Below are 57,671 nucleotides of genomic sequence, written 5' to 3'. Positions count from 1 at the left end.
GAATTGGCTGTATTTCCGATTATGATCCGCAGCCACTTTTGATTCAGTCACACCTTGGAAGCTTTGCAATCACAACAGTCGGAAAAGTTAATAACTATGAGGAACTGTTAAAAGGTTTGTTTGAGAAGGATCATTCACATTTTCAGGAAATGACTAACGGGCAGATCAATGTGACAGAGCTTGTGGCGGCGCTAATCTGTGAGAAAGAATCCATAGTAGAAGGAATCAAATATGTACAGGACGTTGTAGATGGTTCTATGACGATGCTTGTCATGACAAAAGAAGGAATCTATGGTGCAAGGGACAGGTATGGGCGAACACCTCTTGTGATAGGTAAGAAGGATGATTCTTACTGTCTTTCATTTGAAAGTCATGCTTATATTAACTTGGGCTATACCGATTATAAGGAACTGGGACCTTGCGAGGTCGTCTATGTGACATCGGAGGGAGTAGAAGAAATACGCCCGGCAAGAACTGGCAAGATGAAGATCTGTTCTTTCCTGTGGGTATACTATGGATATCCGACTTCTGCGTATGAAGGGGTAAATGTTGAGGAAATGCGTTACCGTTGCGGAAGTATGCTGGCAAAGCGTGATGGAGATAGTGTGCATCCGGATATTGTAGCAGGTGTGCCGGATTCAGGTATTGCTCATGCAATCGGATATGCAAATGAATCAGGAATTCCGTATGCAAGACCATTTATCAAATACACACCGACATGGCCGAGATCATTTATGCCGACCAACCAAAGTCAGCGTGACCTGATCGCGAGAATGAAGCTGATCCCTGTACAGGCTCTGATCGAAGACAAGAAATTACTCTTGATCGATGACTCGATCGTTCGTGGAACACAGCTTCGTGAGACAACAGAGTTTTTATATAGAAGCGGAGCGAAGGAAGTGCATATCCGCCCGGCATGTCCACCGCTTCTTTATGGATGTAAATACCTGAACTTCTCGAGATCGAAATCCGAGATGGATCTGATCACGAGAAGAGTCATTCAGGAGCAGGAAGGCGGAGAAGTATCTGCAGAGGTATTAAAAGAGTATTCAGATCCATGCTCCGACCGCTATGCAAATATGATCGAAGAAATTCGAAGAATCCAGAACTTTACGTCACTAAGATACCATAGACTGGATGATCTTTTAGAGTCTATTGGAATTGATCCAAGTCAGGTATGTACGTATTGCTTCGATGGACGGGAGTAATTTTTGAAAAGTTCAGTTGAAATTATATAACATAATAAAAATCCAGACTATTTTATCCTCCGCAGAGCGAGACATTACAATGAGCCTGATAAAGCAGAAAAAGTGCAAGTAAAGACTTTCACTTTTCCTACAGTCTCATTTACATCGCTCTGAAGTCGAGAAAAATAGTCTGGATTTTTTATAGTTATTGGCGAACTGGAACTTTTCACAAGTTATGCGCCGAAAGAAGTGGAAAAATACAGGTCATTCTATCCGACTACAGAGCGAGGGAGATGAGACTAGAGTTCGAGTGAAAGCCATTGCTTGCACTCGAACTGTTTTAATAGGCTCAGCGGAATGTTCCGCTCTGGGAGGATAGAATGACCTGTATTTTTGTATGTTTACTCTTGCAACGCTTTCAATACACTACTTTCGGCTTCTATCTGGCTTTTGAGTTCGAGGATAAGTGTGCATTGCTGGCAGATGTCTGCAGAGCGAATCTCACATTGTTCTTTGATTCTGCGCAGGCGTTCTGCATAGAGCTGGACACTGTGATTATCAAGAGGCTTGTCTTTCAGCATGGCTTCTTCTAACACAGCTTTCTGATACATTTTCTCAACAGTTTCTAATTGTTTCAGCAGTTCTGGTATTTTCTTCAAATATTCCCCGTATACTTCCAGTTGCTGACATTCTTTCTGACTGTTCATAAGTAATTCCATGGCAAACTCCAATCTTTATAATTTATAGAAAAATGACATTAGTAGTTCTTAATCATAGTATAAAGTACTTGGAGCTGAAATGCATTATGATCTTATTTTTTTTACTGCTGTAAAATTAACGTGTGAATTTAATTGTAAAGAAGAAAAAGAATTGTTATACTAAGAAAAAGAACTGAAAGGAAGCGGTGAAAATGCCAAATATAAAACCAATTTCTGATTTGAGAAATTATACAGAAGTTTTAAAAGAAACAAGTGAAGGTGCTCCGGTATTTTTGACTAAAAATGGCAGAGGTGAGTACGTGATTTTGGATATGAAAGATTATGATAGAATGAAAGCAGAATTAGCAATGATGGCTGAATCAGGGAAAGGTGAAAAAACGGTAAGGGAAGAGGATTGGGTGTCAACGGAGGAAGTGGAGGAAAGTTATGAGTAGTTTTGTATCCCTTGAGGATGTGAAGAAAATATATCAGATGGGCGAGGTGCAGATTATGGCTGCAGCCGGTATTGATTTCCAGATTGAGAGGGGAGAATTTGCGGTTGTGGTAGGCCCAAGTGGTGCCGGAAAGACGACAGTATTGAATATTCTTGGAGGAATGGATACGGCAAGCTCCGGGCGTGTGATCGTAGACGGAAAAGATATTGCACAGTATTCACCGAGACAATTGACAGCATATAGAAGAGATGACATTGGTTTTGTATTTCAGTTTTATAATCTGATCCCGAACCTGACTGCTCTTGAAAATGTAGAATTAGCTCTTCAGATCTGTAAGAATCCTATGGATGCCCAGGAGGTTATGGAAGATGTAGGACTTGGTGAGCGTCTGGATAATTTTCCGGCGCAGCTATCTGGTGGAGAACAGCAGAGGGTTTCCATTGCAAGAGCGCTTGCAAAGAATCCGAAGCTTTTGTTGTGTGACGAGCCGACAGGAGCGCTGGATTACAATACAGGTAAAGCAATCTTGAAGCTTCTTCAGGATACTTGCAGGGAAAAGGGGATGACCGTAATTCTGATCACGCACAACTCTGCAATTGCGCCAATGGCGGACCGTGTCATTAAGATAAAGAATGGTATGGTATCAGAGATGACAGTGAACGAACACCCAGTTCCAGTCGAGACGATTGAGTGGTAAAGAGAGGCATTACATATGAAAATGAAACCAACGAGCAAAGATTTTTATATGGAGATCCAGAAGAGCCCGGGGCGATTTCTGTCTATTTTATTTATAGTGGCACTGGGCGTTGCATTTTTCTCAGGAATTCGTGCATCGGAGCCGGATATGAGACTGACGGGAGATGCATATTTTGATGAAAGCAATCTTATGGATATCAAAGCGCTCAGTACATATGGCGTGACACAGGACGATGTGGACGCGATTTTGAAAATCGACGGAGTAGAACATGCAGAGGGCGCGTACAGCGCGGACTTCATGCAGATCGTAGATAAGAAACAAAAAGTTCTGCATGTGATATCTTTACAGGATGAGATGAATCAAGTGAAGTTAAGTGACGGCCGGATGCCCCAAAAAGCAGGGGAATGTCTGGCAGACCAGGATGCAGGATATAAGGTCGGAGATACAATTAAATTGCGTTCCGGAACGTCTGATGAGGTTACAGATACTCTGACGACAGATACGCTGAAAGTTGTCGGCCTTTGCAGCAGTCCGATGTACATTTCTTATGGACGCGGAAGTGCAACGATTGGTACCGGAACTATCAGTGCATTTGTCATGGTGCCGGAAGAGACGTTTGATATGGACGTATACACGGAAGTATATGTACAGGTCAAAGGTGCAAAAAATGAAGTGGCATTTACGGACGGATATGATAAGAAAGTAGAGAAAGTCCTGGATCAGATCGAAGATATTACGGACGAACGTGCTGAAATTCGAAAGCAGGAGCTGGTAAATGAAGCACAAGAGAAGATTGACGAGGCGAGAGAAGAACTGGAGCAGGGCAGAGTGGACGCAGCTTCGGAACTTGCAGATGCGGCGGCTAAGATAGCAGACGCCGAGGAGCAGTTGACGAATGGAAAAGCACAGATTACCAGTGGTAAAAAGCAGATTGCCAGTGCTAAGAATACATTGAGCAAAAAAGAAAGAGAACTGGAACAGGCACAGAATCAATATAATGCCGGACTTGCACAGCTTCAGGAAGGTGAGGATCAATATGAAGCCGGACTTGCACAATATGAGGCTGCGAAACCGGAAGCTGAGGCGAAAATCCAGACTGGAAGAGAAGGACTTGCAGCGCTTCAGCAGATGATTCAGGCAGACCAGCAGACATTGACGGAAATTCAGCAGAGGATCGAGGCAGTAAATTCTGAATTGTCAGCATTTGACCAAATACCTGAGGATCAGCTTACAGAAGAGCAGAAGGCGCAAAAAGAACAATATGAACGACAGCTTACCGAGCTTAAGGAAAACGAAGCTGGCATGCAGCAGAAGATTTCCATTGAACAGCAGACATATGATGAGAGTAAAGCCGAACTGGATGCTGCCCAGAAGCAGCTTGATGACACTGCAGCAACTCTGGCTCAGACAAAGTCAGAGCTTGATGCAGCGAAGGCTTCTTTAAATGGTGTTCCACAGCAGCTTGCAAGTGGAAAAGCCCAGATTCAGTCCGGATGGACTGAAATTCGAAAGCAGGAGAAGAAGCTGGAAGAAGGAGCAGCAGAAATCGCGGAAAATGAAGCGAAAGTTGCAGAGGCAAAAATTGAGTATGCCAGTGGTGAAGAAGAGGCTGCCCAGAAGATTGCAGAAGGTGAACAGAAAATTGCGGACGCAGAGGCAAAGATTCAGGACATCGAAAAACCAACCTGGTATGTCTATGACCGTGATACTTTGACTGAGTATTCCGGGTACGGAGAAAACGCGGAGCGTCTAGGTGCGATTGGCCGTGTCTTCCCGGTATTATTCTTTCTTGTCGCGGCGCTGATTAGTCTGACCAGCATGACGCGAATGGTAGAAGAGCAAAGAACCGCAATCGGAACCATGAAAGCACTTGGATATAGCAAGATGTCCATCGCGAAGAAATATCTTGGATATGCATTGATCGCGACAGCAGGCGGCAGTGTATTGGGTGTGCTGATCGGTGAAAAGATATTGCCATATATCATTGTCTATGCATATGGAATATTATATCAGCATATTACACATATTCTGGTCCCATACCAATGGATCTATGCCTGGATGGCAGCGGCGGCAGCAATTGTATGTACAATGGCAGCAACATTTTTTGCATGTTACAAAGAACTTGTAGCACAGCCGGCAGTACTGATGCGCCCACCGGCACCTAAAAATGGACAAAGAGTTTTCTTAGAAAGAATAAAATTTATTTGGAAACATTTAAGTTTCACGTGGAAGTCTTGTATCCGTAACTTAACCAGATATAAGAAACGCTTCTTTATGACAGTTTTTGGAATTGGCGGTTGTATGGGATTGATGCTGGTTGGATATGGAATCAAAGATTCCTGTTATGAAATTGCAGAACTGCAGTTCCGGGATATTCAGATGTATGATGGAAGTGTCTACCTGAAAGAAGACATTTCAGATGAGACAAGACAGAATCTCCTGGATTATATGAAGGACGATTCGGACATCAGTCATTATATGCAGACCAGCATGAAGAATGTAACACTTGTCAATGGAAAGAATAAACGTGATACTTATCAGGTCGTATTTTCGGAACCGAAAGACGTAAAAGATTATTTTGATTTCCACGACCGGAAATCAAAAGAGGAATATACGCTTGATGATGAAGGTGTCATTATTTCTGAGAAAACCGGAAAGCTTTTGAATGCAAAAGCAGGGGATACCATTGAAATTAAAGACGAAGAGAATGGTAACAAGAAAGTAAAAATTGCTCATATCTGCGAGAACTATATGGGACACTATATTTTCTTCACTCCTTCTTATTATGAAAAAGTGTATGGTGAGAATCCGGAATATAACAGTATTTTCTTTGCAGGACAAAAAGGAGATACGCAGGAAGACTACAACAAGATTGGTGAAGACATTCTGACCCAGGACGGAGCGCTTAGTGTCAGCTATATGCGTGATATTGAAAAACAGTTGGACGATATGCTAAAAAGTCTGAATCTGGTTATTGTAGTACTGATCATTTCTGCAGGAATGCTTGCATTTGTCGTACTATATAACCTTAATACTGTTAATATCACGGAGCGGCAGAGGGAACTGGCGACCTTGAAAGTGCTAGGATTTTATGATCTGGAAGTGGCAGAACACGTATATCGTGAAAATGTACTTTTGACATTCATCGGAGCGGCGGTAGGAGTGGTGCTTGGAAAATTCCTGCATGCCTTTATCATTGATACGGTGGAAGTAGACACAGCCATGTTCGGAAGAAATATTAACTTTTCAAGTTACATGTACAGTCTGCTATTTACAATTCTGTTTTCATTGATCGTAAATGGAATTATGTATTTTAAATTGAAGAAGATTGATATGGTAGAATCACTCAAGAGTATTGAATAAATGGAATTGAAGCCAAGATGTAAGAAAAACTCCTTCCCTGGATAAAACTGTGGAAGGAGTTTTTATAATCATATATCAAAACTATTCCATATCAAAATCAAGCTCCTGACTGGCAAAGAATTTCTGGACATATTCGTCCCAGGCTTTTTCTATGCTTTTATCCATGGTAAATGTATTCATGGAAGTCCCGGTGATACATTGAAGTGCCAGTCCGTCATAGCGGAAATTAAGATACAGTCCCTGGATTTCCGCAGGGCGGTAGGTCAGATCATGCTCAGTGAGAAAGGATTCGAACTGATCTTTTGCTAGAGATAATATGAATTTGAAATTTAACGGAGTTTTCTTTCCACGGATTACCTGGAAGAAAAAATCGCGCACTTCTCCCCAGGTGGAATACTCCTTTTCAAAAGCTTCATCAAAAAAGTCTTTATGGATTCTACCATCTACCTGGAAGCGGTTAAAAGTAGTTACTTCTCCCTCAATCAGGGAAAAAGTATCAAATGTTGGTTTTAAAAGCAGGTGGGACATACAGACCTTTGCTTTCAGATTAAGAACGATCATAGTGAAAACCTCTCTGGATAATTATTAGAGATATTATAGCATAATTTTTGTAGCATTATAATTCTAATTTATCAAAAAGTTTTTCCTCCTAAAATATGAGTTTATTGACGGAAAAGTGAATTTGATATACGATTGAAAGATGCATATAGGAAAAAAGAAGGATTTTTAACATCTGTTCTTGTCTCTATTGAATGATGCCAAAGATAATATATCATCAGAGGCATATCGGAAATATTTAGAAACAGCCACTACCTTGTATGAGGAAGACCAAGGACTTTCCCGGCTTTGTCTAAGGAGGAGAAAGATATTTTAGATGTTGTAATAGAGAAACTCGGAAAGAAGAGTAAAAATGATATTGTAAACTTTATGCATAAAGAGCAAGCTTATGTTGAAACTGCTCAGAGAGATTATACCATTCAAATATGCGAAAATCTTGAAAATCTAGACATGCTAAGAACTTACAAGTAAGAGAGGAAAAAACTTGGGGAAAAAAACAATAGAAGAAAATACGATCACGGAGGGGATTATCTGGAAGCAGCTTCTGATATTTTTCTTCCCGATCATGCTGGGAATTTTAATCCAACAATTATATACAACCGTGGATACGGTTATCGTCGGACGATTTGTGGGGAAGGCGGCATTAGCCAGCGTAGGCGGTCCGGCGGCTGTTTTATCAACGATTGTTGTTACATTTTTTAATGGACTGGCAAATGGAGCGGCAGTTGTCATTGCGCAGTATTACGGAGCGAAAGACAAAGGAAGACTACATACAGGACTTCATACTGCATATTTATTTTCCATTGTGGTCAGCCTCGTAATATCTGTAGTGGGAGCAGTGCTGACACCATGGCTGCTTAAGATCATGAACACTCCACAGGATATGATGGCATCATCAACTACATATTTACGCATTTATTTTATGGGAATCTTATTTACGCTGGTCTATAATATGGGAGCGGCGATTATGAGAGCAGTCGGAGATTCCAAAAGACCGCTTCTTTATCTGGTGGTCTGTTGCGTACTGAATATAGGTCTGGATATATTCATGGTAGTTATATTAAAAATGGGAATTGCCGGAGCAGCACTGGCAACCGTATTTTCCCAGTGTGTCAGCGCATTTTTTGTGACCTGGTCTTTGACAAAAGACTATGATTCTATGAAACTACAATTCAGAGAACTTCGCATGGAAGCATATGTTCTAAAAAGAGAGTTGAAAATCGGTATACCGGGAGCTCTGCAGGCATGCGCTTATGGAGTGACCAATGTAGTCATTCAGGCATCAATCAATAGCTTTGGAACGGATACTGCAGCAGGATGGGCAGCTTATGGAAAATTAGATTTGATTTTCTGGACAGTATCCAGTGCACTGGGAGCGGCGGTCACAACATTTGTCGGACAGAATTATGGCGCAGGTAAGTGGGACCGGGTATATAAGAGTATCCGGGTAAACATTGGTATTTCTTATGTATTTACAGGTATGATCATCTTTACATTGTATGCATTTTGTGAGCCTATGTATCATATGTTTACAACAGATCCGAAGGTGATTGACATAGGCGTGTATATGCTTCGGTTCCTGGTGCCGAGTTATCTGCTCAGCATTCTGCTTGAAAACCTGGACGGTGGACTTCGCGGAGTCGGAGATGTACTGTGGCCTACGATATTTACATTTGGAGGATTGTTTTTAATACGACTCCCGTGGGTTATGATTCTGACTCCGATTTATCATAGGGTGGAGATTTTGCTGATCAGTTATCCGATTGCATGGGGAGGAACACTTCTATTCGTAATACCGTATTATTTCTGGAAGAAGAAAAAGTGTTTCAACAAAATATGCAGTGAAAAATAAAGCGAAATTTATGGATTTTTGCGAAATAATTCTCAAAAGTCAAAAAATTCTTTACAAATAAGCAATAAAGTATTATTATACAAAAAAAGATAGAAATCTTCAGGGCAGGGTGAGATTCCCTACCGGCGGTAAAGCCCGCGAGCCGAGAGGCATGATTCGGTGAGATTCCGAAGCCGACAGTATAGTCTGGATGAGAGAAGAAGACGGTACGTATAGTTTTAGTTATGAATGCGGTATCGAGGCTCTGAGATGGTAGACCATTTCAGAGCTTTTTTACTTTCGCAGATAATTAGTCATGAAGTTGTGATTAAAGTACCAGTGAACAAAACCCCTGTAGATCATCTGCAGGGGTTTTGTTCTAAGTTTAAGTCGAACGTCCGTGAGACAAATTTGCTATTACTCATCATCAGAAGAGGTGGGAGTCTTCTCGATTGAGATAAAAAGAAAGAAGGAATGTATGTGACAGACCAGGATTATATGAAACGCGCAATAGAACTTGCAAAAAAAGGAGAAGGATGGACGAATCCTAATCCGATGGTCGGAGCGGTCATCGTAAAGGATGGACGTATTATCGGCGAAGGCTATCATGTCAGATGTGGAGAGTTGCATGCGGAACGAAATGCAATTGCTTCTCTTACTGAATCAGCCGAAGGGGCAACGCTGTACGTTACATTGGAACCATGTTGTCATTATGGAAAGACGCCGCCGTGTACGGAAGCAATTTTAGAGCAGAAGATAAAAAAAGTAGTGATTGGATCCAGAGACCCAAATCCGAAAGTGGCAGGAAAGGGAGCGAAGATATTAAGAGATGCCGGTGTAGCGGTTGTGAAAGATTTTATGAAGGACAAATGTGATGAATTAAATCCAATATTTTTTCATTATATAACGACCAAAACACCATATGTAGTTATGAAGTATGCAATGACGCTGGATGGGAAAATTGCAACAAAGACAGGAGCTTCAAAATGGATCACCCAAGAAGCCGCACGCAGAGAAGTACAGTATATGCGTCATCGGTATATGGGAATCATGGTCGGGATAGGAACGGTACTTGCTGATGATCCAATGCTGAATGTCCGGGTAGAAGGGCTTAAAAGTCCGGTCAGGATTATCTGTGACAGTAAGTTAAGAATTCCACTGGACAGCCAGATCGTAAAAAGTGCGAGGGAGTATCGGACGATTGTAGCCTATGCAGATCCGGAAAACGTAGAGAAGAAAAAAGAAATTTTGCGGACAATGGGAGTAGAAACCGTATTTTGTCCGGATATGAAAAAACATGTTAATCTGAAGCATTTGATGGAGTATCTGGGAAAAGAAAATATCGACAGCATTTTACTGGAAGGTGGAGGAACTTTAAATGACAGTGCACTACAGGCCGGAGTTGTCCAGGAGGTGCAGGCATTTATTGCACCAAAAATCTTTGGCGGAACAGGAAGCCGGACTCCGGTGGATGGAATTGGGATAGAGCTTCCGTCTCAGGCAGCGGTACTAAAGTTCAAGGATATCTGCCAGATTGGAGAAGACCTGAAAATTACCTGTCACGTCTTAAGAAAAGAACAGGAGGAATTATGTTTACAGGAATTGTAGAAGAAGTGGGAAAAGTCCGTTATATTCAGTTGAATGGGAATTCAGGGGTATTGGCGGTGAAGGCAGCAAAAGTACTGGAAGGTACGAAGATCGGAGACAGTATTGCGGTAAATGGAGTATGTCTGACAGTCACTTCCCTGCAGCCTGACGGATTTACGGCAGATGTCATGGCAGAGACGATCAGAAGGAGCAGTCTTGGAAATTGTAAGATTGGAAGTTATGTAAATCTTGAACGGGCAATGGCAGCGGATGGAAGATTCGGAGGCCATATTGTGAGCGGCCATATTGACGGAACAGGAGTTATCAGGTCAATGATCCAAGAGGAAAATGCAGTCTGGGTATCCATTAAAACTTCACAGCGGATATTAGATCTGATCGTGGAAAAGGGGTCTGTCTGCATCGATGGAATCAGCCTGACGGTTGCGAAGGTAGACGATGAAGGGTTTCAGGTATCAGTCATTCCACATACAGGGGAAGAGACGATACTTCTGAAAAAAGCATCCGGAGATCTTGTGAATCTGGAAAATGACATAATCGGAAAATATGTAGAAAAATTAATGGGGATTGAAAAAAAAGAAGAGTCCAAATTGGAACATGAGAAAAAAACAGGAATTACAATGGAGTTTCTGGAAGAATTTGGATTTTAAATATACAGCAACAGAAAAAGAATAACGGAGGAAGAACAGATGGAACAAAAGTATCAATATAATACAGTAGAAGAGGCAATCCGGGATTTACAAGATGGAAAGATCATTCTTGTTACAGATGACCCGGACAGAGAAAATGAAGGAGACATGATCTGTGCTGCTCAGTTTGCGACCCAGGAAAATATTAATTTTATGGCAACGCATGCAAAGGGGCTGATCTGTACGCCGATGAGCGCAGAACTGGCAGCAAAGCTTAATTTTCCACAGATGGTTTCAGAAAATACCGATAATCATGAAACAGCATTTACGGTATCGATTGATCACGTAGATACAACAACCGGTATATCGGCAGCAGAACGTGCATATACGATGATGAAATGTGTGGATGATACATCAAGACCAGAAGATTTCAGAAGACCGGGCCATGTATTCCCGTTGGTGGCAAAAAAAGGCGGTGTACTTGTGCGTAACGGTCACACAGAGGCAACGACAGATCTTGTAAGACTGGCGGGACTGAAAGAATGTGGTGTATGTTGTGAGATCATGAAAGAAGACGGAACGATGATGCGTACATCAGAACTCTGGGAGCTGGCTCGTAAGTATCATCTTACATTTATCACAATCAAAGATCTGCAGGATTATTTAAGAATTCATGAAAAGCATGTAAAAGAAGAGGCGGTGGCAGATCTTCCAACACAGTATGGAGAATTTAAGATTCATGGATATGTTAATGACATTACAGGAGAGCATCATCTTGCTTTAGTAAAAGGAGAAATCGGGGAGGGAGAGAATGTACTTTGCAGAGTCCATTCAGAATGCCTGACCGGAGATGCTTTTGGTTCTCTTCGCTGTGACTGTGGATTGCAGCTTCAGACGGCAATGCGCCAGGTGGAGGAAGAGGGAAGAGGAATCATCCTCTACATGAGACAGGAGGGAAGAGGAATCGGACTGATCAATAAGATCAAAGCATACGAACTTCAGGAACGTGGATATGATACAGTCGAGGCGAATGTTCAACTGGGATTTGCCCCAGATCTCAGAGAGTACTGGGTCGGAGCTCAGATTTTATCAGACCTGGGCGTGAAATCCTTAAGACTTCTTACCAATAACCCGGATAAAGTCTATGGGCTTCAGGATTTCGGACTGGAAATTAAGGAAAGAGTACCATTAGAGATCCAGCCACAAAAATATGATCTGAATTATATGAAAACAAAACAGGAAAAAATGGGACACATTTTCAAAGAAATACAATTATAAAAAAAGAATGCAGGAGGAAGAAGAACATGAAACAGATTCAGGTAATTGAAGGAAAAGTAGTAGCACCAGAGGGAATGAAAGTCGGAATCGTAGCAGCCAGATTTAATGAAATTATTGTCAATAAGTTATTAGGCGGAGCCGTTGACGGACTTGTGAGACATGGTGTAGAAGAAGAAAATATTACAGCAGCATGGGTGCCGGGAGCATTTGAAATACCAATCACAGCGCAGAAAATGGCGCAGTCAGGAAAGTACGATGCAGTCATCTGTGTAGGTGCAGTTATTCGTGGAGATACATCTCATTATGATCTGGTGTGTAACGAATCAGCAAAAGGAATTGCACAGATCGAGCTTGCAACAGGTATTCCTGTTTTATTTGGAATCATTACAACAGAAAATATTGAACAGGCCATTGCACGTGCCGGAAGTAAAGCTGGCAATAAAGGTTATGACTGTGCGTTATCAGCAATTGAGATGGTGAATCTGATAAAACAGTTATAAAATTTGACTTTTATTCTTATACAAAGTAAAATAAACTATGTATGTCTTTTTAAAGATGTACATAGTTTATTTGTTTATTGGAGAATGAAAATGTTTGAAAAGAATAAAGAAAAAATGAAGGAAAAAATGGAGCCGGATAAAGTGCTTCGTTTTGCGATTGTTGCAGTAATCCTCTTGTTTTTGATCGGTGCGCTGATTATTGGAACGCGAATGATGAATCCGCGAGTGGATGCGACAGAAGGAGTAAAGAAACTGACAGAACTGGAAGATGCCAATGTTCAGAAGATTGATGCCAAGATTCAGGAATTAGAGCAGACAGAAGCAGATGAGGCGGCAGCGTGGAAAGCAAAGTCTGCAAAAGAAAAAATGGATGGCTGCATTGTGCTTGGCGACAGTACTGCACTTGGCTTCAGACAGAATGACATCTTGAGTAAGTCGCAGGTGAAGTCAAAGGATGGAGCAACGGTCAGCGATGCGGAAGGTTCCGGATTAAATGAGCTTTTGACAGCCGTAACAGAAGCAGAGACTGCACCACAGAAGCTTATCCTCTGTATCGGAAGAGGAGATGTAGCAGTCAGTGGAGAGACAGCGGATGCATTTGCAGCGAACTACAAAAGCTTTGTTGAGCAGGTGAAAGCAGCATTGCCGGATACGAAAGTTTATGTATGCAGTATCCCGGCATACCTGTCACTGACAAGTACAGGTGATGCGGCAGGTTCAGCCGATTCAGATAATGATTCAGATTCAGATGCTGCGTCAGACTCTAAAGATACAACTGACAACTCGGATCTTAAGAGCAGTACAGATTCTAAGAGCAGCACAGATTCTAAGAGCAATAGTGATAGTGATACATCATCAGATGATAGTAGTTCGTCCAAGATGAGTACCGCGCTGGATGTAACTTCATACAATGAAGCTTTGAAGGCTCTTTGTAAGGAAGAAAAAGTGAAATATGTAGACACAACAGATCTTACGGACGCTTCTTATTATGGGGAGGACGGAAGTACAATGACAAAAGCCTATTATGAGGCTTGTATTAATAAAATTCTGGAGGCAGCGTTTAGAAATTATGTTATTCAATAGTATCGCATTTATATGTGTATTTTTACCAGTTATTTTCATATTGTATTATCTGCTTCCGGGAAAGATAAAAGACATTGCCCTGGTTGCAGGGGGAGCAGTTTTTTTTGCATGGGGAGCCCCGGTCAATCTGGTCGTTCTGGCATTTTTTATAGTGTTTAATTATGCTGTAGGAATTCAGATGGAAGGCTACATGCGAAGAAGAAGGAGTACGGAGCAGTTATTTGCTGGAAGCATACTGATCAATATGATAGTATATGTGTTCTTTGCATTTATCGGACAACGCGTGGGCTTTATTTCGGAAGTGCCGGTCGGAGTAGGAATCTGCATCTTACAGGTGCTTTCTTATCTGATTGAGATTCACCGGGGAAATGTAAAGGCTCAGAAAAGTATTCTGGATTTTGCAGTTTACATAGCAATGTTTCCGTTGTTCCTGGCAGGACCGGTCGTAAAATATCCGCAGATCCGAAAGGAATTAAAGACTCGCAAATTGTCCTGGGCAAAGGCTGGCGAAGGAATTGTTTTATTTGTATGTGGTTTTGCAAAGAAAGTTATCATTGCAGATTACCTGGCAGATTCATTCACTAAGATCATGTCTTTGAAGGCAGGCGAGTTGTCTGCGTTTGGTGCATGGCTGGGATGTGCGATCTTCATGTTCCAGATTTACTTTGCGTTCAGCGGATACTGTGATATGGCGGTGGGACTTTGCAGAATGCTTGGATTTGATGTGAAGAAAAATTTCCGATATCCATATGTAGCACGTAACATAACAACATTTGTGCGACGTTTTAACAGCTCTGTTTCTGCATGGTTCTGGGATTACATCTGTGAACCACTCTGGGGCGGCTGGCTTGGAACACTTGTATCCGGAATTCTGATGGGACTTTGGTATGCAGGTATGTGGAAAAATGCACCGTGGCAGGTAACGGTCACAGGTGGATTGCTCTGGGGTATCTACCTTGCATTCTGGCAGATCGTGGAGCGTTATGCACTGCCATTTTTAAAGAGATTACCACCTGTGCTTGGGCAGATTTATACATGGTTTTTTACAGCACTTGGCTGGGTATTTTTCTTCGGTAAAACACCGGCAGCGTCATTTGGTTATCTGAAAGTGATGTTTGGATTTGGCGGAGGCGATGTGGTTGGTATCATGGGAAGATATCTTTTCCTTGGAAATGTGTTCGTTCTTGTAGTGGCATTTCTTGCAAGTACACCACTTCCGAATCTTATCTGGAAGAAGATTCTGGTATTTGGAAAGAAAGATAAAAAAGAAAAAAATAAAAAACGTCTGGAGCGAGGCAGAAGTGCAGTATTTGTATTCGCAGCCGTGATCATGATCCTGTGTCTTGTAAATGTGACAGGAGCAGGAAGGACATTTTTCAAAGAGACGGTGAAAGATACCCAGGCGAAACTGGATACAGTTCTTGGAAGACGGGACGTGAACGGTGTGTACCGAGGAAAGAACCAGTATCTTCTGGCGGATATTAACAAGCTGGACGAAAAGAAGGTTCAGGCAAATGTGGACGCGATTACAGCGCTTGCCGAGGATTATTCCGATGTGCCGATGTATATGGCACTGATTCCGGATGCTGCAAATGTATGGGCAGATAAGCTTCCTTCTTATGCTCCAGTGGAAGATCAGACAGTGCAGATTGCACAGATTCAGAGCATGCTTGGAGACAGTGTGAACTGGATTGATGCACAAGGTGTTCTAAATGCGAATAAAGATAAGAAAATTTATTACCACACAGATTCCCGATGGACAACGCTTGGAGCTAGTCTTGTATGGCAGCAGATTGCTTCAGATCTGGGACTTGACACTTCGAAAGCACCGGCTTTAAAACCTTATGTAGTGACCGGTGATTTCAGTGGAAATCTTTCCCGAACAAGTGGATTTGAAAGCGGATACCGTGAACCGATATACGCATATTTAACGGAAAATGCTTCTGATAACACGCAGATGGTGGCAAGCTATGAGTCTGAGGGCATAAAGACAGCAGAGCTTTATGACCGTACAAAACTGGACGAACCTGATGCGTATGAAGTATTTCTCGGTGGAGATTATGATAAAATAGATATCCGCACGACAGCAGACAGCACGGACCGGCTGCTTCTGGTGAAGGATTCCTTTGCAGACTGTATGATTCCATTTTTAATTCCATATTACAGGGAGATCATCGTGGTAGATGCAGATTATTATCAGAAGCATGTGTCGGATCTGTTAGATAAGAATAAAATTACAAGTGTGCTGTTTTTGTACGATTGCAATAATTTTGTACAGGATGACAAGCTGAGCAGTATTTTGAAAACGGATAAGGCAGAATAGGAACTGCAAAGTAATTGGAGTGTTAGTAAATGATAAGATTAAATAAATACCTCAGTGAGGCAGGTATCTGCTCCAGAAGAGAGGCAGACCGTCTCATAGAGGCGGGACGTGTGACGGTGGATGGCGTGCAGGCTGTACCTGGCATGAAAGTGTCAAAGGAGCAGAAAATCTGTGTCGGGAAAAAAGTGATCCAGGGTGCAGAACAGAAGGTTGTTCTGGCAGTCAACAAACCGGCAGGTATCGTGTGTACCGGGGATATGAAAGTGAAAAATAATATCATACGTTTCCTGCATTATCCGGTGCGGGTGACCTATGCAGGAAGACTGGATAAAGATTCGGAAGGCCTTCTTATTATGACAAATGACGGAGAACTGATCAACAGTATGATGCGGGCGAGATATCATCATGAAAAGGAATATCATGTCCGCGTGGATAAAGAAATTACTTCAGAATTTGTGCGGCAGATGTCAGAGGGTGTGCATATACAGGACGTGGAAAAGAATCTAGATGCGGTAACAAGACCGTGTGAGGTAAAGCAAATTGGAAAGTACACATTTTCCATTATTCTGACACAGGGACTGAACCGTCAGATCCGGAGAATGTGCGAAGCACTTGGATATAAAGTGACAAAGCTTGTAAGAATAAGAATTATGAATGTAGAACTGGGAAGCTTAAAGAGTGGAGCAGTGCGAAAAATAGAAGGACAGGAGTTAAAGAAGCTATATGAACAGGCAGGAACGCATGAAGGAACTGGTGGAGCTTTTGAATAAAGCATCAAAAGCATATTATCAAGACGCAGAAGAAATCATGAGCAACTATGAGTACGACAAGCTTTATGATGAACTTCAGGAACTGGAGCGTGAGCTTGGGATCACACTTTCCAATAGTCCGACGGTGCGAGTTGGATATGAAGTGGTCAGTGAACTCCCAAAAGAACGGCATGAAAGCCCAATGCTTTCTTTGGACAAGACGAAAGATGTAGAGGAATTAAAGAATTTTGTGGGAGATCAGAAGGCACTGATGTCCTGGAAAATGGACGGACTTACCATTGTTCTGACTTACCGGGACGGACATCTTTTTAAGGCAGTCACCCGTGGAAATGGAGAAGTAGGCGAGGTCATCACAAACAATGCAAAAGTCTTTAAAAATGTACCGCTTCAGATCAGCTATCAAGGTGAGCTGATACTGCGCGGCGAAGCAGTGATTGGCTATAAAGATTTTGAGAAGATTAATGAGCAAATCCAGGAAGCAGAAGCCAAATATAAAAATCCGCGTAATCTCTGCAGTGGTTCTGTACGCCAGCTGAACAGTGAGATTACAGCAAAAAGAAATGTAAAATTCTATGCATTTACACTGGTCAGTGCAAAAGATGTGGATTTCCACAATTCCAGAGCCTGTCAGATGGAATGGCTGAAAGAGCAGGGGTTTGAAGTAGTAGAATACCACGAAGTAATAAGAGACACAGTAGAGGCGGAAGTTATTAAATTTTCAGAAAAAATTGCCGAGAACGATTTCCCGTCCGACGGACTTGTGTTAGTATATGATGATATAGCGTATGGAAGATCACTGGGGCGGACGTCTAAGTTTCCACGAGATTCATTTGCATTTAAATGGGCTGATGAGATCCGCCAGACAAAGCTTCTGGAGATTGAGTGGAGTCCATCTAGAACAGGACTCATCAATCCGGTCGCTATCTTTGAACCGGTGGAGCTGGAGGGAACGACAGTGAGCCGTGCTAGTGTCCACAACATCAGTATTATGGAAGAACTGGAACTTGGTGTGGGGGATGAGATTGAAGTTTATAAGGCGAATATGATCATTCCGCAGATTGCACAGAATCTGACAAGAAGTGGTGTGAAAGATATTCCAGAAGTCTGTCCGGTCTGTGGTGGCAAGACAGAGATCCGCCGGGTCAGCAATGCAAAAGCACTGTATTGTACCAATCCGGAATGTCAGGCAAAGCATGTCAAAGCATTTGCACTCTTTGCGAGTCGTGATGCTTTGAATATTGAAGGTTTGTCAGAGGCAACGCTGGAGAAGTTTATTGACCGTGGATTTATAAAGGAATTCACAGACATTTTCCATTTGGATAAATGGCAGGAAGAGATTCAGACTATGGAAGGTTTTGGAGAAAAATCCTACAAGAACCTGATCGCAAATGTGGAGAAAGCAAGAGTGACGACACTTCCGAAAGTTATCTATGCACTTGGAATTCCGGGAATTGGTCTTGCAAATGCGAAGGTCATCTGCAGAGAATTTTCCGGTGATGTGGATCGTATGATTCATGCTACTGCAGAAGAACTTGCAGAGATTCAGGGAGTAGGCGAAGTACTTGCCGGTGCATTTGTAACTTATTTTCAGGATGAGAAGCATGTAGAAAGCTTGAAGCGACTGATTAAAGAGCTTGAGATTCCAAAGGAAGAAGAATCAGAGAGTCAACAGATCTTTGCCGGAGTGAACTTTGTTATTACCGGGAGTGTGGAACATTTTGCAAACAGAGGAGAGGTCAAGGAACTGATTGAGAGCCTGGGAGGAAAAGTTACGGGATCTGTCACTTCCAAAACAAATTACCTAATCAATAATGATGTGACATCGACTTCCTCAAAGAATAAAAAAGCAAACGAACTGGGAGTTCCGATTATTTCGGAGGAGCAGTTCATTAAGATGGTAGAGGAACAAAAGTAGGAAAGAAGGGAAAGAACCATGTCTGAACAGGATTATGTAGATACAATTGATAACAACGATAATAATAGCAATGACAATCATAACGATGATGAATATGAGAAAGTCTGCTTTGTCTGCCACAGACCAGAGAGTGTGGCTGGAAAGATGATCAATCTTCCGAACAATATGTGTGTGTGCAATGACTGTATGCAAAAGAGTTTTGATGCTATGAATAATATGAACTTCGGTGGTGCGATTGATTATAGCCAGCTTATGAATATGCCGGGAGTTCAGTTCTTAAATATTGATGATATGAGCCAGCAGATTCCAAAGCAGCAGCGCGTGAAGAAGAAAAAAGAAGGCGAGGAGGCAACGCCGCTCGTTGACATTCATAACCTTCCGGCACCGCATAAGATCAAGGCGAGCCTGGACGAGTATGTAGTCGGACAGGAATATGCCAAGAAAGTGATGTCTGTTGCTGTATACAACCATTACAAGCGTGTGGCAACGGATTCCATGGACGACATTGAGATCGAGAAATCTAACATGCTGATGATTGGACCTACAGGTTCCGGTAAGACCTATCTTGTCAAGACGCTGGCAAGAATTCTGGATGTGCCGCTTGCGATTACAGATGCCACATCTCTGACGGAAGCAGGTTATATTGGAGATGATATCGAAAGCGTTGTATCCAAGCTTCTGGCAGCAGCGGATAACGATGTGGAAAAAGCAGAACAGGGAATCATTTTTATTGATGAGATTGATAAGATTGCGAAAAAGAAAAATGCGAGTCAGCGTGATGTCAGTGGAGAGTCCGTACAGCAGGGAATGCTGAAGCTTTTAGAAGGAAGCGAAGTGGAAGTTCCGGTTGGAGCTAACAGTAAAAATGCGATGGTTCCGCTCACAACAGTCAATACAAAGAACATTTTATTTATCTGTGGAGGAGCATTTCCGGATCTGGACGGCATCATCAAAGAGAGACTCACAAAGCAGTCTGCAATTGGATTTGGCGCAGACCTGAAAGATAAATATGATCATGATAAGAAGATTCTTGAGAAGGTAGCAACAGAAGATCTTAGAAACTTTGGTATGATTCCGGAGTTCCTGGGACGACTTCCGGTAGTCTTTACATTACAGGGACTCACAGAAGATATGTATGTGAAGATCCTGGAGGAGCCAAAGAATGCAATTCTGAAGCAGTATCAGAAACTTCTTGCACTGGATGAAGTGAAGCTCGATTTCACAGAAGATGCATTACGTGCAATTGCGAAAAAGGCGATGGAGAAGGATACAGGAGCAAGAGCCCTTCGTGCGATTATCGAAGAATTTATGCTGGATATCATGTATGAAATCCCGAAAGATGACAGCATCGGTCAAGTGACGATTACACAGGAGTACATAGAAAATACTGGTGGTCCGATTATTACACTGAGAGGGCAGGAAGTACCGAGATTAGAAAGTCAGGCATAGATAGTAAGGCAGTTATAAAAATATAGAAGATAATGCCCAATAATAAAATAAGAAAACATCTCATATACATGTGAAAAGTATACGAGGTGTTTTCTTTTTTATGAACGATAGTTATGGAGAAATAAATACATTGTTAAAGACACGAAAAAATACAAAAAGCAATGTTTTGAAGGAGAGAGTGATAGCAACACAGCAGAAGGAGGAAGAGACAGGAGATACTTCATGCCGTGAAAAAATCCTCTCTCAGGATTTTCGGGATTTTATTATCCCGGATTACCGGTCAGATCAGGAACTGGTCTATCCCAAGAGCCAGATTTGTGTGCAGAGCCTTGGCTTTGGCTATCGTGTAGCATATGTGGATCAAAGTCTAGGGGAAGAACTAAGCATTGCGGCTTATGGTTATAACAGCATTCCAAATTGCTATGCACTGTTGGATATGGAAGCTATGAATGAGACAGGAATCAGTGTGCTTCAGAATTACCCGGGTCTTAATCTTCGAGGAAAAGGAATTATGATTGGATTTTTGGATACAGGAATAGACTATGAAAATGAAATCTTTCGAAACATAGATGGAAGCAGCCGGATCACGGCGATATGGGATCAGACTGACCAGAACGGTCAGCCACCGGATACATTTACATATGGAAGTGAGTATACGAATAATCAGATTAATCAGGCACTGAAAAGTGACAATCCAAAGGAAATTGTGCCAGTAAGCGATGAAAATGGACATGGTACATTTTTAGCAAGTGTGGCAGCAGGTGGAGAAAATATCCAGGAAGGTTTTACCGGGGCGGCATCAGAGGCTGAAATTGCAGTAGTGAAGTTAAAAGAAGCGAAAGATTATCTGCGAAAATTTTATGGAATACAGCAGAAGGCAGTGTGTTATCAGGAGACAGATATTGCGCAAGGACTTCGGTATCTGCATCTTCTGGCGCTGAAAAATCAGAAGCCCCTTGTTATGTGCGTGGCTCTTGGAACGAATCTTGGCGGACATAATGGAATGTCCAGTCTGTCGCGGATTCTCGGAAGCTATTCCAGACTGGTAGATCGATGCGTGGTTATTGGAGGAGGAAATGAGGCAAATGAACGACATCATTTTCAGGGAAAACTGAATCAGGTAGGAGAGGTTCAGGAAGTGGAAATGCGTGTCGAAAGTGGAAATACGGGATTTGTAGCAGAATTATGGGGGACCATTCCTAATATTGTGACAGCGTATCTTATATCTCCGTCTGGGGAGAGAAGTCCGGTGATTTCCATTCGGCAGGGGAATCGCTATCAGCTTACATTTCCATTTGAACAGACGGTTGTGGATGTGGAATACCGGTTGTTTTTGCGGAACGGAAGATCCCAGCTTTTGTTTCTAAAATTCGATCATCCGGCACAGGGTATCTGGAAGATAGGAGTACAGTCGCTGGGGCGTGCAGATGGAGAGTTTCACATCTGGCTTCCGGTGCGGGAATTTCTCGATGGAAATGTATATTTTCTGGAGGCAAGTCCGGACGTGACATTGACAGAGCCTGCGAATACCGATGATCCGATCACGGTTGCTTATTACAGGGGAGCAGATAAGAGTGTTGATATTAATTCTGGCAGAGGTTATACTAGAGACAAGAGAATAAAACCTGATTTTGCAGTTCCAGGAGTCCAGGTTTTGGGAGCAGGGGGAAATGGAACATTTGTAAGGCGAAGCGGTTCCAGTGTGGCAACGGGAATCACAGCCGGAGCCTGTGCGATGATCATGGAATGGATTTTGAATCAGCCGATTCCGGCAGGAGTTACCACAAGTCAGGTGGCAAATATTATCATATTAGGAGCACAGCAGAACACATTTTCAGAATTCCCGAACCGACAGTGGGGTTATGGAACGATGGACCTGTATCAATCGCTGGACAGATTGAGAAGATTATAACAGATGGGAGAGGTACAATATGGCAGACTTTTTTGAGCAGTTAGGAAAGAAAATTTCAGATGTAGCAGAGGACTTTGGAAAGAAGACGGAAGATACCCTGGAAGTGCAGCGTATCAAAAGCCAGATCCGTTCTCTGGATCGTGCCAATGAAAGAGATTACATCGAAATCGGAAAGAAGATTTATCAAAAATTCAAAGCAGGAGAAGTGGCGGACTTAGAGTGCATTTCCCTGTGCGAATCAATCGAAAAGAGAGAGGAAGAAGCAGCACAGTGCCAGGAGGAAATCCGCAAAATTCAGGAGGTATAACAGATGTTATTGATGGCAGCAGGAGGACTTCTTGTTGTGCTGGTGTGCGTGGACATGGGCATTAAGCAGTACATCGAGGAGAATTTTGAAGAAGAGGAAGAACGGGAGACAATTCTGGACAAAGTTGTGCTCCGGAAGGTTTATAATAAAGGCTTCTGTTTTAATACACTGGATAAGAAACCGGAGCTGGTGAGAAAGACATCTGGTATCTTGTGTGCCGGGCTTGCAATCTATGATGCATGGCTCTTTTTCAAAAAAGGAAAATGGCTCAGAAAATTCGGCATGGTATTTCTGACAGCCGGTGCAATCAGTAATACCTATGACAGACTGATTCGTGGAAAAGTCATTGATTATATCGGAATCCAGTGGAAAAACAGCAGACTTCGCAGACTCACCGCGAACCTGGCAGATGTGTATGTAGTAATCGGGGCAGCAGTGACAGGCGTAGCGAAGATATTCCGAAGATAGAAAAGAGGATTATGAATCCCAGGAAGGGAATAATCCACAAATAGAAAAATGAATATCCATAATATAAAAAGTGTGCAAGTTATAATTACTCAATAACTTACACACTTTTGTTCTACATTTTATTTTATAGAATTATTTCTTATTGCTCTTTACTTCCTGAAGCTTCATAGCGCGAACCTTAAGCGGCAGACCGAACAGATTGATAAATCCGTCAGCGTCGTGGTGGTCATAAAGGTCACCAGTTGTGAAGCTTGCAAGAGACTCATTGTAAAGTGAGTACGGTGAAGTTGTTCCGGCTTTGATGATGTTACCTTTGTAAAGTTTGAATTTCACTTCTCCTGTTACGTACTCCTGAGTTGACTCGACAAATGCCTGGATTGCCTCGCGAAGTGGTGTAAACCATTTTCCTTCATAAACAACCTGAGAAAGTTTATTTCCCATATCTTTCTTAACTTCTGTAGTAGCACGGTCAAGAACTAACTCCTCTAACTGCTGATGTGCCTCGTAAAGGATTGTTCCGCCAGGTGTCTCATATACACCACGGGATTTCATACCTACAACACGGTTCTCTACGATGTCGCAGATACCGATTCCGTGCTTGGCACCGAGTTCATTAAGCTTCATGATAATCTCAGATACCTTCATCTGCTGTCCGTTTATACTTGTTGGTACACCTTTTTCAAATGTCATGGTTACATATTCACCTGCATCTGGAGCTTTTTCTGGTGTAACACCAAGTACGAGCAGATGCTCATAGTTTGGCTCGCAGGAAGGATCCTCAAGCTCAAGACCTTCATGGCTGATGTGCCATAAGTTACGGTCACGGCTGTAGCTGTGGCTGGCATCAAATGGAAGGTCGATACCATGTGCTTTACAGTAAGCAATCTCATCCTCACGGGATTCCATCTTCCAGAGATCTGTCATTCTCCAAGGAGCAATGATCTTGATGTCTGGAGCAAGTGCTGTGATACCAAGCTCGAAACGAATCTGGTCATTTCCTTTACCAGTAGCACCGTGGCAGATTGCTACAGCACCTTCTTTTCTTGCAATTTCAACTAATTTCTTAGCAATTGCCGGACGAGCCATAGCTGTTCCGAGTAAATATTTATTCTCATATACTGCATGAGCCTTTACACAAGGCATGATGTAGTTGTCGCAGAAATCATCAATGATATCCTCGATGTATAATTTGGAAGCACCAGCCATCTTTGCTCTTTCTTCCAGACCATCTAACTCCTCGCCCTGTCCACAGTTAATGCAGCAGCAGATTACATCATAGCCAAATGTCTCTTTTAACCACGGAATAACAGCAGTTGTGTCCAGTCCGCCTGAATATGCTAATACGACTTTTTCTTTCATTTTCGAAATCCTCCTAATGTATCATTTACTTTCTATTTTAATAAGAAAATATCTTATTTGCAATCGCAAATCATACTATACACCTAAATTCATAAATATGCAAGAAAAAAATGGAAAAATCTTTTTAATATGCAGAATATGCATCGGAAATGTATAAAATTAGAGATCTGTGTGAATGGCTGTATGAATAAAGAAACTGGAAGAAAATACCAAATATCGAAAAAATAAAGAAAATGTAAGCACTAATCATACTAATATGATATGTAATATGTATAAATATTAACAATAAATATAAGGGATTTAATGCATTTATCAATTGGACGTGTCGAAAAAAAGAAACTAAAATAGAAGTTGTAATATAAAGACGAGAGTTATGTTATTGGAGGAGGAAAAAATATGAATTTAACAGGCTCAAAGAAAACACTTGCGTTGGCAGGTGTGATATGCGGACTTGTAGCAGCATGTCTTGCATATTTTGGTAACCCGGCAAATATGGCATTCTGTATCGCATGTTTTATCCGTGATACAGCTGGTGCAATGGGGATGCATCAGGCTGAAGCAGTAATGTATGCAAGACCAGAGATTATCGGTCTGGTTCTTGGCGCATTTATTATTTCAATTGCGACAAAAGAATTCCGCTCTACAGGTGGATCTTCACCGATGATTCGTTTTGTACTTGGTGTGATCATTATGATCGGAGCACTCGTATTCCTGGGATGCCCACTTCGTATGGTACTTCGTATGTCAGCTGGTGATTTAAATGCATGGGTAGCACTTATCGGATTTATTCTTGGAGTAGCAACTGGTGTATTTGCTCTGAAACAGGGATTCAGCCTTGGAAGAGCACAGGCAACAACAAAAGCAAGTGGAGCAGTACTTCCGGTCATCGTTGTTGGAATTCTGATTCTTGCAACATGCACATCACTTTTGAAAGCAAGTGCGGCTGGTCCGGGAAGCTTACACGCACCAATCATTATGTCTCTTGTAGGAGGCCTGATCTTCGGAGCTATGGCTCAGAAATCAAGAATGTGCTTTGCAGGTGGAATCCGTGATGTCATTATTATGAAGAACTTTGATTTATTATCTGTTATTGGCGGACTTTTCGTTGTAATGCTGATCTTCAATATTGCAACAGGAAAATTTGTAGTAGGATTTAACACACCAGGAGTTATTGCACATTCTGAACACTTGTGGAATATCCTTGGTATGTATACAGTTGGATTTGCAGCAGTTCTTGCAGGTGGATGCCCGCTTCGTCAGTTAATCCTTGCAGGACAGGGATCTTCTGATTCAGGAGTCACTGTAATCGGAATGTTCGTAGGAGCAGCAATCTGCCACAACTTCGGACTTGCAGCAAGTGGAACAGCACTTAACCCGGAGACAAAAGCTGTTGTAGCCGGAGCAGTTCCAACTAACGGAAAAGTTGCATGTATTCTTTGCATCGTAGTTCTGTTCATCATAGCATTTACATGTAAGAGAGAGACAGCTAAGAAATAAGAACAGAAAGAAATTCAGATGAATAATTACAACAGAATAGCTGAAAATAATGTCTGAAAGGAGTATATAGATATGGTAGAAGTAGATGCAAGAGGACTTTCCTGCCCAGAGCCGATCATGCTGACAGCAGAGGCTCTGAAGAACGAAAAAGGTCCAATTAAAGTATTGGTAAGTGAGCCGGTACAGAAAGAAAATGTTGAAAAATATGCAAAGAGTCAGGGAAAGAAACCAACATCAAAGGAAGTTGGGGACGAGTTTGAAATCGTCATTGAATAAGATTTTCTGATTTAGGCATCAGACGTACATGGAAGTTCAGGAGCAGTCGTGAAAACGGCTGCTTCTTTGCATGTATCTTTGCACATATCTTTGCACATATCTACAGAAAATGCTTGACATATATCGAGCGTCGATATAATATATAGATAACCGATATATCGGACGTCGATATAGCATCCGGCAGGATTGCGGAGGTGCGCAGTGATTCTGATAGGAATATGTCAGCTTCTCTGACCAGAATCACGCGCCAAGTCTCACGGACGTTCGACTTGAATTTAACAAGATTCTGAACTGCAAAAGAAAGGGGAGGTATAAAATGGCAGTAGATAAGAGTTTGGTGTCCGGAAGCACGATGATGTTGATTCTTAAGCTTCTGGAAGAAAAAGACATGTATGGTTACGAAATGATTGAGACTTTGAGGGAGAAGTCAGAGAATGTATTTGAGTTAAAAGCAGGAACATTATATCCGCTCCTTCATGGACTGGAAGAAAAGGAGTTTGTAAAGTCTTATGAGCAGGAAGCGGGTGGAAAGACAAGAAAGTATTATTCCATAACAAGAGAAGGAAAGAAGCAGCTCCGGGTAAAGGAAAAAGAATGGAAAGAATACGCCGGAGCAGTGAGAAATGTTCTGGGAGGTGTATGCTTTGGATAGACAGGAATATTTGAAATCTTTGACGGAACAGATTCGTACAAAGCGTGCGCGAACCATGGTTGCGGAGGAAGTAGAGGCACATATTGAAGACCAGAAACAGGATTTCATGGCTCATGGATTAGGTGAAGAAGAAGCCGAGTCGATGGCTGTAGTAGAGATGGGAGATCCGGTGGAGGCAGGCGTGAAGCTTGACCGGGTGCACCGCCCGAAGATGGAATGGACAGTTCTGATGGCGATTTTAGTTATTAGTATTATGGGACTGATCCTACAGGCGGTAGTTACTTCGTCTTTTCCAACAATGAATATGAGTACACTGGAAGCTTTCAAAGATAACTTTTTATATGGTGGAATTTGGAGTGCAATGTTAATAGGAATAGCGGTCATGTTAGGAATCTGTTATCTGGATTATTCTATATTAGTAAAGTGGTCATTTCCAATTTGGGTAGTTATGCAGATACCGGCAGTCTTTTCTATAGTTAGTAAGATCTTTTTTGATGAAACAATGTGGATTGGACCGATGGTCAATGGCAGAAGTATAGTTCAGATGTTATTGTCCTATCTGGTCATTCCCTTTTACGCAGGGACAATTTATCATTTCCGCAGAAAAGGAACGAAAGGACTGATCATTAGTACCGTGTGTCTTGGAATATCAGTACTTACCGATTTGATGATACCATTTATGTCATCTGCAGTTGTTACCGGAATTACAGGGCTGGTCTTACTGCATGTGGCAATCTGTAAGGGCTGGTTTGGAGAAAATAAAAAGAAATTTTTGATCAGGATGTGGGGTGTGATTGGAATCTGCCTGATACTGATGTCTGGAATAACATTTGGGGGTAATGGACGTTTCGTTACAGATTATCAAGTACATCGACTGGAAGCTTTAATTACCGGAGAACACTGGGATTATACAAGAGGTGCGGTTGCAGACGTAGCAAATGCTGCAAAAGATCCCAATTCAAGTAAATGGCATGAGTCGCAGTCTTCCGGGAAAATAGAAGTAACGGATCCATATAATGGTGCCACAGAAGTAGAAGCTGTCACGCTTTACAATTATGCAAGAAATGATTATATCTGGACATACCTGTTCCATTATTTTGGAAATGTAAAAGGAGTCTTTCTGGTTGTAGTATTTGCAGTATTTATGGCACTATTGCTCCGAATGGCGGTAAAACAGAAGAATCGCCTGGGATATATGATCAGTATCGGCTGTGTATTATTTTTGATTTTACAGTCACTGTTCTATATTGGAGTAAATGCAGGACTTTATCCGATTAGCGGAAATTATATGCCATTTTTATCTCATGGAAATATGACCATGATGATTACTTACTTTTATATGGGAATATTGTTGTCCGTGTACCGGAATACCAACGTCGTGAAAAATTAGTTGACAATATAGAAAAAGGCATATATCATATAAAACATATAGGAAAAGAAAGTATATGAAAGATTGGAGATGCCTGATATGACGAGAGCGGAAGCCTGGGAACTATTAACAGAATATAATCAAGACGAATTTCACTTGCAGCATGCACAGACAGTAGAGAATACGATGCGCTATTTTGCAAAAGAACTAGGATATGGAGAAGAGGAAGAATTCTGGGGAATTGTAGGTCTTTTACATGATCTGGATTTTGAAAAATATCCAGAAGAGCATTGTATCAAATCTCAGGAAATTATGAGAGAGAGAGGAGTCGACGAACGTGTTATTCATGCGACGGCAAGTCATGGATATGCAATTACGGTTGATATTCAACCAGAGCATGAGATGGAGAAGGTGTTGTATGCAGTAGATGAACTGACAGGGCTTATTGGAGCTGTAGTGCTTATGCGCCCGTCAAAGAGTGTGCAGGATCTGGAACTTAAGTCAGTAAAGAAAAAGTATAAGAGCAAGAACTTTGCAGCAGGATGCTCCAGGAAAGTAATTGAAAGAGGAGCAGATATGCTGGGCTGGACTTTAGACGAGCTGATTCAAAGAACCCTCGATGCATTGAAGACATTTCAGGAATAGAGAAGAAATACTAAAATATAGGAAATTTAAGAGGTTAAAAGAGGATGTAGCATTCAAAAAAATGAGTGCTGCATCCTCTTTTGCTATGGATAGTAAATTATATTTTTCCTGTATGTAATAATTTTAAAATTTTCTCAGCATCAAAATCAGGTGCCTGGTTCATGGCAAGGTCATAGATTGGCTGGATAGTATCAAGTGGTTCCAGCAAATCGGCGGCTATCTGAGAAACAGAAAAGTTTTTGATTATCCTTTTAATAACTTGTTTGATTAAGTAGAGCTGCTCGCCTTCAATACGGCCAGCACGTTCCCCTTCTTCACGGCTGATACGCCGGGTCTCCTGTACATCATATGCTTCAAAAGAATCAAACATCATATGGAACTGCCTCCTTGTAATATGGTCTGTAAGGTCATTGATTTCTTCAGCAGGGACATTGATTGTATGAAGAAATGCTGAAAATACAGAGCCCATAAGCTCTAAAATGTGTGGTGGTGTATTCTGTGTCAATTGGTTCCAGTAGTCTTCTGGAATCTCTTTTAAATGCTTGAAATCAGAGGAACTCTTGAGCTTGTTAAGAATGAAAATAGCTGAGAGCTCATCACCTTTTTCAATTAAATCTTCTTGGGAATACTTATTCAAAGGAACGATTAGATATTTATAATCTGGAATGAATTCTTCAAAGATATCACTCATGAATACCCGGTCTTTAAAATGTAATGCAGAAGTCCATTGTCCCGTGCCTTCATAATAAATAATTGGCAGGATTGGCGGATATAAAAAATCTTTGGATTTCGTAATTCCAGGATGTAACTTTTCCTGTGTGGCAGCGTAATCAGTCCAGACATAAACCATGTATCTGAGCAATCTAAAAGACATGTCAGCATCTGCTTCTGATTGGTGTTCAATAAGTGCAATCAGATAAAGCTCTGTGTTTTCAAGCTGAATCTTCTTCACAATGTCAGAATCACGGGATTCCTGAAATAAAGGAATAAAATGTGAAGAAACGTCTTCAATATCCTCTGGCTTTATGTTCATGAAAAAAGGAATATCCGTGTATCCTTTTAGAAATTGGGCACAGAGTGTCGAGTCTCCGAATACAATCTTGGCTGCATTGTCATGAATCTTTGAATTGTGTACCCCATGTTCAGTTGTCTTGTTGGTAGTTTCCATAGCGCTCCTCTCTGAGCAAATGTAAACTAAAAACTTTCTGAATATATTTTAACATTGTAAGTATAAAAAGACAATATAGAAATTGAATGAAAATAAATTCTATACAAAAGGGATTTGTCAAAAATTCAGAAGTACCGTAACATTTGCCCGGTGTGCATGCAACTTGTGCAAGTGCAGGGGCACTTAAAGTTGCGGTGAATGAGTAACATCATCAAAAATCTGAGTGAATTCTTTGCTGAAAAAGCAATGAAATTCAGAAATGAAATCCTGGCTGGGGATTTTCATGGGCGTTGAAACATAATGAAAATATCGTGCCCGAAATTTGATGTAGATGTAGTGTAGCACAGATAAAGAGTGAGGGCAATAGATGCAACAAAATGTTGCAGGAGATTTTGTGGGAGCATATAAACATAGGTTTGGAAATGCGATAAGATAGTGGTTTGATTATAGATAAAACAAATAAAATGATATTAGTTATAGAAAATGTGCGATGTGTACAAAAAGAAAATATGAATTGTAGAAATTAAACGCTGAAAAATAAAAAAAGCATATTTATAATAAACAACTGTGATAGACATGATGTAGGAAAATATTTTTGATTGACATAAATGTTATAAGTACCTATCGGAAATTTAATGAAAAAGGAGAAAACTAAATGCATGATATAAAAATTCATGATGTTTCATTTTCTTATGCAGGCAGTGATAAGTTAGTTTTGAAAGACATTAATGTGGATGTAGAAGGTGGAGAATTCGTTTGTATTCTTGGACAATCTGGTTGTGGAAAGAGTACTTTGTTGCGCCTGATTGCTGGGTTGGAAGATTGTACAACAGGTGAAATTTTAGTCGATGGAGAAAAAATACATGGTGCAAGTTTGAATCGAGGAGTAGTATTTCAGGATTATGGCTTGTTCCCTTGGAAAACAGCCGGAGCCAATATAACGTTGGCATTAAAAAAGAAATTTCCGGACTGGGATAAAAATCATCTGAAAGAAAGAACGATTGAGCTATTAAAAGCGGTAGGATTAGATGAATCAGTTTACCGTAAATACCCTAAAGAATTGTCTGGTGGCATGAAACAAAGATGTGCGATTGCCAGTGCATTTGGAATTGACCCACCAATTCTTCTTATGGATGAACCGTTTGGTGCACTTGATGCCGTAACCCGTTCCATGCTTCAGGATATGGTATTAAAACTTTGGGAAAAACAGGAAGATAAAAAGACGGTCTTTTTTGTAACACACGATGTAGATGAAGCAATGATTTTGGCTAATCGGATTATTGTGCTTGGACAATCACCAAGTAATATAATTTTTGATGTAAAGATACCAGATGAGAAACGTACTACGAGAGATTCCAGATTTGAAGATCCAGAGTCAATTAAACTTAGAAATGAACTGCTTCGTCAAATTAATCAAGATGTGGAAGCACATGTACAAACCGTGCAATAATAGAGAAATCTATTTGCAAATAAAAATATTTAACTAAAAAGGAGAGAACAAATGAAAAAGAGAATTATCTCACTTCTTCTTGCAGCAGCAATGACTTTCAGCCTTACAGCATGTGGTGGAAATTCATCTGATGATAAAAAGGAAGAGACAAAAACAGAAAACACAGACAACAAAGAAACTCCAGAAGTGGATACAATTCACTGGGCAAGAGCAAATAGTGGAAATATTCTTGTTACAATTGCAAAACAGCAGGGATATTTTGATGAAGTTGGAATCAATGTAATTGAAGATCCAGTTGAGTCTTCAACAGCAGCACTTCAGGCACTTCAGGCAAGACAGGTTGATGTAACATCTAACCAGGGAACAAATAACCCGCTTCAGTTTATCTCCACAGGTTCTGATTTTTCAATCGTTGGTGGCTATATGCTGAAAGGTATGTATATTATTGGAAAGAAAGATACTCAGTATAAAGATGTTACAAGTCTGAAAGGTTCTAAATTTGCATATGCAGGGGTACATCCGGTAGTAGGTATGGCATTATTAGATGCAGGAATTGATCCTAATAATGATGTTGAATGGCTTACATATAGTACAAACAGTGACCGTCTTGCAGCAGTAGTTTCCGGAGAAGCTGACTATGCAGTACTTAGTGGAGACCAGTTATATGCAGTAGGTAATAATGATCAAATTGAGATTAAAGCATGGTTAGATGATCTTGTACCAAACTATGGATGCTGCCGTATGAACATGAATACTGATTTTGTAAAGAAGAATCCTACAACTGTAAAACTTCTTCTGAAATCTCTGATTCGTGCTGAGCAGTGGTATCTTGCAAATAAAGAAGAGTGTGTAAAAATTCTTGCAAAAGAAATCGGTGCAGAAGAAGATTATGTTGCAGCATATCTGTTAAATGATAATTATGTTTCCAGTGTAGATCCGTGTAAGAATTCTGTAGTTAAGACATGGGAGGCTATGATTAAGATGGGATTCATTGATCAGGCAGATGCTGACAAAATCAACATTGAAGATCATATTAACACAGAACTTTACAAAGAAGCTCTTGATGAGTGTGTAGCAGAATATCATGATGAAGATCCAGATTTCTATGATGGAAGAGTTAAATTCTTTGAAGAAAACGATCAGTAATAAGAGATAATTAACAAATAACTCAATTCCGCCGTTTTATACTGCGAAATTGGGTTTTTTAAGAAGGTAATGGTTCGGAGGTATCTATGCGAAAAGTTTTAAAATTTATAAAGGATTATTGGATAACAGGTTGTATTTATCTGGCTATGTTTTTTGGGTACAAGTATATCGCAGATAACCAGCTTTTTGGTGGATATCTTTTCCCTGCGGTAAGCAAAGTTGCAAAATCTTTTAAAGAAAATATTGGTACATTATTTATGAATATGTTTTATTCATTTCAATTAATGATTCCAGCTATTATTATTGCTGTTGTAATTGCGATAGTTGGTGGGACTATTCTTGGGATGAGTAAAAAAATTCGGAAAGTGGTTCATCCGGTGGTTTACTCAATTAGTGTAATTCCATCTATTTTGATGTCCCCATTTGCGCTGCTTATGGCTCCAAGTTTTAGAATAGCTTCTTTGTTCCTGGTGGTCTACAATACAATTTGGGCTACATTTTTTGCTACAATTAATGGAATTATGACGATAGACAAAGTTTATCTTGATAAAGCAAAAACTTTGGAGTTAAATCCGGTAGAAAAGATGTTTCAGGTAATCTTACCTGCAGCAATGCCGTCTATTATGTCAGGGTTTATTACATCTCTTAGAGGATCCTTTGTAGTGCTTGTATATGCTGAAATGTATGGCGCAAAATTTGGTATGGGATTTTATGTAAAAAAATTTGCAGAATATGGACTTTACAGTGAGGCGTGGAGTGGCTTCATTTTCATGGTTGTAGTTCTGGTTATTGTTATGCAGATATTCGAAAAAATGAAAAACCGTATTTTAAGATGGACAATTAATTAACAGAAAGACAGAGGAGGCAAATAAATATGAAGATTACAAAAGTAGATGCAATTCAGATTGAGGATAAACCGGCTGATCAGCCGGGATGGCGTCCGATAGTGTGTCGCGTTTATACAGATACAGGATTATATGGAGATGGGGAAGCTGCAATTGCATATGGTGTTGGATCTACAGCGGCATATGGAATGATTCAGGATCTGGCAAAATTGATAATTGGTATGAACCCGTTGGATACAGAAGTTATTTGGGAAAAATTATATAAATCGACTTTCTGGGCACAAAATGGGGGACCGATTGTATTTGCAGGAATTTCTGCATTAGATATTGCGTTATGGGACATAAAAGGAAAATATTTTAATGTTCCAGTATATCAGTTGCTTGGCGGGAAAATGAGAGATAAGCTTCGCTGTTATGCAAGTCAGCTCCAATTTGGCTGGGGAGAAAGAAAAACACCGGCATATCAGATTGAAGATTATGTTGCAAATGCAAAAAAAGCTGTTTCGGAAGGCTATGATGCTATAAAAATTGACTTTTTTACATTCGATCCGAAAGGATACCGCTATAGCTCTGAGGAGACAACAAGAGTGCTTGATCCATATCATGTCCATGTTGTAATTGACCGCCTTGCAGCTGTCAGAGAGGCAGTTGGACCGGATGTAGATATTATTATGGAAAATCATTCCTATATAGATGCGCAGGTCGCAGTGCAACTGGGAGAGCAGGCGAAAAAATATAATATATTGTTTTTTGAAGAACCAACTACACCAAATCCGAAGATGAATAAATTTGTCTGTGATAAATTAAATATCCCAATTGCTCAGGGAGAAAGAATTTATTCAAGATGGGGATATGCACCATATTTTGAAGATGGTTCCATTCAGTTGATTCAGCCAGATATCGGTAACTGTGGAGGATTAACGGAAGCAAAAAAAATATGCGATTTAGCTCACATTTATGATGTAGGAGTACAGGCACATGTGTGTGCAAGCCCATTGTCAACAGCAGTTGCTTTACAGTTAGAAGCAGCAATTCCAAACTTTACGATACATGAACATCATGTGTATAATCGATATGATTATAATAAAAAATTATGTAAATATGATTATCAGCCAGTTGATGGATATATTACAGTTCCGGATCTTCCTGGTATTGGAAATGAATTGACAGATTATTGTTTCACAAATGGAAAGGTGACAACGATCGAATAAGCTTATTGATAAAAGCAATATATCTTTCAAAAGAAATCTATTTGACAGACAATTCATCTTGATAAATAATATCCATATTGGAGAGTGTGGATATGTTTGAAATTGATGTCTGTTATAAATTTATATTTGAATCAATGCTCGAGGATGATGTATTGGGATATATAGCAAACAAGGTATATGAATATACTCATGCCGGGATATTTTTTGTGTCGGAGTCCGGAGAAATTCTGGCTTATGCCTGCTCGGGAAAAGACCAGAGCATGCGTTCGATTATAGAAGAGCATGTAACATTGGAAGATTATCCTTATTTCTTTGAGGGAGTGTCACCGAATGGAGAGTTCCAGACGGTTGCTGCGGTGAAGGATAAGAAGAAAAATATTGGATATATCATCATTCACTATAGTAATGAAGAGTTTCGGACGTTTTTTGAAGAATTAGGAACAATTCTGACGGAAACAGCAAGACAATATTTTGAAGAGAAGCAGAAGAATACGTATTTAAATCTTTCGCTCAAAGACTATATTATCGGTTGGATGATTTTTGAAGGACAGCATTTTGTGGAATCGGAGCAGAGTCATACATTAAAAGGAAATTATTTGATGGCTTTGTTTACCGATGATTTTTCTGATATGGCGGTGGAGGCAGCAAAACTGGGAAGAATCTGGGAGCATTTTTACTTGTATGAAGAGAAACACTCCCTGACGGTTGTTTTATATCAGGTTTCTGATCAGACTGCGAAAAAGATTTATCAAATGGTGCAGAAAGAAAATCTGAACTGCTATATGAGTGAGACATTTGAAGATATCAATGACTGTAGAACAAAAAGAGATTTGCTAAAACAGATGGAACGGATTCCGAAGATATGTGATGGCAGAGGGGTTAAAAGAGAAAAGGACTGGTATCTTCAGGGGATTTTTTCTTATACATTGCCTTTAATCGAAGAGGCAGGACTGAGTGACTATTCGATTTTGAACTTGATAAAGGAAGATAAAAAAAATCACACAGAGCTTTATGATACATTGAAAATGTATTTATTATGCGAAAACAATGTGACAATGGCAGCGGAAAAACTTCATGTCCACAGAAATACATTAGTGTATCGATTAAAGCAAATAAAAGATTGTCTGGAATTAGATATTAACAATAATGAGATTTCGAGAGAACTTTTGGCATTTATGATTATGTATGACCTGTCGAAATCTTCAGAGGACTAGAGCATGAAACTTGTACAGGATTTACCAGAGATATTTGAAGAGTTTGGAGAAAAGAGGCGAGAAGCCTTTTTAGAGGTAAAAGAGTATAAAGACAAAGGTGTACCTGTTGTTGGAATGTATTGCGCATATTTTCCAACAGAGCTTGCAATGGCAGTAGGTGCAATCCCAGTCGGATTATGCTCTTTTTCGAATGAGACAGTTACGGCAGCAGAGCGTGAACTTCCTAAGAGCATGTGTCCACTTGTAAAATCGAGTTATGGTTTTGCAATCGAGGATAAATGTCCATTTTTCCATTTTGCAGATCTTGTGATTGGTGAGACAACTTGTGATGGAAAGAAAAAAATGTATGAACTGATGGCTGAATTTAAGCCGGTGTTTGTTATGGAACTTCCAAACAGTCAGTCTGAGAAAGGGCTGGAATTTTGGAGACGGGAAGTCATAAGGACAAAGGAATACTTTGAAGAATTTTTCCACGTTATTATTACGGATGAGATGATTCATCATGCAGTGCATCTGAGTAATGAGATTCGCAGATCCCTAAAGGAATTATGTGAAGTGATGAAGCTTGATCCGGCACCGGTTTTTGGTACGGATATCCAGAAGATGATCAATGGATCTAAGTATCGCTTTGATTTTAAGACGACACCGGAGCTGGTGGATGCTGTCACAGAAAAGATATTGGAAGAATATCATCAGGGAAAACATCTTGAGAGCAGACCGAGAATTTTGGTGACAGGCTGTCCAATAGGTGGAGATACGATGAAGATTCTGGAAGGAATCGAAGAAAATGGAGGAGTAGTTGTTGCGGTAGAAAACTGCAGTGGTGTAAAGACGCTTGACCAGATGGTGGATGAGACTCAGGAAGACATTTATGGGGCAATAGCGAAAAGATATTTATCTACAGGTTGTTCTATTATGACGCCGAACGACAATCGAATTGAATTAATCGGACGAATTATTGAGGAATATCATGTAGATGGAGTTGTGGAAATGATTCTGTCAGGCTGCCATGCGACAGGTGCGGAAGCTATTTATATCCGAAAGTTTGTAAATGAAGAAAAGAATCTCCCATACATTTCTATTGATACAGATTACTCGTCGGCAGATAAAGGACAGATATCTACGAGACTTGCTGCTTTTATTGAGATGATTCAGGCAGATAAAAGTGGCAAGAAAGAACTGGATATGAATTGTTGCTATAAACTGATCGTATCAGGCATTTCAGGTGGAAAATGTTTTGAAGAGATTTTGCAAAATGTATGGGATTATACGGGAGTTCCAGTCAGATTTTCAAAGAGAAATCAGGAAGTTCTGTATGAAGTTGGAAAAGAACAGGTCACAGCAGATGCGCAATGTATAGTACATGAATGTTTGGATGATGTTCGGATTGAAGCAGTGATTCTTGATGATCAGCGAAAGATACAAGTGCAGGAGCTTGCAGATATTCTTGCAAAGAGCATTGTCATGTATCAGAAGAACAGAAAAAATACAGGGAACGATCAAAAACGTCAGTCGGACTATTTGTGGATATTGGCGACCGATACTTCTCTTGCAGCAAGACTTGCAGGAAAACTTGAAGAAACTAAAGAGTTTTCTCCTGTTGTTGAAAAGCAGAAAGACAATAGTATCTTAATAACTAATATACGAGGTAAAGAGGATCGAACCTTGCTAATCCGGTTGTGTAAAGAATTCATATATGATTGTGATGGAAAGATACTGATTGGAAATGGTGTTAAAGCCGAGCAAAACTTAAGTGAAAATAAAAGGTTGCAGCAGGAAGTGTTTGAACTTGCAAGGAACCGTGCACCGGGGAAACATTTGTATTTGATAGAGCAATATTATCATGAACTGGCTATTTCTTACATCAGCCGGAAAGTTGGCAAAAATGGATTTAAGTTAAAAGAGCTGGAGCAGATCAGATGTGAAGATGAAGAGACAGGAAGAAATCTGTATGAGACACTCTACTGGTATCTGAGAATGAAAAGAAATGTGTCTCAGACAGCGGCAAAACTAAAGATTCACAGGAATACGCTACTTCCGCGTCTGACTCGGTTAAATGATATGCTGGATCTGGACAACCGCGACGGGGCAGAGTGCGAAAAACTTTTGGTTGCCATGGAAATAGAAAGAATGAAAAACAGTGATGAATAATAGAAACAATCTATAAATGCAATGCAATTGTAGGAAAAATCAATTTGCATATTGTGCTATAAAAGTCTAAAATTTTAAACAGAATGGTTAATTGTGTCCGTTTATAGATACGAATAAATTTGATGAGGTGAAAGAATATGGAGATTATTAAAGATTTGCCAGAGGTTTTTGAAGAATTTGCTGAGCAGAGACAGAAATCGTTTCTTATGATGAAAGAGCTGAAAGACAAGGGAATACCGGTAGTAGGAGCATATTGTACATATTTCCCAAAAGAGATTGCTATGGCTATGGGAGCTGCAACAGTCAGCCTTTGCTCCACATCTGACGAGACAATCCCGGAGGCAGAAAAAGATCTTCCGAAGAACTTGTGTCCATTGATCAAATCCAGTTACGGATTTGCAAAGACAGATAAATGTCCATTTTTCTATTTCTCAGATGTAGTTGTTGGGGAGACAACATGTGATGGAAAGAAAAAAATGTATGAGTATATGAGCGAATTCAAAGATGTGTTTGTAATGGAACTGCCAAATACTCAGGGACCGGAAGCGCTGAAACTTTGGAAGAAAGAGATTATCCGTTTTAAAGAATATCTTGAGAAAAGATTTGAAGTAACGATTACAGATGAAGATGTAAGAAAAGCTGTTAAAATTGAGAATGAAGCAAGAAAAGCACTGAAGCGTCTTTATGAAGTTATGCAGCATGATCCGGCTCCGATCAGTGGACATGATCTGTTCAAGGTTCTGTACGGAAGTACATTTAAATTAAATCGTTCTGAGATTGCCGGAGAAGTGAATGCCCTTGTTGACAAGATTGAGGCAGAGTATGCATCTGGAAAGATGCTGGAGAAGAAACCAAGAATTCTGATCACAGGATGCCCAATCGGAGGAGCAACTGAGAAAGTAATCCGTGCTGTTGAGGATAATGGTGGTGTTGTCGTAACTTATGAAAACTGTACTGGAGCTAAATCCATCGATCGCCTTGTTGATGAGAACGCTGAGGATATTTACCAGGCAATTGCAGAGAGATATCTGGCAATCGGTTGTTCAGTTATGACACCAAACCCGAATCGTTTTGATCTTATGGGACGTCTGATTGACGAGTATCAGGTTGACGGAGTTCTTGAGATGACACTTCAGGCCTGTCATACATATAACGTTGAGACTCGTGCAATCCGCAAGTTTGTAAATGAGGAAAAAGGAATTCCATACATTAATGTGGAGACAGATTATTCTCAGGCAGATGTCGGCCAGCTTAATACAAGGATTGCAGCATTTATTGAAATGTTGTAAGATTGCCGGTTACAGACTATTTTAAAATGAATTTTGAAATTCATGTTGTGTAAATTCATGAGAGGGAAAGCTAAGATATGAAGTTTATAGGAATTGATATTGGATCTACTTGTGCCAAGACTGTTGTTATGAACGAGAACAAAGAAATTGTTCTTGAGTTTGTGCAGCCGACAGGATGGAGCAGTGTGGATACGGCAGAAGAGATTCGTAAGAAGCTTGTGGAAAATGATGCGGATCCTGCAGAAAATGTATGTGTTGCTACTGGATATGGCCGTGTGTCTGTGCCATATGCAGATAAGATGATTACAGAAATTACCTGTCACGCTATGGGGGCTGTCTGGATTTTTGATAATAAAGATATGACAATCATTGATATCGGTGGTCAGGATACAAAGATTATCTGTGTAGAACAGGGATTTGTAAAAGATTTCATGATGAATGATAAATGTTCTGCCGGAACAGGAAGATTTCTGGAAATTATGGCAAATACATTGTCCATGCGTCCAAATGAGATGTGTGAGCTTGCAAGAGAAGGCTCAGGTGTAACGATCAGTTCTATGTGTACGGTATTTGCAGAGTCTGAGGTCATAAGTCTCATTGGTCAGGGAGAGAAGAAGGAAAATATCGCATTTGCAGTGGTTGATTCTATCGTACGAAAGGTTGCTGCCCAGGCAAATCGTATGAGTGAAGACCGTCCGATGCTTTGCCTGACTGGTGGTCTTTGCGAGTGCAGCTATATCAGTGAAGCGCTGACAAAGGAACTTGGCATGGAAGTTAAGACAGATCCACAGAGCCGTTATGCAGGAGCAATCGGTGCGGCACTTGGAGCTGTAAAGAAAGGCAAGAAGAACTAAAAACGTCTAGATAAAAGGAGTTTTACATTTTTGTTGTAAGCTCCTTTTTTGTATGTTATATTAGATGTATAACAGAAAACTTAATCTGTTCATGAAATCATCCGTAAGGATAGAACAAAAGAGATAACGAGGGTGATACGATGCTGATAGAGATCGATTTTAACAGTGATGAGGCACTGTATGTGCAATTACAGAATCAGATTATTATGGGAATTGCGACTGCGACAATCCAAGAAGGAGAATCACTTCCATCTGTCCGTCAGCTTGCGGATACGGTAGGCATCAATATGCATACAGTGAACAAAGCATATTCCATATTGAAGCAGGAAGGATTTATCCAGCTTGACCGCAGACGTGGCGCTGTGATTGCAATTGATGCAGATAAGGCAAAGGCTTATGCAGAAGTAAAGCGTGCGCTAAGAATCGCGCTGGCTAAGGGAAGTCTTAAAAATGTCAGTAGAGAAGAAGTTCACGAGATGGTGGATGAATTATTTGATGAATATGGTGGAAAGGAATAACAGACAGCATGAATTATACAGAACCAGCAAAAGAAGTGCTGAAAAAAGCGGAAAAGATTGCCAGAGAACTGGATCATCCATATGTAGGAACAGAACACCTGCTGCTTGCATTTATGCGGGTATGTACAGGTGTGGCGGGACAGATATTGTCAGCGAATGGTGTAGAAGAAGCAAATTTATATAAGATTGTAGATGAGCTGATCTCACCGGTCGGAGAAGTGACTTTTCAGGAAAAGCCAAAGAGAAGTCCGAGACTTGAATATACTCTGGAGGAAAGCAAGGAAGAGGCAATTCGTTTTCAATCAGAGGCAATTGGAACAGAGCATATGCTCCTTGCAATCCTTCGGGAACCGGACAGTGTTGCAACCAGAATACTACTGACACTCAATGTAAATATACAGAAAATCGTGCAGGATACGCTGGAAGTTCTCGGCGTGGATATCAAGGAATATCAAGAGGAGCTTCAAGAGACATATCAAAGAAAAGATGGGATTTTAGACCAGTATGGCACAGATTTGACTATGCAGGCAGAAGAAGGAAAGCTTGATCCGGTCATTGGAAGAAAAGCAGAGATTCACCGCCTGATGCAGGTGCTTGGCAGAAGAACGAAGAACAATCCGTGTCTGGTGGGAGAGCCGGGAGTCGGTAAGACAGCAGTGGTAGAAGGACTTGCCGCACAGATTGCAAGTGGCATTGTACCGGAAGGAATGCGTGACAAGCGGGTCTATACGTTAGATCTTGCAAGTATGATTGCAGGTACAAAATACCGTGGTGAATTTGAAGAACGTATGAAGAGACTTTTGCAGGAAGTAAAGTCGGCGGGAAATGTTATTTTATTCCTGGATGAAGTGCATACAATCGTCGGCGCAGGCGGTGCGGAAGGCGCAATGGATGCATCTAATATTCTGAAACCGTCTCTTGCAAGAGGAGAACTTCAATTGATCGGAGCAACAACGATTGCGGAATATCGAAAATACATTGAGAAAGATGCGGCACTAGAACGAAGATTCCAGCCAATTACAGTGGAAGAACCAGATGAGAAGCAGTGTGAAAAAATATTAAAAGGACTGCGGGAACGTTATGAGACGCATCATCATGTACAGATTACAGATGAAGCTCTTCAGGCGGCAGTTACACTTTCTGCACGTTACATCAGTGACCGTTTTCTTCCGGATAAGGCAATTGATGTGATTGATGAAGCATGTGCGAAAGTGAGTCTTAGTGGATTCAAGACACCGGAGCATATCTATGAACTGGAAAAGGTTCTTGGTAATTACGAAGCAAAGATGGAAGAGGCAATTCTTGCAGGTGATCTTGTGGAGGCTTCCAAGATCCGGGCAGAGAAAGAAGATGCTCAGAAAAAGATTATGCAGACGAAGAAGCGTTTTCAGAAAAAGCAGGCGGGCAGAAAACCACTTGTAACAGAAGAGGAAGTGGCAGCGGTCGTATCTGACTGGACGAAGATTCCGGTGCAGAAGCTTCAGGAATCTGAAGGTGCGCGCTTGCAAAAGTTAGAGCAGACGCTTCACAAGAGAGTGGTTGGACAGGAAGAAGCTGTTACGGCTGTGGCGAAAGCTGTACGAAGGGGGCGTGTGGGACTAAAAGATCCAAAGCGCCCGATTGGCTCATTTTTATTCCTTGGACCGACCGGAGTTGGTAAGACGGAATTGTCAAAGGCATTATCAGAAGCATTATTCCATGATGAGAATGCCATGATTCGTGTTGATATGTCCGAATATATGGAACAGCACAGTGTGGCAAAGATGATCGGTTCGCCTCCGGGATATGTTGGCCACGAGGAAGGTGGACAGTTAAGCGAACAGGTGCGAAGACATCCGTATTCAGTAATCCTTTTTGATGAGATTGAAAAAGCTCATCCGGATGTATTTAACATTTTACTGCAGGTATTAGATGATGGACATATTACAGATTCTCAGGGTAGAAAAGTTGATTTCCGGAATACGGTCATTATTATGACGTCGAATGCAGGCGCACAGGCGATTATTGATCCCAAAAGGCTAGGATTTGGCAATAAGGAGAATCAAGAGGAAGATTACAAGCGCATGAAGATGAATGTTATGAATGAGATCAAGCTTGTCTTCCGTCCAGAATTCCTGAATCGAATTGACGAGATCCTTGTATTCCATCCGCTAGGTGAACCGGAACTTAAAAAGATTACGGGAATGATGTGCCAGGAGGTGGTCAAGCGTGCAAAAGAACAGCTGGATATTCATTTGACGGTGCGTGATTCTGTGAAAAAGCTGATTATGGAAAAAGGAACCGATAAGAAATATGGAGCAAGACCGTTACGACGTGCAGTACAAAGTGAACTGGAAGACAGTCTGGCCGAGGCAATTCTCGCAGGTGAGATTAAGCATGGTCAGGAAGTCGTTGCCGGCGTATCGAAAAAAGAAATAAAATTTGAGGTCAAGACTACCAAATAAAAATAAATTGATATATAATAATTAATACAAATGAACCTTAGGAGGAAAGAGCTAATGGCAGCAGTGAAAGAGCTATTAAGAGCTGAAGCAGACGGAGCACTTGGTTTTGGAGACTATACTCTGAGCAGCAAGACAAAACTGGACGGATTTGAATTCCAAGGAGATGTGTATAAGGTAAAGACATTCTCTGAGATTACAAAGTTGGAAAAGAATGGTATGTTCGTATACGAATCCGTTCCGGGAACAGCAGTAGAAGATTTTAAAGCTTCTGAGAGAGAGGTTTCTTTTAAAGTATCCGGTACTGAGGATGCGCAGATTACACTGGAGCTGGAAGCAGACAGCGAATATGTTGTGTATATGGACGATGTGAATGTCGGCGATATGACAACGAACTTAAGCGGAAAACTGAGCGTGAGCGCAGAACTTGATCCGAATAAAGAGATTGAGATCAAGATTATCAAGAAGTAAATACGCAGAACATCGGGGGAAGCTCGCAGAGGCGTAGCTTCCCCTTTCTGGTAAAATGGAAATAAAAAAGAAATGATAAATCAAGGGTTAAGAGTGGATTTATAAGTAGAAATATAAAAAAGATATAAGGGAATCGTACATGGCAAAAGGTAAAAAAAGTATATTTTTCTGTCAGAACTGTGGACATGAAGAAAGCAAATGGCTTGGGCAGTGCCCGATGTGCAAGGAATGGAATACATTTGTAGAAGAGAAAGTTTCAGTAACAAGAGGAAGTACGGCTGCAGTGCAGCAGGTAAGGAATGCGAAAGACGCGAAGGTAGTGACACTTTCCAGTATTACGACTGATGACGATGAGCGGATGCAGACGGGGATTCTGGAACTTGACCGAGTGCTTGGTGGTGGAATCGTGCCTGGATCGCTTGTGCTGGTGGGAGGTGATCCGGGAATCGGTAAATCAACACTTCTCCTGCAGGTATGTCAGAAGTTATCAGGACAAAGCCGTAAGATATTATATATTTCCGGGGAAGAATCGTTAAAGCAGATTAAACTGCGTGCGAATCGGATGGGAACATTTTCTGAGAGTTTGTTTCTGCTGTGCGAAACGAATCTTGGAATGATACGTCATGTGATAGAAGAACAGCATCCAGATATGGTCGTGATCGACTCAATCCAGACGATGTATAACGAAGAGGTCGCGTCGGCACCGGGAAGCGTGTCTCAGGTGCGTGAATCGACCAATGTATTTATGCAACTTGCAAAAGGACTTAATATTTCCATATTTATTGTAGGACATGTGACAAAAGAAGGCACAGTTGCAGGCCCACGCGTATTGGAACATATGGTGGATACGGTGTTATATTTTGAAGGAGACAGACATGCATCTTACCGGATTCTGCGTGGGGTGAAGAATCGTTTTGGATCTACGAATGAGATCGGCGTGTTTGAGATGCAAAAAGGGGGCTTGGTGGAGGTAGAGAATCCGTCCGAGTATATGTTATCAGGGAAACCGGAAAATGCATCGGGTTCTGTTGTGGCATGTGCAATGGAAGGAACAAGACCGATGCTCATGGAGATTCAGGCACTTGTATGTAAGACGAACTTTGGAATGCCGAGACGTACGGCAGCAGGGCTTGATTATAACCGAGTCAATCTTCTGATGGCAGTTCTGGAAAAACGTATGGGAATGCCGCTTTCCGCGTATGATGCATATGTGAATATTGCAGGAGGAATCCGGCTGAATGAGCCGGCAGCAGACTTAGGAATTGTGATGGCGATTGCATCAAGCTATAAAAATCGCCCAATTGATGAGGATACCATCGTGTTTGGCGAAGTAGGATTAAGTGGAGAGGTGCGGGCCGTGACCATGCCGGAACAGAGAGTATCAGAAGCAAAAAAACTGGGATTTAAAAGATGTATTGTCCCTGCAGTTTCCATGAAGACGATTGGAAAGATGGAAGGAATAGAGATACTAGGAGTAGAAAATGTAAACCAGGCTATGAATCTTGTGTAACGGCTGAAAGAGATATGAACAGGAGAGTAAAAGATGGCGTTAAAAGACTATAATAAAGCATTTCGTTATGGGAAAAAAGAATATGAGAGCCGACTTCTTGCAGGGCGGAAGCCGACTTTGGAATCTTTGGACGAAGTATTACCAGATGAGGCATTATCAACAGAATCACTGGGACTTGTTCAGATTCCGATCGATCAAATAGTTGGAACAAGATATAGTGGTAGAAGCAGTGCATTTGCAAGTAATTTTATGCCAATATTGGAGAGTAATACGGAGTTTGCAATCAAATGGGCAAAACTCAGCACTTCTCATGAAAAGGAAGGAATTCATGAGCCAATCAAGGCGTGGGAGTATATGAATAAATTCTATGTAGAAGAGGGAAATAAGCGTGTCAGTGTCATGAAATTTTTTGGCGCAATTTCCATTCCGGGAACGGTAACGCGTATTCTTCCGAAGAAAACGAATGATAAAAACGTAAAAGTTTATTATGAATTTGTGAATTTTTACAGAGTGTCTAAAGTAAATTATATTACATTTTCAGAAGAAGGACAGTATGCACAGCTCATAAAAGAGATGGGAAAACATCCGGATGAGTACTGGACAGATGATGACAGACTGATTTTCAGTTCTGTGTATGCAAGATTTACAGCGGCATTTCATGCACATGGTGGACAAGAACTGGAAGTTTCATCAGCAGAGGCATTTCTTTCATTTTTACATCTATACGGTTATAAACGAGTAGAAGAAATGTCAGTAGAAGAAATTAACGAACTTGTGAAGAAAGCATGGGAAGAATTTGTTCTGCTTCAGTATAATGATGAGGAAAAAGTAGAATTGAAAATGACTCCGACAGAAGATAAGCCATCTCTGTTTGAAAAATGGCTTCCTCTCGGTGGCAATAAAGAACCATCTCATTTGAAAGTAGGATTTATCTATGCGAAGACACCACATTCTTCTGCGTGGACATATAGTCATGAACTGGGACGCAGGCATCTTGAGCAGACATTTCCAAATGAAGTCACGACGGTAAGTTATGAAAATATAACAGAAAAAAATATAGCATCAGCCCTGGAGGAAGCTATTCATGCGGGTTGCAATATTATATTTACGACAACTCCGACATTTGCGCAGGAAAGTTTAAGAGCGGCAATTACACATCCGGAAGTAAGAATCTTAAACTGTTCTTTGAATACGACGCACCGCTACATCCGGACTTATTATACTCGTATGCATGAGGCGAAGTTCCTGATGGGGACAATTGCAGGGGAAATGGCTGAAAACGATAAGATTGTCTATATTGCGGATTATCCGATTTTGGGAACAATTGCACAGATTAATGCATTTGCACTTGGAGCGCAGATGACAAATCCAAGAGCGAAGGTGTATTTAGAGTGGTCTACGCTGAAAGAACAGGATATTGAGAAAAGAATTGACGAGATAGACCCGAATTGTATTTCGGGAAAAGATATTATCGTACCAGATGATAATAATCATTTTTATGGAGTATATCATCGCGAAAGTGGTGGAGGTGAGCAGAAGAATCTTGCAATGCCACTGTGCCACTGGGGAAAATTCTATGAAGAACTGATCCGTACAATTATGGCAGGAAACTGGGAACAAGATAACGATGTGGAAAAAGCAATTAATTACTGGTGGGGAATGCCGACAGGGGTAGTAGATGTTATTTGTTCAAAAAAACTTCCGGCGGGTACAGTCCGGCTGGTCAATGTATTAAAGCATAATTATAAAACGGGACAATTTCATACATTTACAGATCAGATGTATGCACAGGGACATATACTTAAGGAAAAGAAAGGTGAAAAGCTGTCTCCGGAAGAAGTAATCGAGATGGACTGGCTGGCAGAGAATATTATAGGAAGAATACCAAAGATTGAAGAATTACAGGAGCAGGCCAAACCGGTTCTTACACAACAGGGGATTGAGACGAGGAAGGGATAAAGAACAATGCGAATAATGGTAATTGCAGACGAAGAGTCGAAATACCTTTGGGATTTCTTTGACAAAAGCAAACTGGAAGGTGTGGACTTAATTATATCCTGTGGTGATCTGAATCCAAATTATCTGTCTTTTCTTACAACATTTGCAGCTGCTCCGGTACTGTATGTGCATGGAAACCATGATGAAAAATATGATCGTATCCCACCAGAAGGTTGTATTTGCATTGATGATAAAATTTATGAATTTGAAGGCTTGCGAATTTTAGGACTTGGTGGTTCCATGCGTTATAGTGGTGGAAAATATCAGTTTACAGAACGCGGAATGAGGAAAAGAGTGAAGAAACTATGGTTTCAATTGCTAAAACACCGTGGTTTTGACATTTTGGTCACACATGCTCCGGCATATCAGATCAATGACGGAAGAGATCTGCCACATCAGGGATTTCAAGTGTTTATAGAGCTGATAGAGAAGTACAGTCCGAGGTTCTTCGTACATGGACATGTGCATATGACTTACGGAAGGCAGCATAAAAGATGTGATAAATATAAGAGCACACATATTATCAATGCATATGAAAGATATGTATTTGATTATGAAGATGATGAGATGAGCCCATTGAAGTTTGGAAAAATCGTAGGACAACAATAAGTTTAAGGCTGGCACGTAGTATTTTAGCAAAATACTACGTGTCAAACTGCGTTTAATGGAAACTCTTCTCGCAAAATAAGATACTTTAATTGCAATTTTGGGTATTAATTTGGGGGAAATGTAATTCAAACTGCAAATATGAACAAGTAAAGCGAAATGTGATAATTAGAATTGTGTAAATTGTGTAAATTGTGTAAATTATGCAAATAAAATAAATAATAATATTAACAATTCTGGACAGGCATGATATATTATACAAGCTGTTGCGTGAGACAAGACTGGAAAGTGCTTAAGAGCTCATGGGAACGCAAAAAAAATAAATGAAATTTCTTGTTGACAAATGTCGATAGAAATGATATTCTAGATAAGCTGTTTCGAACGACAGAGATGATCGAAGCGGACAGCAAAAAAGAAAAATGAAAAATAAAAAAGTTGTTGACAAGCGATTGTGAATGTGATAATATAAATAAGCTGTCGCTGAGACGACGACAAAGAAAAAGAACCTTGATAATTAAATAATAGACAACAACCCTGAAGATTCTTTAAGAGAAAATTCAGAACGGACATTGAATAAAATAAATGAAGTTCGACTTCGTCGAACGGCTTTCATACTAAATTCGTGAAAGGCCTCATTAAGTATTCAATGCCAACCTTAAAACAGTAAAAGGGATAAGAAAGCTAGTAGTTTTCTTGACCTGGAACGAACTTTGATTTTAAATCCGAGTCAAATCGGAATTAAGATTTTTAAACGAGAGTTTGATCCTGGCTCAGGATGAACGCTGGCGGCGTGCTTAACACATGCAAGTCGAGCGAAGCACTTAAGTTTGATTCTTCGGATGAAGACTTTTGTGACTGAGCGGCGGACGGGTGAGTAACGCGTGGGTAACCTGCCTCATACAGGGGGATAACAGTTAGAAATGGCTGCTAATACCGCATAAGACCACAGTACTGCATGGTACAGTGGTAAAAACTCCGGTGGTATGAGATGGACCCGCGTCTGATTAGGTAGTTGGTGAGGTAACGGCCCACCAAGCCGACGATCAGTAGCCGACCTGAGAGGGTGACCGGCCACATTGGGACTGAGACACGGCCCAGACTCCTACGGGAGGCAGCAGTGGGGAATATTGCACAATGGGCGAAAGCCTGATGCAGCGACGCCGCGTGAAGGATGAAGTATTTCGGTATGTAAACTTCTATCAGCAGGGAAGAAAATGACGGTACCTGACTAAGAAGCCCCGGCTAACTACGTGCCAGCAGCCGCGGTAATACGGAGGGGGCAAGCGTTATCCGGATTTACTGGGTGTAAAGGGAGCGTAGACGGCTGTGCAAGTCTGAAGTGAAAGGCATGGGCTCAACCTGTGGACTGCTTTGGAAACTGTGCAGCTAGAGTGTCGGAGAGGTAAGTGGAATTCCTAGTGTAGCGGTGAAATGCGTAGATATTAGGAGGAACACCAGTGGCGAAGGCGGCTTACTGGACGATGACTGACGTTGAGGCTCGAAAGCGTGGGGAGCAAACAGGATTAGATACCCTGGTAGTCCACGCCGTAAACGATGACTGCTAGGTGTCGGGTAGCAAAGCTATTCGGTGCCGCAGCTAACGCAATAAGCAGTCCACCTGGGGAGTACGTTCGCAAGAATGAAACTCAAAGGAATTGACGGGGACCCGCACAAGCGGTGGAGCATGTGGTTTAATTCGAAGCAACGCGAAGAACCTTACCTGATCTTGACATCCCGATGACCGCTTCGTAATGGAAGCTTTTCTTCGGAACATCGGTGACAGGTGGTGCATGGTTGTCGTCAGCTCGTGTCGTGAGATGTTGGGTTAAGTCCCGCAACGAGCGCAACCCTTATCTTCAGTAGCCAGCATTTAGGGTGGGCACTCTGGAGAGACTGCCAGGGATAACCTGGAGGAAGGTGGGGATGACGTCAAATCATCATGCCCCTTATGACCAGGGCTACACACGTGCTACAATGGCGTAAACAAAGGGAAGCAGAGCCGCGAGGCCGAGCAAATCTCAAAAATAACGTCTCAGTTCGGATTGTAGTCTGCAACTCGACTACATGAAGCTGGAATCGCTAGTAATCGCAGATCAGAATGCTGCGGTGAATACGTTCCCGGGTCTTGTACACACCGCCCGTCACACCATGGGAGTCAGTAACGCCCGAAGTCAGTGACCCAACCGAAAGGAGGGAGCTGCCGAAGGTGGGACCGATAACTGGGGTGAAGTCGTAACAAGGTAGCCGTATCGGAAGGTGCGGCTGGATCACCTCCTTTCTAAGGAAGATGGATAAAGTAGGCTGCAAAGCAGCCGAATCAATCCAACTAAAACGGAAGATGGATAAAGTAGGCTGCAAAGCAGCCGAATCAATCCAACTAAAACGGAAAAAGTAAGGGCTGTTGTCTGTTATTTAGTCATCAAGGACTGAGCGCGGAATTGGACGCGCGAAGGACATAATGACAAGTTATCAGTTCCGTAAAAAGAACGAATAACATTTCCGGTGGCGATGCGCTTAGGGGTAACACCCGTTCCCATCCCGAACACGATGGTTAAGACCTAAGCGGCCGATGGTACTTTACTGGAGACGGTACGGGAGAGTAGGTGGCTGCCGGATTGAAAAAATAAACTGGTTTTACCAGTGATCAGAGAGCTGAAGAGATTCAACTTCCTGATGGCTGATAAAACAGTCAAATGCTTACATTGCACCTCAAGAACTTCGTTCTTTCGGTCGCGTGCAGGCACGCTATGAAACAGAATATTTCACAGCTTATGAATGCAAGCATTCAACGCAGAAAATATTCGTTTCGCAATGTACCTTGAAAATTGCATATAAGAAATATAGATAAGATATTAAATATCTAATCAAGACATCCGAGGTAATTGTTATAAACAGAGTAATAATTACTACACAATTCGAAGAAAACGAATCCAAAAAATTGACCTAGAAGCCAACGCATGCAACGCTATGCATGTGTCGATGAAGAAAGCAACCCGTAGGCGGCGATGTCAAACCGGTTAGCTCACAAGCTTTGCTTGTTTCGCTATCCTTTGCTTCGCAAATGATTGCAGAACTTCAGACGGTTCCAGATGAATGCAAGCATTCCTCTGAGAACAGTCAGAACTTCCGCACCGCTTTCGACATCTATTGGTTATGCTAATAAGAGCGTATGGTGGATGCCTTGGCACTAAGAGCCGATGAAAGACGTGATAAGCTGCGAAAAGCTTCGGGGAGGAGCAAATATCCTATGATCCGGAGATCTCTGAATGGGGAAACCCACCTGAGCAAACCTCAGGTATCCTAACGCCAATACATAACGTTAGGAGGGGAACCCGGTGAACTGAAACATCTAAGTAGCCGGAGGAAGAGAAAACAACATGTGATTCTGGAAGTAGCGGCGAGCGAAACCGGAAGAGCCCAAAACGGAGTGCGAGCACTCCGGGGTTCGGACCGCNGCATGGCGGTATCCAGAGTAGGTCGAGACACGTGGAACCTTGACTGAATATGCGGGGACCACCCCGTAAGGCTAAATACTCCTTAGTGACCGATAGCGCATAGTACTGTGAAGGAAAGGTGAAAAGGACCCCGGGAGGGGAGTGAAAAAGAACCTGAAACCATATGTTTACAAGCTGTGGAACCACTTTAAATGTGGAACCGCGTACTTTTTGTAGAACGGTCCGGCGAGTTACGCTGGCTGGCGAGGTTAAGTCCTTAAGGGATGGAGCCGAAGGGAAACCAAGTCTGAATAGGGCGAAGAGTCAGTCGGAGTAGACCCGAAACCGGGTGACCTATCCATGTCCAGGATGAAGTTGCCGTAAAAGGCAATGGAGGTCCGAACCCACATCCGTTGAAAAGGGTGGGGATGAGGTGTGGATAGGGGAGAAATTCCAATCGAACCCGGAGATAGCTGGTTCTCCTCGAAATAGCTTTAGGGCTAGCCTCATACAAGTCTTGCGGAGGTAGAGCACTGAATTTCCTAGGGGGCGTCAAAGCTTACCGAAGAATATCAAACTCCGAATGCCGCGTAGATGGTGTATGGGAGTCAGACTGCACGAGATAAGTTGGGTAGTCAAAAGGGAAAGAGCCCAGACCTGCAGCTAAGGTCCCAAAATGTGTGTTAAGTGGAAAAGGATGTGGGATTTCGAAGACAACTAGGATGTTGGCTCAGAAGCAGCCATACATTCAAAGAGTGCGTAATAGCTCACTAGTCGAGAGGTCCGGCGCCGAAAATGTCCGGGGCTGAAACACACTGCCGAAGCTCAGGAATGTACTTGTACATTGGTAGAGGAGCATTGTATACGGGAAGAAGCAGTACCGATAAGGAGCTGTGGACTGTATAGAAGAGAGAATGCCGGAATGAGTAGCGAGAGGAAGGTGAGAATCCTTCCGGCCGAATATCTAAGGTTTCCAGAGTAAAGCTGATCTGCTCTGGGTAAGTCGGGGCCTAAGGCCAGGTCGAAAGACGTAACCGATGGACAACAGGTTGAAATTCCTGTACCGCGATATAACAGAACTGTGGGGACACGTGTGGAGAGCACAAGCCGGGAATGGAAAGCCCGGCGCAAGCGAGGTAGGAGTCGTACCGGCAAATCCGTACGGCAATCCGAAGACGTGATGCGTACCGAAATAAGAGTAGGGAAGAGTGTGAGCCATGCGTCAAGAAAAGCCGCTATTGTTTGTATCGCGCCCGTACCGTAAACCGACACAGGTGGATGAGGAGAGAATCCTAAGGCCGACGGGAGAAGCATTGTTAAGGAACTCGGCAAAATGACTCCGTAACTTCGGGAGAAGGAGTGCCACTGAGAGGTGGCCGCAGAGAATTGGCCCAAGCAACTGTTTAGCAAAAACACAGGTCTATGCAAAACCGAAAGGTGAAGTATATGGGCTGACGCCTGCCCGGTGCTGGAAGGTTAAGGGGAGAGGTTAGCGCAAGCGAAGCTTTGAACTTAAGCCCCAGTAAACGGCGGCCGTAACTATAACGGTCCTAAGGTAGCGAAATTCCTTGTCGGGTAAGTTCCGACCCGCACGAAAGGCGTAATGATTTGGGCACTGTCTCAACAATGCACCCGGTGAAATTGAAATACCAGTGAAGATGCTGGTTACCTGCGCCAGGACGGAAAGACCCCATGGAGCTTTACTCCAGCTTGATACTGGGATTCGGTATTGCATGTACAGGATAGGTGGGAGGCTTTGAAGCGGTGACGCCAGTTGCCGTGGAGCTGCTGTTGGGATACCACCCTTGCAGTACTGGGTTTCTAACCAGCGGCCTTTAACAGGTCGGGGGACAATGTCAGGTGGGGAGTTTGACTGGGGCGGTCGCCTCCGAAAGGGTATCGGAGGCGCTCAAAGGTTCCCTCAGAATGGTCGGAAACCATTCGAAGAGTGCAAAGGCAGAAGGGAGCTTGACTGCGACACCGACGGGTGGAGCAGGTACGAAAGTAGGACTTAGTGATCCGGTGGTATAAAGTGGGATTGCCATCGCTCAACGGATAAAAGCTACCCTGGGGATAACAGGCTTATCACTCCCAAGAGTTCACATCGACGGAGTGGTTTGGCACCTCGATGTCGGCTCATCGCATCCTGGGGCTGAAGTAGGTCCCAAGGGTTGGGCTGTTCGCCCATTAAAGCGGTACGCGAGCTGGGTTCAGAACGTCGTGAGACAGTTCGGTCCCTATCCGGCGTGGGCGTAGGATATTTGAGAGGAGCTGTCCTTAGTACGAGAGGACCGGGATGGACTGGCCGCTGGTCGATCTGTTGTTCCGCCAGGAGCATAGCAGAGTAGCCAAGCCGGGACGGGATAAACGCTGAAGGCATCTAAGCGTGAAGCCCCCCTCAAGATGAGATATCCCAACGAAAGTTGTAAGACCCCTTGAAGACGACGAGGTAGATAGGACAGAGGTGGAAGTGTGGTAACACATGGAGCTGACTGTTACTAATAGGTCGAGGGCATAACCAAGTAAGGTGGATAGGTAAGATGTTAAAAAGTTTCTTATATGCAGTTTTGAAGGTACATATTTTATATAAAATAAACATTAACCTGGAATGAGAGGCACGTCTGAAAGAGAAATCTTTTGGGCGTGTTTTTTGTGTGCTCAATTTTATATTTACTTCGATGTATTTTACATAATATAATATATAAGATGCCAGGGTCAAAAGGTCTAAATCCACATGAGCTTGCTCATAAGTGGATGAAAGACCTTGGGATCCGCCCCAATATGAGCCTAAAAGTGGGAGTGCAACGCACGGAACAATCCGTAGGCATCATAGTTGGGGCTTTTGCCCCCAACATCATATATAAATAATACAAGGATTATGCAAGATTGTACAATAAAGAAATGATATCTGTGAGGGAAAGATGAAAGAATTATTTACACAATGGGGAAGAAATCTAGATTCTGAACATGTTTTACAGGAATATCCAAGACCAATTATGATGAGAGAAACGCATTATGAAATTTTAAATGGCTGGTGGGAATATGCCTTTACACAGAATCAGAAGAAACCAAAGCAATATGATGGAAAAATATTAGTCCCGTTTTCACCAGAGAGTGTTTTATCAGGGGTATCCAGGCAGTTAATGCCGAATGAATATTTGTGGTACAGAACAAAGATAAAGTGTCAGGAATGGGATAATAAGGCATTACAAGAACGACTATTATTACATTTTGGAGCAGTAGATCAAAGTTGTAAAATCTGGATGAATGGACACTTTGTAGTAAGTCATGTGGGTGGTTATCTGCCATTTTCCTGCGATATTTCGGAGTACGTTCATAGTGGAGAGAATGAATTGGTAATTATGGTACAGGATCTGTCAGATACATCGTATCATGCAAAGGGCAAACAAAAATTGAAACGTGGAGGGATGTATTATACTGCTCAAAGTGGAATATGGCAGACTGTGTGGATGGAATATGTTCCGCAAGACCGGATAAAAAATGTAGAAACTAAATATATAAAAACTGGAAAACAAAAAGGAAAGCCAACTTTAAATAATTGCGTAAATGCATCGGAGAAGGTAAAAATATATATTCAGACAGTCTCAGAACAGAAAGATTTGACTGTACAAATAGATATTAGATTTCCGAAGATATATGCGAATGCAGAAGATAATGTAACGGATTTTATTGCATTATCACACACGATACCTGATGTGCAAAAATCAATATCAGGAAGAGCAAATACATGGATAGAGGTAGAAATTCAAAATGCAAAATACTGGTCTTGTGAAACTCCATATTTGTATTATTTTCATGTATCATTGATTGAATGTGAGGATGAGACAGATAAGACAGATAAGAAGCACATTTTAGATGAAGTGGAAAGTTATTTTGCGATTCGTGATTTTACAATTCAACAGGATGAAGACCATATTCCGCGCATTTATTTGAATAACAAGAAGTGCTTTTTGAAAGGAGTTCTGGATCAAGGCTATTGGCCGGATGGTCTTTATACAGCACCTTCAGAAGAAGCATGGATCTTTGATATTCTGGAAATGAAAAAAATAGGATTTAATATGGTCAGAAAGCATATTAAAATAGAACCGCAACGCTGGTATTATCATTGTGACCGGCTTGGAGTGATTGTGTGGCAGGATATGGTAAATGGAGGAGAAAAGTATCAGAGTTGGTTCGTCACGTATCTGGCAACGGTGCTGTCCGGATTGGGGATTACAGTAAAAGATCATTATTCCAGATTATTTGCAAGACGAAGTCAGAAAGGAAGAATTGAATTTATCAACGAGGTAAAAGAAACGATTCAGTTACTAAAAAAACATCCGAGTATATGCACATGGGTCATTTTTAATGAAGGATGGGGACAATTTGCTACACAACGAATCACGGATATGGTGAGAAAGATAGATTCAGAACATTTGATAGATTCAGCAAGTGGTTGGTTTGATCAGGGAACAGGAGATTTTCAAAGTATACATAATTATTTCTTCCCTTTAAAAGTTAAACCGGAAGACGTCAGAGCAGCCGTATTGAGCGAATACGGAGGTTTTACATTAGAAGTAGAAGAACATACTGCATCAGAAAAGAAATATGGTTATGGAGGCTATAAAACGAAGACAGAGTATCAGAAGGTCTATCGTCAACTAGAATATAAAATAAAAAAATTAGAAGGACAGGGATTATGTGGATGTGTGTATACACAATGGAGTGATATAGAAGATGAGATTAATGGAATCTATACATATGACCGTGAAGTAAATAAATTGAGTTAGAGTAGAAAAAACGATTCTTGATGATCGCACTGCGGCGGATAAGAAGTATGTTGCATACTGCGACCCGCCGCAGGCGGAGAATCTAGAAAGCGAGATTCTTTTTAGATCAGGTGTGTACTTTCCAATTTTTCTGTAAATGCATCATTTAACTTGATGACTGGTTTCCTGAGGATCAGACCGAGCAACAATGCCGGAATCAGGAAGAGTGCCAGTTTTCCAAGTTCAATCCAGTAGTTCATGCCATAGAAACCGGCGATGCATTCACGCATAGCGTTCATGCTGTGCACAAATGGAAGTAAAGGATATACTTTCCGGAAAAATTCCGGCGCACACTGAATTGGGAAAGTTCCACCACTTCCGGCTACCTGCATGACCATCAGCACAACTGCGATTGCTTTACCGATATCTCCAAAGGAAACAGTCAAAGCGTAAATAATGTTTACATATACAAGACTGCTAAAGCATCCTGCCAGTACAAATAATACAGGATGTTCACATTGGATGCCCAGGAAATAAAGATCGCCAAGACAGATCAATGCGCTCTGTAAAAATCCTATACAAAGGAGAAGAAGAATGCGTCCAATATATAACTGGTGTTCTTTCGGATTATTTAATTTGTGTTTTAAGTTGTCTGAAACATTTACTTTTAACATGGCAGCCATTACAACTGCGCCGACCCAAATCGCGAGTGTTGAGTAGAATGGAGCCATAGCAGATCCATAGTTCTCGATAGGGTAGATATGTGTTTCATTAAGCTTGACCGGTGATGCAAGGAATGAACCAATTGCCTCCGGATCCTCAGAGAGAAGGCTGGTCAGTAATTGGATGCCGTTGTCATCGGAAGATAGCATTGCAGTTGCTGCATTAGACATTTTACCGGATGCTTCATATAAAAGAGAAGCGGAATCTGATAAAGCTTTCTGTACCTCTGTGAGATTTCCAGCTGCAGAGCCTGTCACCCCGGAAATGTCTTTCAGACTGTTATCTAACTGTCCAAGCAGTGAAGTAATAGAATTGCTTGTGCTAGTCAGATCATTTGCCAGATTATCCAGACTACCCTTAACATTGTTTTCATAATCTTTTTTCACAGTACTGATTGAAGAATTACTCTGAGCGATCAAGCTGTCAATATTGTTCTTTAATTCGGTTGCATTTGCAGTTGCGGAAGTAATACCAGTAGCTGCATCGTTAATGGCATCACGGATTGCTTCTTGAGAAGCTTTCGCTTTCTGAATATTGCCGATTGCCTGCATAAGCATACCTTTTAAATATGGCTCAGTAATAGAGTCAGCAATTTGGCTCAGAGAGTTTTCCAGTGACTGGTAACCATCTATCAGATTCTGCACACGTCCACTTACGGCAGTCAGTGCATTTGCACAAGCCTGTGCGTCTGAATTATAGGAATCCAGTGCATTCCCAACACAGGTGGATACCGCACTGTAGAAGGAAGCGCTCTGTGAAAGTGCCTGGTTGATGGAATCTGTTGTTCCTGTTAAAGCTGAATTCAGGGAATCAATACCATTTCCAGCCACGCCCAGAGCATTTACACTGGCTTTTGTACCGGAACCGGACTGACTTAAGAATTCTGTAGTGGTATTCAACATAATTGCCGCAGAATTTGCCATATCGGAAAATGCCTGTACAGTGCCGGCGGCAGAGGATAAGTCTGTTGAAATCTGCGCCAGTGCGGCTGAGAGGTTGTCGGCGATTGTCTGATCATCGGTCTCGTCAGCAACGTTATTAACAAGC

Annotated in this window: 43 protein-coding genes, 3 rRNA genes and 1 riboswitch (2 of these 47 running past the window's edge); of the genes, 41 read left to right on the top strand and 5 right to left on the bottom strand. The window is 41.5% G+C overall.

The genetic code is table 11. From position 1 onward, the window contains the following. On the top strand, positions 1-1,208 hold the 3' portion of the coding sequence (locus C7E02_RS09645; protein WP_005340942.1) for an amidophosphoribosyltransferase. Its footprint begins 208 nt before the window's first position; only the last 1,208 of its 1,416 coding nucleotides appear in the window; the start codon falls outside the window, past its left edge; the stop codon is at positions 1,206-1,208. Between the two features lie 380 nt (positions 1,209-1,588). Here the strand turns inward: C7E02_RS09645 and C7E02_RS09640 are convergent, their stop codons facing one another. Next, positions 1,589-1,906: a hypothetical protein gene (locus tag C7E02_RS09640; RefSeq protein ID WP_105309436.1), complete on the bottom strand. Its 318-nt coding sequence runs from the start codon at positions 1,904-1,906 to the stop codon at positions 1,589-1,591. A 191-nt stretch (positions 1,907-2,097) separates the two neighbouring features. Here C7E02_RS09640 and C7E02_RS09635 point away from each other — a divergent pair, with 191 nt between their 5' ends. Genes C7E02_RS09635 through C7E02_RS09625 form a run of 3 tightly spaced genes read left to right on the top strand, consistent with a single transcriptional unit; the run spans position 2,098 to position 6,400 of the window. Beyond that, on the top strand, positions 2,098-2,340 hold the full coding sequence (locus C7E02_RS09635) for a type II toxin-antitoxin system prevent-host-death family antitoxin (RefSeq protein WP_105309435.1): 243 nt from the start codon (positions 2,098-2,100) through the stop codon (positions 2,338-2,340). Further along, positions 2,333-3,037, top strand: a complete 705-nt coding sequence (locus tag C7E02_RS09630) for an ABC transporter ATP-binding protein (protein ID WP_005340938.1) — start codon at positions 2,333-2,335, stop codon at positions 3,035-3,037. The genes C7E02_RS09635 and C7E02_RS09630 overlap by 8 nt, the downstream gene beginning before the upstream one ends. A gap of 15 nt (positions 3,038-3,052) precedes the next feature. Continuing rightward, a complete protein-coding gene (locus C7E02_RS09625; protein WP_105309434.1) occupies positions 3,053-6,400 on the top strand; it encodes an FtsX-like permease family protein in 3,348 nt (1,115 codons plus the stop codon). A gap of 81 nt (positions 6,401-6,481) precedes the next feature. On the opposite strand, the gene C7E02_RS09620 is transcribed toward C7E02_RS09625, so the two are convergent. Further along, positions 6,482-6,961 carry a DUF5721 family protein gene (locus C7E02_RS09620; protein ID WP_005340936.1) on the bottom strand — a complete coding sequence of 160 codons (480 nt, stop codon included), beginning with the start codon at positions 6,959-6,961 and terminating at the stop codon, positions 6,482-6,484. A gap of 285 nt (positions 6,962-7,246) precedes the next feature. On the opposite strand from C7E02_RS09620, the gene C7E02_RS09615 reads away from it, so the two are divergent. The 14 genes from C7E02_RS09615 to C7E02_RS09555 all read left to right on the top strand — a co-directional run bounded on the left by C7E02_RS09615 (position 7,247) and on the right by C7E02_RS09555 (position 23,028). Next, positions 7,247-7,429, top strand: a complete 183-nt coding sequence (locus C7E02_RS09615) for a type II toxin-antitoxin system antitoxin SocA domain-containing protein (RefSeq protein WP_105309433.1) — start codon at positions 7,247-7,249, stop codon at positions 7,427-7,429. A gap of 13 nt (positions 7,430-7,442) precedes the next feature. Further along, positions 7,443-8,810 (top strand): MATE family efflux transporter, encoded by a 1,368-nt coding sequence (locus C7E02_RS09610; protein WP_105309432.1) that lies wholly within the window; start codon positions 7,443-7,445, stop codon positions 8,808-8,810. Between the two features lie 91 nt (positions 8,811-8,901). Beyond that, positions 8,902-9,016, top strand: a riboswitch (FMN riboswitch). A 253-nt stretch (positions 9,017-9,269) separates the two neighbouring features. Then, positions 9,270-10,397, top strand: a complete 1,128-nt coding sequence (gene ribD, locus C7E02_RS09605; protein WP_105309832.1) for a bifunctional diaminohydroxyphosphoribosylaminopyrimidine deaminase/5-amino-6-(5-phosphoribosylamino)uracil reductase RibD — start codon at positions 9,270-9,272, stop codon at positions 10,395-10,397. Beyond that, positions 10,379-11,044 (top strand): riboflavin synthase, encoded by a 666-nt coding sequence (gene ribE, locus C7E02_RS09600; protein ID WP_022278813.1) that lies wholly within the window; start codon positions 10,379-10,381, stop codon positions 11,042-11,044. Before ribD ends, ribE begins: the two co-directional genes overlap by 19 nt. Before the next feature lie 39 nt (positions 11,045-11,083). Beyond that, a complete protein-coding gene (locus C7E02_RS09595) occupies positions 11,084-12,301 on the top strand; it encodes a bifunctional 3,4-dihydroxy-2-butanone-4-phosphate synthase/GTP cyclohydrolase II (protein WP_105309431.1) in 1,218 nt (405 codons plus the stop codon). 26 nt (positions 12,302-12,327) lie between these two features. Continuing rightward, a complete protein-coding gene (gene ribH, locus C7E02_RS09590; RefSeq protein ID WP_005330655.1) occupies positions 12,328-12,801 on the top strand; it encodes a 6,7-dimethyl-8-ribityllumazine synthase in 474 nt (157 codons plus the stop codon). 90 nt (positions 12,802-12,891) lie between these two features. After that, on the top strand, positions 12,892-13,884 hold the full coding sequence (locus C7E02_RS09585; protein WP_242978786.1) for an SGNH/GDSL hydrolase family protein: 993 nt from the start codon (positions 12,892-12,894) through the stop codon (positions 13,882-13,884). Next, positions 13,871-16,207, top strand: coding sequence for a DHHW family protein (locus tag C7E02_RS09580; protein ID WP_158683009.1), 2,337 nt, complete (start codon positions 13,871-13,873; stop codon positions 16,205-16,207). The genes C7E02_RS09585 and C7E02_RS09580 overlap by 14 nt, the downstream gene beginning before the upstream one ends. A 29-nt stretch (positions 16,208-16,236) precedes the next feature. Further along, positions 16,237-16,977, top strand: a complete 741-nt coding sequence (locus C7E02_RS09575) for a pseudouridine synthase (protein WP_029731581.1) — start codon at positions 16,237-16,239, stop codon at positions 16,975-16,977. Next, positions 16,931-18,892 carry an NAD-dependent DNA ligase LigA gene (gene ligA, locus C7E02_RS19425; RefSeq protein ID WP_242978785.1) on the top strand — a complete coding sequence of 654 codons (1,962 nt, stop codon included), beginning with the start codon at positions 16,931-16,933 and terminating at the stop codon, positions 18,890-18,892. Before C7E02_RS09575 ends, ligA begins: the two co-directional genes overlap by 47 nt. Before the next feature lie 18 nt (positions 18,893-18,910). Then, the gene (gene clpX / locus C7E02_RS19420) at positions 18,911-20,341 is read left to right on the top strand and encodes an ATP-dependent Clp protease ATP-binding subunit ClpX (RefSeq protein ID WP_005340918.1); all 1,431 of its coding nucleotides are present in this window, start codon (positions 18,911-18,913) and stop codon (positions 20,339-20,341) included. Between the two features lie 100 nt (positions 20,342-20,441). Further along, positions 20,442-22,253 (top strand): S8 family peptidase, encoded by a 1,812-nt coding sequence (locus tag C7E02_RS09565; protein ID WP_203226957.1) that lies wholly within the window; start codon positions 20,442-20,444, stop codon positions 22,251-22,253. A 19-nt stretch (positions 22,254-22,272) separates the two neighbouring features. Continuing rightward, complete coding sequence (locus C7E02_RS09560; RefSeq protein WP_005340913.1) at positions 22,273-22,560, top strand: hypothetical protein; 288 nt, start codon at positions 22,273-22,275, stop codon at positions 22,558-22,560. Positions 22,561-22,563: 3 nt separating this feature from the next. Next, complete coding sequence (locus C7E02_RS09555; protein ID WP_105309428.1) at positions 22,564-23,028, top strand: signal peptidase II; 465 nt, start codon at positions 22,564-22,566, stop codon at positions 23,026-23,028. Between the two features lie 132 nt (positions 23,029-23,160). On the opposite strand, the gene C7E02_RS09550 is transcribed toward C7E02_RS09555, so the two are convergent. Further along, positions 23,161-24,387, bottom strand: a complete 1,227-nt coding sequence (locus C7E02_RS09550; RefSeq protein WP_005330680.1) for an argininosuccinate synthase — start codon at positions 24,385-24,387, stop codon at positions 23,161-23,163. Positions 24,388-24,783: 396 nt separating this feature from the next. On the opposite strand from C7E02_RS09550, the gene yedE reads away from it, so the two are divergent. From yedE to C7E02_RS09525, 5 genes are all read left to right on the top strand, one after another. Continuing rightward, positions 24,784-25,884: a YedE family putative selenium transporter gene (gene yedE / locus C7E02_RS09545; protein ID WP_005340910.1), complete on the top strand. Its 1,101-nt coding sequence runs from the start codon at positions 24,784-24,786 to the stop codon at positions 25,882-25,884. A 72-nt stretch (positions 25,885-25,956) separates the two neighbouring features. Then, the gene (locus tag C7E02_RS09540) at positions 25,957-26,160 is read left to right on the top strand and encodes a sulfurtransferase TusA family protein (RefSeq protein WP_005330688.1); all 204 of its coding nucleotides are present in this window, start codon (positions 25,957-25,959) and stop codon (positions 26,158-26,160) included. Positions 26,161-26,476: 316 nt separating this feature from the next. Continuing rightward, the gene (locus C7E02_RS09535) at positions 26,477-26,812 is read left to right on the top strand and encodes a PadR family transcriptional regulator (RefSeq protein ID WP_005340909.1); all 336 of its coding nucleotides are present in this window, start codon (positions 26,477-26,479) and stop codon (positions 26,810-26,812) included. Continuing rightward, positions 26,796-28,202 (top strand): permease prefix domain 1-containing protein, encoded by a 1,407-nt coding sequence (locus tag C7E02_RS09530; RefSeq protein WP_242827116.1) that lies wholly within the window; start codon positions 26,796-26,798, stop codon positions 28,200-28,202. Before C7E02_RS09535 ends, C7E02_RS09530 begins: the two co-directional genes overlap by 17 nt. Before the next feature lie 78 nt (positions 28,203-28,280). After that, the gene (locus C7E02_RS09525) at positions 28,281-28,826 is read left to right on the top strand and encodes a hypothetical protein (protein ID WP_005340907.1); all 546 of its coding nucleotides are present in this window, start codon (positions 28,281-28,283) and stop codon (positions 28,824-28,826) included. 97 nt (positions 28,827-28,923) lie between these two features. On the opposite strand, the gene C7E02_RS09520 is transcribed toward C7E02_RS09525, so the two are convergent. Then, complete coding sequence (locus C7E02_RS09520) at positions 28,924-29,994, bottom strand: Rpn family recombination-promoting nuclease/putative transposase (protein WP_105309427.1); 1,071 nt, start codon at positions 29,992-29,994, stop codon at positions 28,924-28,926. A gap of 655 nt (positions 29,995-30,649) precedes the next feature. Between C7E02_RS09520 and C7E02_RS09515 the strand changes: the two genes are divergently transcribed. The 18 genes from C7E02_RS09515 (at position 30,650) to C7E02_RS09430 (ending at position 55,922) form a co-directional block, all read left to right on the top strand. After that, positions 30,650-31,444 carry an ABC transporter ATP-binding protein gene (locus C7E02_RS09515; RefSeq protein WP_005330702.1) on the top strand — a complete coding sequence of 265 codons (795 nt, stop codon included), beginning with the start codon at positions 30,650-30,652 and terminating at the stop codon, positions 31,442-31,444. A 51-nt stretch (positions 31,445-31,495) separates the two neighbouring features. Further along, positions 31,496-32,590, top strand: a complete 1,095-nt coding sequence (locus C7E02_RS09510; RefSeq protein ID WP_105309426.1) for an ABC transporter substrate-binding protein — start codon at positions 31,496-31,498, stop codon at positions 32,588-32,590. A gap of 86 nt (positions 32,591-32,676) precedes the next feature. Then, positions 32,677-33,438 (top strand): ABC transporter permease, encoded by a 762-nt coding sequence (locus C7E02_RS09505; RefSeq protein WP_105309425.1) that lies wholly within the window; start codon positions 32,677-32,679, stop codon positions 33,436-33,438. A gap of 26 nt (positions 33,439-33,464) precedes the next feature. Further along, positions 33,465-34,646 carry a mandelate racemase/muconate lactonizing enzyme family protein gene (locus tag C7E02_RS09500; RefSeq protein ID WP_105309424.1) on the top strand — a complete coding sequence of 394 codons (1,182 nt, stop codon included), beginning with the start codon at positions 33,465-33,467 and terminating at the stop codon, positions 34,644-34,646. A 92-nt stretch (positions 34,647-34,738) separates the two neighbouring features. Next, a complete protein-coding gene (locus tag C7E02_RS09495; RefSeq protein WP_105309423.1) occupies positions 34,739-35,860 on the top strand; it encodes a helix-turn-helix domain-containing protein in 1,122 nt (373 codons plus the stop codon). Between the two features lie 3 nt (positions 35,861-35,863). Then, the gene (locus C7E02_RS20240) at positions 35,864-38,011 is read left to right on the top strand and encodes a double-cubane-cluster-containing anaerobic reductase (protein ID WP_105309422.1); all 2,148 of its coding nucleotides are present in this window, start codon (positions 35,864-35,866) and stop codon (positions 38,009-38,011) included. 137 nt (positions 38,012-38,148) lie between these two features. Next, complete coding sequence (locus tag C7E02_RS09485; protein ID WP_105309421.1) at positions 38,149-39,300, top strand: double-cubane-cluster-containing anaerobic reductase; 1,152 nt, start codon at positions 38,149-38,151, stop codon at positions 39,298-39,300. Between the two features lie 77 nt (positions 39,301-39,377). Then, positions 39,378-40,154, top strand: a complete 777-nt coding sequence (locus C7E02_RS09480; RefSeq protein WP_005330717.1) for an acyl-CoA dehydratase activase — start codon at positions 39,378-39,380, stop codon at positions 40,152-40,154. A 140-nt stretch (positions 40,155-40,294) separates the two neighbouring features. Continuing rightward, positions 40,295-40,672, top strand: a complete 378-nt coding sequence (locus C7E02_RS09475; protein ID WP_005330719.1) for a GntR family transcriptional regulator — start codon at positions 40,295-40,297, stop codon at positions 40,670-40,672. 8 nt (positions 40,673-40,680) lie between these two features. Next, positions 40,681-43,116, top strand: a complete 2,436-nt coding sequence (locus C7E02_RS09470) for an ATP-dependent Clp protease ATP-binding subunit (protein WP_105309420.1) — start codon at positions 40,681-40,683, stop codon at positions 43,114-43,116. A gap of 54 nt (positions 43,117-43,170) precedes the next feature. Further along, positions 43,171-43,584: a hypothetical protein gene (locus C7E02_RS09465; RefSeq protein WP_005340894.1), complete on the top strand. Its 414-nt coding sequence runs from the start codon at positions 43,171-43,173 to the stop codon at positions 43,582-43,584. Positions 43,585-43,723: 139 nt separating this feature from the next. Further along, positions 43,724-45,094, top strand: a complete 1,371-nt coding sequence (gene radA, locus C7E02_RS09460; protein ID WP_105309419.1) for a DNA repair protein RadA — start codon at positions 43,724-43,726, stop codon at positions 45,092-45,094. A 33-nt stretch (positions 45,095-45,127) separates the two neighbouring features. Then, positions 45,128-47,053, top strand: coding sequence for a BMP family ABC transporter substrate-binding protein (locus C7E02_RS09455; protein WP_105309418.1), 1,926 nt, complete (start codon positions 45,128-45,130; stop codon positions 47,051-47,053). A 6-nt stretch (positions 47,054-47,059) separates the two neighbouring features. Further along, positions 47,060-47,701, top strand: a complete 642-nt coding sequence (locus C7E02_RS09450) for a metallophosphoesterase family protein (RefSeq protein ID WP_029732326.1) — start codon at positions 47,060-47,062, stop codon at positions 47,699-47,701. A 744-nt stretch (positions 47,702-48,445) separates the two neighbouring features. Further along, positions 48,446-49,976 (top strand): 16S ribosomal RNA (locus tag C7E02_RS09445). A 220-nt stretch (positions 49,977-50,196) separates the two neighbouring features. Continuing rightward, a 5S ribosomal RNA gene (rrf, locus tag C7E02_RS09440) occupies positions 50,197-50,314 on the top strand. A gap of 533 nt (positions 50,315-50,847) precedes the next feature. Further along, positions 50,848-53,654 (top strand): 23S ribosomal RNA (locus C7E02_RS09435). The 16S, 23S and 5S rRNA genes sit together here, the layout of an rRNA operon. Before the next feature lie 399 nt (positions 53,655-54,053). After that, positions 54,054-55,922, top strand: a complete 1,869-nt coding sequence (locus C7E02_RS09430) for a glycoside hydrolase family 2 protein (protein ID WP_105309417.1) — start codon at positions 54,054-54,056, stop codon at positions 55,920-55,922. 101 nt (positions 55,923-56,023) lie between these two features. Here the strand turns inward: C7E02_RS09430 and C7E02_RS09425 are convergent, their stop codons facing one another. Further along, positions 56,024-57,671, bottom strand: the 3' portion of a protein-coding gene (locus C7E02_RS09425) for a YhgE/Pip domain-containing protein (RefSeq protein WP_105309416.1). The gene runs 536 nt beyond the window's last position; 1,648 of the gene's 2,184 nt are visible here — the last part of the coding sequence; the start codon falls outside the window, past its right edge; its stop codon occupies positions 56,024-56,026.

The sequence above is a fragment of the Dorea sp. Marseille-P4042 genome, from assembly GCF_900290215.1.
Classification (GTDB): domain Bacteria; phylum Bacillota; class Clostridia; order Lachnospirales; family Lachnospiraceae; genus Dorea; species Dorea formicigenerans.
The sequence above is the reverse complement of the archived record's forward strand: the minus strand, read 5'-3'. Positions and strand labels throughout refer to the sequence as shown.

Excerpts from the sequence above, each read along its gene's own strand:
- C7E02_RS09640 (WP_105309436.1), bottom strand. The coding sequence starts at position 1,906 with ATGGAATTACTTATGAACAGTCAGAAAGAATGTCAGCAACTGGAAGTA.
- C7E02_RS09635 (WP_105309435.1), top strand. The coding sequence starts at position 2,098 with ATGCCAAATATAAAACCAATTTCTGATTTGAGAAATTATACAGAAGTT.
- C7E02_RS09630 (WP_005340938.1), top strand. The coding sequence starts at position 2,333 with ATGAGTAGTTTTGTATCCCTTGAGGATGTGAAGAAAATATATCAGATG.
- C7E02_RS09625 (WP_105309434.1), top strand. The coding sequence starts at position 3,053 with ATGAAAATGAAACCAACGAGCAAAGATTTTTATATGGAGATCCAGAAG.
- C7E02_RS09620 (WP_005340936.1), bottom strand. The coding sequence starts at position 6,961 with ATGATCGTTCTTAATCTGAAAGCAAAGGTCTGTATGTCCCACCTGCTT.
- ribE (WP_022278813.1), top strand. The coding sequence starts at position 10,379 with ATGTTTACAGGAATTGTAGAAGAAGTGGGAAAAGTCCGTTATATTCAG.
- C7E02_RS09595 (WP_105309431.1), top strand. The coding sequence starts at position 11,084 with ATGGAACAAAAGTATCAATATAATACAGTAGAAGAGGCAATCCGGGAT.
- ribH (WP_005330655.1), top strand. The coding sequence starts at position 12,328 with ATGAAACAGATTCAGGTAATTGAAGGAAAAGTAGTAGCACCAGAGGGA.
- C7E02_RS09585 (WP_242978786.1), top strand. The coding sequence starts at position 12,892 with ATGTTTGAAAAGAATAAAGAAAAAATGAAGGAAAAAATGGAGCCGGAT.
- C7E02_RS09580 (WP_158683009.1), top strand. The coding sequence starts at position 13,871 with ATGTTATTCAATAGTATCGCATTTATATGTGTATTTTTACCAGTTATT.
- C7E02_RS09575 (WP_029731581.1), top strand. The coding sequence starts at position 16,237 with ATGATAAGATTAAATAAATACCTCAGTGAGGCAGGTATCTGCTCCAGA.
- ligA (WP_242978785.1), top strand. The coding sequence starts at position 16,931 with ATGAACAGGCAGGAACGCATGAAGGAACTGGTGGAGCTTTTGAATAAA.
- clpX (WP_005340918.1), top strand. The coding sequence starts at position 18,911 with ATGTCTGAACAGGATTATGTAGATACAATTGATAACAACGATAATAAT.
- C7E02_RS09565 (WP_203226957.1), top strand. The coding sequence starts at position 20,442 with ATGAACGATAGTTATGGAGAAATAAATACATTGTTAAAGACACGAAAA.
- C7E02_RS09560 (WP_005340913.1), top strand. The coding sequence starts at position 22,273 with ATGGCAGACTTTTTTGAGCAGTTAGGAAAGAAAATTTCAGATGTAGCA.
- C7E02_RS09555 (WP_105309428.1), top strand. The coding sequence starts at position 22,564 with ATGTTATTGATGGCAGCAGGAGGACTTCTTGTTGTGCTGGTGTGCGTG.
- C7E02_RS09550 (WP_005330680.1), bottom strand. The coding sequence starts at position 24,387 with ATGAAAGAAAAAGTCGTATTAGCATATTCAGGCGGACTGGACACAACT.
- yedE (WP_005340910.1), top strand. The coding sequence starts at position 24,784 with ATGAATTTAACAGGCTCAAAGAAAACACTTGCGTTGGCAGGTGTGATA.
- C7E02_RS09540 (WP_005330688.1), top strand. The coding sequence starts at position 25,957 with ATGGTAGAAGTAGATGCAAGAGGACTTTCCTGCCCAGAGCCGATCATG.
- C7E02_RS09535 (WP_005340909.1), top strand. The coding sequence starts at position 26,477 with ATGGCAGTAGATAAGAGTTTGGTGTCCGGAAGCACGATGATGTTGATT.
- C7E02_RS09525 (WP_005340907.1), top strand. The coding sequence starts at position 28,281 with ATGACGAGAGCGGAAGCCTGGGAACTATTAACAGAATATAATCAAGAC.
- C7E02_RS09520 (WP_105309427.1), bottom strand. The coding sequence starts at position 29,994 with ATGGAAACTACCAACAAGACAACTGAACATGGGGTACACAATTCAAAG.
- C7E02_RS09515 (WP_005330702.1), top strand. The coding sequence starts at position 30,650 with ATGCATGATATAAAAATTCATGATGTTTCATTTTCTTATGCAGGCAGT.
- C7E02_RS09510 (WP_105309426.1), top strand. The coding sequence starts at position 31,496 with ATGAAAAAGAGAATTATCTCACTTCTTCTTGCAGCAGCAATGACTTTC.
- C7E02_RS09505 (WP_105309425.1), top strand. The coding sequence starts at position 32,677 with ATGCGAAAAGTTTTAAAATTTATAAAGGATTATTGGATAACAGGTTGT.
- C7E02_RS09500 (WP_105309424.1), top strand. The coding sequence starts at position 33,465 with ATGAAGATTACAAAAGTAGATGCAATTCAGATTGAGGATAAACCGGCT.
- C7E02_RS09495 (WP_105309423.1), top strand. The coding sequence starts at position 34,739 with ATGTTTGAAATTGATGTCTGTTATAAATTTATATTTGAATCAATGCTC.
- C7E02_RS20240 (WP_105309422.1), top strand. The coding sequence starts at position 35,864 with ATGAAACTTGTACAGGATTTACCAGAGATATTTGAAGAGTTTGGAGAA.
- C7E02_RS09485 (WP_105309421.1), top strand. The coding sequence starts at position 38,149 with ATGGAGATTATTAAAGATTTGCCAGAGGTTTTTGAAGAATTTGCTGAG.
- C7E02_RS09480 (WP_005330717.1), top strand. The coding sequence starts at position 39,378 with ATGAAGTTTATAGGAATTGATATTGGATCTACTTGTGCCAAGACTGTT.
- C7E02_RS09475 (WP_005330719.1), top strand. The coding sequence starts at position 40,295 with ATGCTGATAGAGATCGATTTTAACAGTGATGAGGCACTGTATGTGCAA.
- C7E02_RS09470 (WP_105309420.1), top strand. The coding sequence starts at position 40,681 with ATGAATTATACAGAACCAGCAAAAGAAGTGCTGAAAAAAGCGGAAAAG.
- C7E02_RS09465 (WP_005340894.1), top strand. The coding sequence starts at position 43,171 with ATGGCAGCAGTGAAAGAGCTATTAAGAGCTGAAGCAGACGGAGCACTT.
- radA (WP_105309419.1), top strand. The coding sequence starts at position 43,724 with ATGGCAAAAGGTAAAAAAAGTATATTTTTCTGTCAGAACTGTGGACAT.
- C7E02_RS09455 (WP_105309418.1), top strand. The coding sequence starts at position 45,128 with ATGGCGTTAAAAGACTATAATAAAGCATTTCGTTATGGGAAAAAAGAA.
- C7E02_RS09450 (WP_029732326.1), top strand. The coding sequence starts at position 47,060 with ATGCGAATAATGGTAATTGCAGACGAAGAGTCGAAATACCTTTGGGAT.
- C7E02_RS09430 (WP_105309417.1), top strand. The coding sequence starts at position 54,054 with ATGAAAGAATTATTTACACAATGGGGAAGAAATCTAGATTCTGAACAT.